Genomic DNA, 57,019 nt, shown 5'->3' with positions numbered 1-57,019 from the left:
CGAGGAATTGCCGGCCGTTACCGAACCGTTGGCGGCAAATACTGGCTTCAGCTTCGCCAAAGCTTCTATCGACGTATCGGCACGCGGGCCTTCGTCGGTATCCACTACGTAAGAGCGGCTTTTTTTCTTGCCTGTAGCTTGGTCGAGGTAGGTTTCTTCTACCGTGACGGGTACGATCTGCTGCTTGAACTTGCCTTCCTGAATGGCTTTGATGGCCTTTTGGTGCGAGTTGTAAGCAAACTGGTCCTGGTCTTCGCGCGAGATTTTATAGTCCTGCGCTACGGCTTCGGCCGTCAGGCCCATGCCGAGGTAGTAGTCGGGGTGCTGCTGGGCCAGCTTGTAGTTGGGCACCGTTTTCCATCCCACGGTGGGCACCATGCTCATGCTTTCGGTGCCCCCCGCCACAATACAGTCGGCCATACCGGCCGTGATTTTGCTGGCGGCCATGGCAATGGTTTCCACGCCGGAACCGCAATAGCGGTTCACGATGAGGCCCGACACGTTCATAGGCAGAGCCAGCAACGAAATCAGGCGGCCCATTTGCAGGCCTTGCTCGGCTTCTGGTACCGCGTTGCCCACCATCACATCGTCGATGCGGGAGGGGTCGAGAGCAGGAACGGAAGCTACTAGGTGCTTAATGACGTCGGCGGCGAGGTCATCGGGGCGGGTGAAGCGGAAACCGCCCCGGGTGGCTTTGCCCACGGCCGTACGGTAACCAGCTACGATATATGCGTTCATTTTGATTAGATGTTAGAGGTGAGAACTTAGAGCTTAGACTCGTGCAACTAGTTCTCGGGGTGAAGACTTCTTTGAAAGCCGTAGAGCATCTTTTGCAGTTCTGCTAATTCAGCCGTCACTGTTTGCAGACATGCTTCATCGAGGTAGCCAAACTCAGCGGCTAAGAGAAACTGCGTTTCCAATTCATAGGCAGAGCCCGTGGCAATCGAAAGGAATTGACTGAAATCCTTGGCTGAACCGCGTCCGGCTCCCTCTGCGATATTAGAAGGAATAGAAACAGCGGCTCGGCGCATTTGAGATGTCAGGCCATACCGCTCATCCGCTGGAAAAGCAGCGCAACACTGATAAGTCAGCTTAGTAAGCAGCATTGCCTTTTGCCAGATTTTCAAGTCCCGAAATCGATGCCGACTTACCACTGTAGAACAATTTTCTGAGCTCTAAGCTCTCAATTCTCAGATCTAATTTCGCAGCGGCTTGCCAGTGGTCAGAATGCTTTGAATACGCTCCAGGGTTTTCCGCTCGCCGCAGAGACTGAGGAAGGCTTCGCGCTCCAGGTCCAGCAGGTACTGCTCCGATACTTCAGTGGGGCTGCTTAAGTCGCCGCCGCACATGATGTAGGCCAGCTTGTTGGCGATTTTCACGTCGTGGTCGGAGATGTATCGGCCTTCCTTCATGGCGTGTACGCCGGTCATGAACATGGCTAGCGCGCCTTTGCCGTGCACCTTGATGTTGGTTTTCTGCGTCGGCTGGGTGTAGCCATCCTCAGCTAACTCAATGGCGGCGGCTTTAGCTTGCGCCAGTACGCGGTTGCTGCTCACCACTACTTCGTCGCCACGGCGCAGGAAGCCCAGGTCGAAAGCTTCGTGCGCGGAAGTCGATACTTTGGCTGTACTCACCGTCACGAAGGCGTTGCGGAGCAGGTTGAATTCCGGCTCACCCTCCTCGTACTTCGCGGCGGTGCGTAAGGTCATTTCCTTGGTGCCACCACCACCCGGAATCAGGCCTACGCCAAATTCCACGAGGCCCATGTATGTCTCGGCGGCTGCCACTACCCGGTCGCAGTGCAGGTTCAGTTCGCAGCCGCCACCTAGAGCCATGCCGTGCGGGGCGCCCACCACCGGAATGCTGCTGTAACGCATGCGCATCATGGCCTGCTGGAACTGCGCTATCATCAGGTTCAACTCGTCGAACTCCTGATCCAGCGCGAACATGTACACGAGGCCTAGGTTGGCGCCGGCCGAGAAGTTCGGACCGTCGTTGCCCACTACGAGGCCGCGGAAGTCCTTTTCGGCTAGTTCTACCCCTTTCATCAGGCCCTGAATTACATCGGAGCCCAGCGCATTCATCTTGCTGTGGAACTCAACGTTCAGGATACCGTCGCCAAGGTCGAGCACGGAAGCACCAGCATTTTTCCAGAGCACTTTGCCTGTGGCGCGCAGGTTTTCAAGGATGATGAAGTTCTCAACACCGGGAATGGCTTTGTAAGACTTCGACTCGATGTCGTAGAACTGCTTCACGCCTTGCTCGCTCACCTTATAGAAGGTGGTGTGGCCGGCGGCCAGCATTTCCTCCACCCACGGCGCTACACTCTTGCCTTCAGCTTTACCTAGTTCCAGACCTTGCTGGGCGCCTAGCGCGTCCCAGGTTTCGAATGGCCCTAGCTCCCAGCCGAAGCCAGCCCGTAGCGCATCGTCAATCTTGAAGAGCGAATCGGTGATTTCGGGAATCCGGTTGCTCACATAGGCAAACAGGCCGGCGAAGGTTTTGCGGTAGAAGTCGGCGGCTTTGTCTTTGCCGGCGACCAGCACCTTGAAACGGTCAGCCAGCTTTTCAATCGGCTTGGTTGTTTCGAGCGTTGCAAACTTCACCTTGGCGCTAGGCTTGTATTCCAGCGTGGTCAGGTCAAGAGCTTGGATTTCAGACTTGCCACCTTCGCCGCGTACTTTCTTGTAGAAGCCCTGGCCGGTTTTGTCGCCTAGCCACTTGCTTTCGGCCATCTTCTTCATGAAGTCTGGCAATTGGAACACGTCCTTGGATTCGTCGTTGGGCAGGTTCTGGGCCAAGCCGTTGGCTACGTTGATCATCGTATCCAGTCCCACCACGTCGGAGGTGCGGAACGTGGCCGACTTGGCGTGGCCGATAACCGGACCGGTAAGCTTGTCAACTTCTTCCACCGTGAGGCCGAGCTGGCTCATCACTTGTACCACGTCCATGATGGCGAAAACGCCCACGCGGTTGGCAATGAAGGCGGGCGTGTCTTTGGCGAGTACCGTGGTTTTGCCCAGGTACAAGTCGCCGTAGTGCATCAGAAAATCAACTACCGCTTGGTCCGTGTCCGGGGTCGGAATGATTTCGAGCAGCTTGAGGTAGCGCGGCGGGTTGAAGAAGTGGGTGCCGCAGAAGTATTTCTTGAAGTCGTCGGAGCGGCCTTCCGTCATCATGTGAATCGGGATGCCGCTGGTGTTCGAGGTGATGAGCGTGCCGGGTTTGCGATACTGCTCTACGCGCTCAAACAAGCTCTTCTTGATGTCGAGGCGCTCTACTACCACCTCAATCGTCCAGTCGCAGCCGGCAATGTCCTTGAGGTTGTCGTCGAAGTTGCCGGTCTTGATGCGGGAAGCATCAGCCTTGCGGTAAAGGGGCGAAGGATTGCTGGTGATGGCCGCTTGCAACGAGCTGTTGACGATGCGGTTTTTCACTGTTGGGTTGTCGAGTTGTAACCCTTTGGCTTCCTCAGCGGGCAGCAGCTCTTTGGGAGCAATGTCAAGCAGCAGCACTTGCACCCCGATGTTGGCGAAGTGGCACGCAATGCGCGAGCCCATCACACCGGAGCCCAGGACGGCTACTTTTTTGATGGTACGGTTCATTCGGGAGGGAATGAGTGGGTGAGAAATGAAAGGAATCAGAAGAGAAAACCATCAATCAAACTACTCGTCATGCCGAGTTTACAGAAACACATTTGTCTCTGTATGTTTGAAAATCAGAAAGCAAAGCGCCCCAGCTCGATGCCTATCTAGGCTGGCGAGTTGGAGCGCAGGGGTTTGAGCTTGAAATCGTCGAAGAGGGTTTTGCCTTCAATCATGCCGGTGATCTGGCTTACGACTTTGAAGAATACGTCGAGTTGGCTTTGTGGTATCTTCTCGCGCACCTTATGGTTGAAGTGGCGCACCGTCTGCCGCGAAATTTCTTTTTTCTTGAGGCCTTCTTCCGTCAGAAAGATGCGCACGGAGCGCTTGTCCTGCGTATCGGCTTGCTTATAGATCAAGCCTCGCTCTTCCATCGAGCGTAGAATGCGGGTCAAAGAGCGGGTTTCAAGCCCGAGCAGGGGCGCAATCTTAGTGGCTGGCGTACCATTTTCCTGGTCGATATTCAACAGCACGAAACCGATGCTCGTGGTAATGTCGTGCTTGGCGGCCTGCGTATTGTACATGCGCGAAATGGCGTGCCAAGCTACTTTGATGTTATAATCGACGGTTTCTTCGGGTGTCATGAGTAAGAGGGAAGTCCGGTAAACATACGTAAATATGTTATGCTTGCATACTAAGTAGCGTAAAAAGTTCAGGCTTCTTATCGCAATTTCCACCTTTGAAGTTGACTCAATCTGATGCAACTGCCCCACTACTTCCCACTAGCGAGGCAATTGTGTAGATCCAGGGGAAGCAACAATACCAGTAGGAACAATGCAGCATACTGCATAAATGATAAGTATTATCTGAACTGTTTGGCTATTTTTAACTTTATCTCAAGCATTCCGGGTTGTCCGTTTTGTTCCATTTCATCAGAAGCGCCCCAGCTAGCAAGGCCGAAATGAACTTCCGGGGTCAACACAGCCCACTTCAACCTGAAATCCACACCTAGTGATGCCTGGATGCCATAGATATAATTACCTACGGCCTCATCTTCTCCGGTGCTGATATAGTTGAAATATGGGCCTACACCAATTAACGGTACTACAGTGCCTTCATTCTCCCGAAATAAGTATCCCATTTTAAACAATCCTTTCACCCCCAACGCGTATCCACCCTTACTTTCGCGCACTATATTGCCGCTGGACCTCGAATCAGACCTAATGCCAAAGCCTCCCGTAAACTCGCCGCCTACGTCAAAAACCAGTTTATTTTTTTGCCAAGCGGATTTCTTTTCAAGGCCCAGTGACAGGAGCGTTCCGGAAAACGTTTGATCATTATAAAAGTTTCTGCCCCGTGCATAATCATACAAATCCAAAGAGTAGGTGCCGTATCCTACGCCCAGGTTTCCATAAACACCTTTCCGTTCATTCTGTGCAAAGGTTAATGCAGGAATAAACAACAAAAAAAGAAGTGAAAGATAATGTTTCATGGACTGAGTTTTAGAGTTGTTTAACACCAAAAAACCAGGTACTCAGTAAGCGCTAATTAATAGAATTGAAGTTTGATTTAGTGGGAAATGAATAAGCCGTTATCCTGGATGTTTGCCAAAAATCTTGTTAAGGGCTTCGGTACGGTTATAGATATCTAGTTTCTCGTAAATATAGTAAACATACTGGCTAGCAGTGCTCTTGTTCCTAAAAAAACAGCCCCGCTATTTCAGTAGCGGGGCTGTTTTTTACTTACCGGTAAGCCTCCTGATGATACAGGCTCTCGATAGTATCTTGGTTGTTAGATACTATAACCTTCCGCTTAACCTTCATGGTGGGAGTCATCTCACCCGTTTCCACTGTCCAGAGCTTGGGCAGCAAGACTATCTTCTTGACTTGCTCCCACTGCGCGAAGCCGTTGTTGTACTTGTGCACGAGGTCTTCGTACATCTTCACCACCTTCTCGTTCTTCACCAATTCCTCGTTGGAACAATCGCAGTTCACTTCGTTGCGCTTGCACCAAGCTTTCAGGTCGTCGAAAGAAGGAATAACCAGAGCCGAGGGGAATTTCTGGCCGTCGCCAACTACCATGCACTGCTCCACTAGCGGCGACTCTTTAAGCTTGCCTTCAATCACCTGGGGCGCAATGTACTTGCCACCCGAGGTTTTGAACATCTCCTTTTTACGGTCCGTGATTTTGAGGAAGCGTCCATCCACGAGCTCGCCAATGTCGCCGGTGTGGAACCAGCCTTCCTCGTCAAATTCCTTGGCCGTCAGGTCGGGCTTGTTGTAGTAGCCTTTCATCACCGACTCCGACTTAGTGAGAATCTCGCCGTCAGGGGCAATTTTCACTTCCGTGTTGTCGATGATGGGGCCGACGGTGCCAATCATGTTGTTTTCTGGCTCAAAACCGCCAACGGCAATAACGGGCGAGGTTTCGGTGAGGCCGTAGCCTTCCATCACCCGAATGCCCGCAGCCCAGAACACCCGCGCCAAACGCGGCTGCAAGGCCCCACCGCCCGATACGATGCAGCGCAGATTATCACCAAGCGCCTCCCGCCATTTATTAAAGATGAGCTTGTTAGCTAGGCTGAGCTGGGTGTTGTAGAAGAAACCGTTGCTTTTTTGGTTGTCGTATTTCAGGCCTAGGTCCAGAGCCCAGAAGAACAGGTTCTTTTTTACGCCAGTCAGTTCGTGGCCTTTCGCCACGATTTTATCATACACTTTCTCCAGCAAGCGCGGCACCGTGGTAAAGATTTGCGGTTTCACCTCGCGCAGGTTGTCGGCAATGGTTTCCATGCTCTCGGCGTAGTAGATGCTCACGCCATTGATGAGATAGAGGTAGGTTACCATCCGCTCGAAGATGTGGCAGAGCGGCAGAAAGCTCAGGGCCTTGTCGTTTTTCGTGACGGGCACGAAGCGTTGGGAGTTGCGGCAATTGCTGAGGATGTTGTTGTGCGTCAGCATGACGCCTTTGGGCTGGCCGGTGGTACCCGAGGTGTAAATCAACGTGAGCAGGTCGTCGGGCTGCACGGCGGCTTTCAGTGGCTCTAGGTCGGCCGGATTGCCTTGCTTGCCTAACTCCAGCAGCTCGTTGAAGTGGCGGGCACCAGGCAGCTTATCAAACGTGAAAACATTTTGCGGCGGAATTGGCAGTCCTTGCGTAGCTTCCAGCACTTTGTCGAGCAGCTTCTGGTCGGACACGAAAATGGCTTTCACCCCGGCATCTGTGAAGATGTATCGGTAGTCCTCAACGGTGATGCTGGGGTACATGGGCACGCTGGTGGCGCCAAGCTGCGAAATACCGAAGTCGGCGAACATCCACTCCGGGCGGTTCATGGAGATGATAGCCACTTTGTCGCCGCGGCCGATGCCGAGGCTGCGCAGGCCCAAGCTCACTTGGTTGGCTTGCTCAACTACTGTATCGGTGCTGATGGGCGTGTATTGGCCATTTATTTTGGCGGCGAAGCAGTCTGGTTTGTTGTACTTCTGCTGAAGATGCGGCAGAATCTCAAACGTGCGGCGAATATCCATGTGAGAAGAGGGCACTAGGTGGGGTTGGCAAAAGAGAGGGTGTTGGCGTTTCTACAAGGGCACTATATAGAAGGCCGGAGGAAAAACGCAGGTTAAATAAGCACTTTTTTCCCTTCATTGCCTAGTTAGCAGCTTATAGAGTGCCAAATAGCACAGGCGCTTGCCTTCGTTTTCTGTAGCTTTGCGGGAGTCTGCACCGTCTGCGCCCGATGAATCTGGCCATCTTTTTTGATCCGCTCCGCGAAGAACTGTTGTCGTCCGCTACTAGCGCTACTGCCCTGGCAGCCTACGCTACTCCCTTCCTGGACGCTTTTCCAGACTGGCGTGCGGCGGATTTGGCCCTGATTGGCCTGGACGAATGGCGTGGTAGCGCCGCTGGTACGCCCGCCACCCACGGCGCCGACGAGGTGCGGCGGCGCTTCTACCAGTTACAAAAAGGGACGGGCCCTGTGCGGTTGGTGGACCTAGGAAATCTACGGCCGGGCCTTACGCTGGAAGATACCTACCAACGGCTACGCGAGATTATAGCGGCGCTGCTCGAACATGGCACCGTGCCACTGCTGCTCGGCGGCTCGCATGATCTGGACTACGGGCAGTTTCTCGCCTATGAAACGCTGGACCGCCCCGTGAGCTTCGCCACCGTGGATGCGCGGGTCGATATGGCGGAGCAGGATTCGGTAGTACCCGAGGAAAGTCACCTGCGGCGGATGCTGCTGCATGAACCTTCTTTTCTGTTCAACTTTGCTCAACTGGCGCACCAGCAGTATTTGGTGGCACCAGATGTGCTGGCGGCGCTGGAAAAACTGCATTTCGAAACGCTCCGGGTGGGGCAGATCCGGGACGATATTCGGCAGGCTGAGCCGCTACTCCGCCAGGCCGATTTTGTGAGCTTCGATGTAACGGCGCTCCGCTGGAACGATGCACCGGGCTATTATCCGGCTAATCCGTTCGGCCTCACCAACGAAGAAGCCGCGAAGCTGGCCTGGTATGCTGGGCACAACGACCAGCTCAGCTCCTTTGGCTTGTATGGCTACCGGCCCGACTACGATACGCACGGCTTAGCGGCGGCCACGCTGGCCACCATGCTGTGGTACTTTGTGGAAGGCTATTACCATCGTCGGCGCGAAACGGACTTTCAGAGCCGGCGTTTTTTGCGCTACGCCGTGGGCCTGCCCGGTACGCCCGCTAAGTTGGTGTTCTATAAATCGAAGCGCACGGAGAAGTGGTGGCTGGAGGTGGAAAGCTTGGCCAACAGCGATATAAAACGCATTGTGCCGTGCAGTTACGAAGACTACTTCCGCGCCGCGCAAGGTGATTTGCCCAACCGTTGGATATTGACTCAAGCCCTTTTGGGGTAGTTGTTGGCTTTTCGTTTTTGGTTTCTCGTTTTTGGCTCTTATGTCTGATTTGTCCTCTTTGCCAGAAACGAACAACGAGAAACCAACAACGAACAACGACCTCCCAACTTACACCAGGGCTCAGCTGGCGTTGCGCAACGGGCAGGACCGGGACGAAATCTGGGTAGCTTACCAAGGGCTGATTTACGACGTGACCCGCTCCCGCCTGTGGCGCCGTGGCAATCATTACGAGCATTGGGCTGGCCAGGACCTCACTAGAGAATTGGACAAGGACGCGCCGCACACCCCCAATGTCTTCGACAATTTTTCTGTTATCGGCCGCCTGGTGTAAGGGCGCATTGTAACCTTCCGCTGGGCAGGTGCCGTTTGGGCAGCTGTACTTTAACTCACTCAATAGCGCCTGCGACGCGCCTGTACGCAGCCTCCGACCCTTATGACCACCGAAACTCCCTCCCACTTCGACCATCTCGAAACTCTTTCCACCCACGAGTTGCTGATGGGCATCAACAGCTTGGACCAAACCGTGCCACAAGCCGTAGCCAAGGCGCTGCCGCAGATTGAGGCGCTGGTGGAGGCTACCGTAGCGCGGGTGGGCGCGGGTGGGCGGTTGTTCTATATTGGGGCGGGTACGAGTGGGCGACTCGGCATTCTTGACGCTTCCGAATGCCCGCCCACATTTGGCGTGCCGCATGGCGTAGTAGTTGGCATCATTGCCGGCGGCGATACCGCGATTCGCAAGGCGGTGGAAAACGCGGAGGATGATGCGGCGCAGGCCTGGCTGGATTTGCAGGCTTATGACATCAACGACAAAGACATTGTGGTGGGCATTGCCGCTTCTGGCCGCACTCCTTACGTGATAGGAGGCTTGGAACAAGCCCGCCGGCACGGTCTCGCTACGGGCTGCATCGTATGCAACGCTGGCTCGGCGGTGGCAGCAGCGGCGGAATTTCCGGTGGAAGTGGTAACAGGTCCAGAGTTTGTGACGGGCAGCACCCGCATGAAGGCCGGTACCGCCCAAAAGCTAGTGCTCAATATGCTTACTACGGCCACGTTCGTTCGACTAGGCCGGGTGAAAGGCAACAAGATGGTGGACATGCAGCTCTCCAATGCCAAGCTAGTAGACCGCGGCGAACGAATGCTGATGGACGAGCTAGGCATACCGCAGGAGCAGGCAGCGGAGCTATTGCACCGGCATGGTTCAGTACGCGCGGCCCTGGCAGCCAACCAATAAGCACACCTTTTTTCTCTGTGGTAGAGTGGCCTAGCTAATTTGGCTGCGTCAGGGGAAACCCGTTCGTCGGAGGCATAGTTAAGGAGGCAAGGGCCGCTCTTGGTTGGGCGGCTCTGGTTTGGCACCACGAACGCGCGTGCCATAATCTCTCCTCCATCATGCACACCATCGAGCCGCACTACGCCTGGCAGGAACAGTACTCTGCTTCCGAGGACCCTCGCTCTCCACTTTATGAAGCCGAAAATAGCCTCGACAGCTACGTCAATACCATCTATGGCTACTACATTCATCCGCAGTGGGATAGTCTGGAGTCGGATACGCTGTTCCTGAAAATCCTGTTCGTGGATTATGAGCTAGGTATCGGTATTATCGAGTTTATCGGGGAGTGGAACGACGCCATTGAAAACGACGTGATGAACCTCAAGCGCAACATCGTCGATTCGATGACGCACGAGGGAGTCCGCAAGTTTATCCTCATCGGGGAGAACGTGTTCAACTTTCACGGCTCGGATGACTGTTACTACGAGGAGTGGTTTGAGGATGTGGAAGACGGCTGGATTGCCGCCCTTAATTTCCAGGACCACGTCATCCGCGAAATGCGTCAGTATAATATTGACTCTTACGTCAATTTCGGCGGACAGCTTGATGAGATGCCGTGGCGCACGTATCCGCCGCGCAAGCTATTTGAGGTAGTAGACGGGCTACTCCAGCGACGTTTAGGCTAGTGATTTCGAACTGAGGCAGTACATAAAAAGGGCTTCTCCTTGATGGAGAAGCCCTTTTTTAGGCAGAGAAGCAAAAATACTACTTCTTCTCTTCAGCCATTTTGCCGTCAGCAGGAGCGGTAGCACCTTCGGCAGGAGCGTCCATTTTGTCGGCGGTGTTTTCCATAGCGTCAGCTTTGGCATCAGCAGCGTCGCGGGTCGAATCAGCAGATTCTTCCATAGCGTCAGCTTTGGCTTCGCCGGTAGCTTCCATAGCGTCAGCAGCACCTTCTTGAGCGTTTTCTTTCTTACTGTCGCAAGAAGCGAACGTGAACGAAGCGGCAGCCAGGGCGAGGAACAGTACTTTTTTCATGATGAGGGTTGTTGAGAGGGTGTGAAAGATTCTTATTCAGTAAACCTCAGCTGCTTTTCATTATAGATCAGCTACTAGGTTTGGGGCTTTATACCTGAAGCATAAGAAGGTAACCTGAGCCATTGAAAATATTTTTCTTCTGCTTAGTAGTTACCAAAAAGCCCGCCGCGCATATGAGCGCGGCGGGCTTTTACAGTTATTCAGCACTGGTTACTTTTTCCGGAACACAATACCAATCGGTACGCCCGTGAAGTTGAAATGCTCTCGCAACCGGTTTTCCAGGTAGCGGGTGTAGCTTTCCTTCACATACTGCGGCAGGTTGCAGAAGAAAGCAAACACGGGGTTGTGCGTGGGCAGCTGCGTAACGTACTTGATGCGCACCAGCTTGCCTTTCTGAATGGGCGGTGGGTACTTCTCAATTTCCTTCAGCATCACCTCGTTCAGCTCTGAAGTCGGGATTTTACGGCGCTTGTTTTCGTACACGTCCACAGCCGTTTCGATGGCCTTGTGCACGCGCTGCTTGTTGAGCACCGACACGAAGATGATGGGCGGATAACTGATGGGCGCAATCTTCTCCCGGATTTTGTCCTCGAACTCCTTGGCCGTGTTGGTTTGCTTGTCTTCGATGAGGTCCCACTTATTGACCAAAATTATAATGCCCTTGCGGTTTTTATCGGCCAGCCCGATGATGTTCAGGTCCTGGGCTTCGATGCCACGGGTGGCGTCGAGCATTACGATGCAAACATCGGACTCTTCCAAGGCGCGGATGGAGCGGAGCACGGAGTAGAACTCCACGTCTTCGTGCACCTTGGTTTTGCGGCGCAGGCCAGCGGTATCGACTAGGATGAACTCCTTGCCGAAGGCATTGTAGCGGGCCTGGATGGCATCGCGGGTGGTACCGGCAATGTCCGTTACGATGCTGCGCTCGGTGCCCAGCAACAGGTTCACGAACGACGACTTGCCCACGTTGGGGCGGCCCACTACGGCAATTTTAGGAATGCCAAGGTCTGGCTCTTCAATGCCCTCTTCCTCGAAATGGCTAACCACGGCATCGAGCAAGTCGCCGGTGCCGGAGCCGCTTTGGGAGCTGATGGGGTAGATTTCGCCATCACCTACGCCGAGGGCGTAGAACTCGCCCGCCGCGTGGGCCCGGGCGTTGGTGTCGGCTTTGTTAGCGACAATGTAGATGGGCTTTTTGCCCTGGTAGCGGCGCAGTACGCTGGCAAATTCCTCATCCAAGGAATGCAGGCCGGCATCGACATCCACCATGAACAACACCACATCGGCCTCATCAATAGCCAGTTTCACTTGCTTGTTGATTTCGCCTTCGAAAATATCGTCGGAGTTGTGGACGTAGCCGCCCGTGTCGATGACGGTGAAGTACTTGCCGGTCCAGTCGCCGTAGCCGTAGTGTCGGTCGCGCGTCACGCCCGACTCGTTGTCCATAATAGCCTTGCGCTGTCCGACAAGGCGGTTGAATAGCGTGGACTTGCCCACATTGGGGCGGCCCACAATGGCAATCGTATTTTTCATGTTGTCTGACTCCAGCCGCCGGCCCGACCAGTTTCGGCAGTGCCCGGAGTAGTTATGTGAAGGATGGTCGGAGTTTTTTAGAGCTGAGACCTTAGAACTGAGAGCCTAGACTCTGATATTGTTTCCGTCAGAACGAGTCTAAGCTCTCGATTCTCACCTCTTAGCGCTAGAAGTTACTGGTAGCCGAACCGGCTTAGCGCCTTAGGGTCGGTGCGCCAGTTTTCGTTGACTTTGACGTGTATTTCGAGGAACACTTTTTTCTGGAAAAACTTCTCCATTTCCTCGCGGGCCCAGGTGCCTACTTTTTTCAAGGCTGAACCTTGTTGGCCGATGATGATGCCTTTTTGGCTGGCACGCTCCACGTAAATAGTGGAGCGCATCCGGATGATATCGTCGTCTTCCTTGAACTCGTCGATGGCCACCTCGCAGCTGTAGGGCACCTCCTTCTTATAGAGCTTGAAAATTTTTTCCCGAATCATCTCGGCAGCAAAAAACCGCTCCGGCTTGTCCGTCAGCTCATCTTTCGGATAGTACGCGGGGTGAATAGGCAGCTTCTCCAGCACCAGATCGAGCAGTTCGCCGGTACCAAACTTTTCCAGCGCTGAAATGGGCAGCACGCGAGTGGCATTGGGCAAGTGCTGCTGCCAGTATTCCACTTTGGCTTCCACTTCGGCCTGGTCGGCTTGGTCGATTTTGTTGACGAGCAGGAAAATGGGCGTGTCCTGCATTTTGCGCAGACGCTCTACCACTGGCTCTTCGTCGTGCTTCTCGTAGATGTCCGTCACGAACAGGATGACATCCGCATCTTCCAAAGAAGAGTACACAAACGACATCATGGCGTTATGCAGCTCATATTTAGGCTGGATGATGCCCGGCGTATCCGAATAGACCAGTTGAAAATCGTCGCCATTGAGAATACCCAGAATACGGTGGCGCGTGGTTTGGGCTTTGCTCGTGACGATGCTGAGCCGTTCGCCCATTAGCGCGTTCATGAGCGTAGACTTACCCACATTGGGCTTGCCGATGATGCTCACGAAGCCAGCACGGTGTGGTTTTGGGTCAGTATTCACGGGAGGTAGTCAGTTTAAGGGGCACAAAGGTACGCCTTTATGCCTGGCCCAGCAGCATGAGCTGAATAATAGGCGCTTACGACATCCAGCGTTGTGAAGTGGTGTTCAATTACGGCTGTTTGTTGCGCAGAACCTGAAGGGCTTGAGTTGCAACCTACTTTCAAGGACGCAGCATTAATTACCACGGTTTTGGCTGAGAGGGAATAGACTCTGCTGCTACCCATGTATACTGCTGCTACTAACCGTAATAAGCCCTAGCGCAAACTTTGGGGGCCGTACCTTTGTATGGCATTCAAACGCGTCTATCTGACATGAATTCATCCGCTCCCGCTCCTACCACCACTTCTGCGCCCACCTCAACTCGCGGCCGAATTGGCGTGCTGCTTGTTAACCTGGGCACTCCCGATTCGCCGCAGACCAGCGACGTGCGCCGCTACCTCAACGAATTCCTGACCGATGGCCGCGTGATTGATATGCCGGCGGCCGTGCGCTATCCGCTGTTTCAGGGCCTTGTGGTGCCGTTGCGCGCGCCTAAGTCAGCCAAGATATACCAGCAGCTCTGGACGGAGCGCGGCTCACCTCTGCTTTACCACGGCTTGGACTTACAAAAGCTAGTGCAGGAGCAGCTGGGGCCCGATTACCTAGTGGCTTTTGGGATGCGCTACCAGAAGCCGAGTATCGAGAGTGCCTTACAGGAGCTGCGCGACGCGGCGGTGGAGCGTATTATCGTGCTGCCGCTGTTTCCGCAGTACGCCTCGGCTAGCACGGGTTCGGTGCAGGAGAAGGTGATGGAGTTGGTGAGCCAGTGGTGGGTGGTGCCAAGCATTTCGTTTATCAGCACCTTCGCCAATGACCCTGGCTTTATTGGCACCTTCGCGGCGCTGGGCAAGGCCGAAATGGCCAAGCACGACTACGACCACGTGGTGTTCAGTTACCACGGCATCCCGGAGCGGCACGTGCTGAAGGGCAGCCAGAAAGGCTACTGCAAGCTGGGCAACTGCTGCAACAGCTACAACAAAAACAACCGCTACTGCTACCGGGCCCAGTGCTTTGAAACGTCGCGGCAGCTGGCTAAAGCTATGGATTTGAGTCCCGAGCAGTACACTGTTACGTTCCAGAGCCGCCTGCAAAGCCGCCTGCGCGACCCGTGGCTGCAACCTTATACCGACGAGGTTATCAAGGAATTCCCGGCCAAAGGCATCAAGAGCGTGCTGGCCTTCTCCCCCGCTTTCGTGGCCGACTGCCTCGAAACCACCATTGAAGTGGGCGAAGAATTCAAGGAGATGTTTGAGGAAGCCGGCGGCCAGCACTGGCAACTAGTGCCTTCGCTCAACTCAAACCCGCAGTGGGTGCAGGCCGTGGTGGATATGATTCACCGGAACTAGCCGACTGCAATAAGTATTGAGTAGTTGGTATTGAGTAGTGAGATGTTGCTCAATCAATTTGACAATCCATCTCACTACTTAATACCAACTACTCAATACTTATCACCTACCCTTCGCGGCGGCGGAAGCTGCTGGGCAGACTCGCGGGGCGGCGGTTACCATAGAACTGCTGCTCGCTGAAAGAAGGCTGCTCGTAGAAAGTGCCTTTGCTTTCTACCGTGCTGGCAGTGCTAGCGGGTAGTTGCAGCTTCAGAGCCCGCAACATAGCTTCTTCGTATTCGCGGGTGATTTGAAATTCCTGGTACGGCGGGTAGTCCAGCACCGAATCGAACGTGAGTGAGGGCACGAAAACGTTGTCCGCGTCTTCGTCCAGGGCCGCTACGCCGATGGGAACCAGGATGTGCCTATCCCGCTCATTAATGTGCAAGGAAGCATCCAGCTCCACATCGAGGTAGCGCACTTTGAGGCTGTCTTCTTCCACTATCAGCTCGGTTACTTCGCCGAATTTCTTTCCGTCGCCGCCGCGTACCGTCCAGCCGCGCACGTCGGGGTTGCCGTCGGCTACTTCGTACTCGGTCAGGTCGCGCAGGCGGCGCAGGTGCATGCCTTGGGCGGAGGGAATATAGGTTGGTTCCACGGCTTGGTTGGGCTAGTAGGCTGCTGAATATAGGTGCCGGCTTTACGCGGCGGGCTCACTGAGGGTACGCACAATTTCGGCGGCCCGGCTGAAAAAATCCTGCAATTGCTGGTGGTCGGTGGGAGTTTCGTTGCGGCCGGAGAGCTGTGTGGCGCGGCCGACCAGTTCCGCCACGGCGGGTTCGAGTTTGGGATAGGCTTTCTGCTGCATGGCCTGCATCAAGCCAGCGGCGGCTACCAAGCCGGGGCGCAGGCTGGTGTTGGGCTCGTCGAGGCGGGAAGTGGCGCTGGTTAGGCCGTCGCGCTTTTCTCCCACGGCCGTGTCGCGCAGGTCGTCCCGGTCGGCCAGGTCCACGAGGGCGGAAGTCAGCATTCGCAAGCCTTCCCTGCCGTACGTGGGCTGGGTGGCGTCACCCTGCGCAAAAGCGGCCAGTACTTCCGGCGTCACGGGGGCGGCTTCGGAAGCCATGTTGGCTACGGCTTCGTTGCCGGTGGGGCGCGGGCCGGTTTCGGCGCCGGTGGTGCTGTCGGGCAGCGGGCGGGGCGTTTCGGTGGTGCTGACTGCCTCCTGAGTGGCCTGGGGCTCTTGCGGGCGGCTCAGCAGATACCACGCTACGGCGGCGGCCACCGCCAACAGCAGCAGCACCAGCAGCCAGGGGCTCGGCGAAGATTTTTTGCGTTGAATATTGATGTCGGCCATAGTGTAGCAAGCAAGGTTCGGGCAATCCATACGAAGGCCGGCAAAATACGATACGCCCGCCATCTTAGTAATGAGACATGAGTACCGCGTAATGAGACCGTGCGCACCCCAGCACATCTTTGCAATTCAGCTTCTATCACTCAATGTTAGGGCCTTACAATTCAGAGCGAGTTTGAGGTTGCTGCACGGGCCGTAGCGCGAAGCTCCGGCTTCGCGCATCGTTGAACGACAATCGTTGACACATCAGCAACGATACGCGAAGCCGGAGCTTCGCGCTATGGCGCTACTGCCCTACTGCCGACGCCAGCCAATACAACCGCTCTATTACCACAAACCGCCGTGCGAGGAGTAGCTACTTTCGCTATTGTTTAGTTTGCGCTTAGCAAAATGCTATGTTTAACGGCGGTTAGCTGGCTCCCAACAGTTCTGTTCAGCTGCCGCAGGTATTATTCCTCGTTTTCTATGTCGCCCACCCAACTAGCAGAAGAACTACAGGCCCAGGGCCTGCTCCCGGCTGAGCAAGCCGATGCCATCCGGCAAGACGAACAAACCCGTCCTTTTTCCTTGCACCAAGAACTGCGGGCCGCGCTGTATCTGGGCATTCTGCTGCTCACGAGTGGGCTCGGCGTGCTGCTCTACCAGCACGTCGATGATATCGGATTTGAGGTAATCATCTCCGGCATGTTCGTGCTCATGCTGGCCAGCTTCGGCTATGTGATATACCGTCGGCAGCCCTTCACGTGGGGGCAGACCACGCCCATCAGCTTCGTGCCCGACTACGTGCTGCTGCTCGGCTGCCTGCTGTTTCTGGGCCTCGATACTTTCTTCGCCGAGGGCCGCACCGGGCTGGCCACGCTGCTGCCCGCCGTGCTGTTCTTCGGGCTGGCTTACCGTTTCGACCACCGGGGCGTGCTGGCCATGGCCATTACGGCGCTGGCTTCGTGGGTGGGCGTGAGCATCGCGCCGCTGGCTACCTACTCCGACAACAGTTTCCATCAAGCCAGCTTCAGCAGCGTTGGGGTGGGCCTGGGGCTGCTGTTGGCAGGCGTGGGGTTGTTTTCCGACTTCAAGCACTTGAAACGGCACTTTGCCTTCACATACGTTTCGTTGGGAGCCAATCTCGCCCTGGTAGCTGCGGCTACCATGTTGTTCGATAGCAACTCGCTGTTCGCGGCTTCCAGGCACTTACTTCCTAATTGGCTGGTGGTATTACTTATTCTGGCGCTGAGCGCGGTACTGGTGTGGTATGCCCGGCATCGGCAGTCCTACTTATTTCTGTTGATGGGCTCCTTGTACGCCTATTTCGCCGTGACTTACTTATTTCTCAACCTGATCGACCACAGCTATGACATAGCGGAAGTTATGGTTGTCATGCTCTACTTCATGACCTCGGCGGTGGGAGTGGTGATGCTCTTTCTCAACAGCAAGAAAATCCTGCGTCTGTCATGAACTTGAAAGCCTACAATTCCACCTGGGGCCAGCAGGAAGCTATGCGGGCCGCCGCCAAACGCTGGCACCGGCGTGGCCTGCTCTCGGCCGCGCAACGGCAGACCATAGAGGCGGCTTACCCGCTCGATTTTTATCGACCCGGCTTATTCTCACGCTTGGGCCTATTCCTTTTTGCCTGCATAAGCGCCTTTGGAGCCGCGGGTCTGCTCTTCCTGATAACCGACTTTCATTATTTCAGAGTGCCCGCGTTTTTGTGCGCCCTCGGTAGTCTACTAGTGCTGGAGGTACTCATTCGCAACTCGCGCCTCTACCACGCCGGCGTTGATAATGCGCTGCTGTATATCTCGCTGGGCTGGGCCTCAGTGCTAATCGCCGATATCGTCCAAGACGTTATTCCGCTGTCTCTCCGCTACAATGACTCGCTGGCAAATCCTTATGCGCCCCTAGTACTAGCCCCGGTTTTAGTGCTGTTCATAGGGGCCGCCATCCGCTACGCCGACCGGCTCGTGGCCGCTGCCGCTTACCTCACGGCGTTGCTGCTCATCACCAATCTGCTGTTGCAGGTTTCCTACGGCCGGTTGCTGCTGCCTTTCGTGCTAATGCTAGTTTCAGTCGGAGTCTACCGCCTGGTGCGGCACCTCACCCGCCGCCCAGATTATCTGTACTACAAGCCTTGTCTCATGCTCCTCAAAGCTCTAACCCTGGCCACTTTCTACCTGGGCGGCAACTACTACGTGGTGCGGGAAGGAAACGCGGCCCTCAGTGGCGAATACATATCGACGCAAATTGCCTTTGCTCCGCTTTTTTACGTGTTCACGGCACTCATTCCGCTAGGATACTTAGCCCACGCCCTGCGCCGCCCCGACCGAATATGGCTCCTAACGGGACTGGTAGCGGCGGCCCTTTCGCTGGCCACGCTTCGCTACTACCGCGCCCTAATGCCCCCAGAAATTGCGGCCGTGCTGGCCGGCACCGTACTGCTGGCCCTGGCCATCTGGGCCACGCGCTACCTCCGCCCCGCCCGCCACGGCCTCACCTCCCTCCCCGACGATGAACAGTCGCCGCCCTTCAACCTGGAATCCTTGGTGGTAGCCGAAACCGCCGTGGCGCCCCAGGCTCCCACTCCGGGCTTCGAGTTCGGGGGCGGCCACTCGGGCGGCGGCGGTGCCGATGGCTCATATTAGCAGGCTCGTCTTACCGCCGCGCTCAAAACGCGAATCTTACAGATGTAAGGTTCCTAAAGGGCATCTGATCTGGCCCCAATAAACAGTTTCAGCCTCTAATTTTCTCTTTATATACTCCGCATCAATCACATAAGCCCGTACTTTCTTTGTTTGGCCCGGTAAAAGAACTTCGCCTGGAATGCCGACAAACATGATAGATGTGGAGATGCCCGGTACATCCCAGAATGAGCATTGGTGGCCCGCTAGCACCGCTCCGTAGTAATTGCAGTCGTTCACCGCCAAGTAGGTCACCCACACGTGGAACTCACCCGGCTTCAAGGTTTCAAATCCTGTCTTCATCATTCGAAACTCGAAGACGAGCTTCAGACTTTCAGTGGCTCTTTGCGGTACATTTTGGCCAGCTGCTCTACCGCGTAGTCCACCTCATCGGCGGTGTTGTACTTGCTCATTGAGAAGCGGATAGTACCCCGGTCAGGGTCGCAGCCGAGGGCTTGCAGCACGTGCGAGCCGGCCTGCGCCCCGCTGGTACACGCCGAGCCCCCAGATACCGAGATACGGTTGATGTCGAGGTTGAAGAGCAGCATTTCGTTAATGGACGAAGGCGGCAAGCTTACGCTGAGCACCGTGTACAGGCTCTGGTCGGCCTCAGCCGAGGTGCCGTTGAACTGCACGTCGTCGATTTCGGCCCGCAGCTTTTCAATGAATCGGTCTTTCAGGCCCTGAATGTGGCGCTGGTGGTCGGCCATGTCGCGGTAGGAGATTTCCAACGCCTTGGCCAAACCCACGATGCCGTACACGTTCTCGGTGCCGGCGCGCTGGTTGCGCTCCTGCGAGCCCCCGTGAATCAGGGCATCCACGAGCAGCCCCGAGCGGCGGTACAGGAAGCCAATGCCTTTCGGGCCGTGAAACTTGTGCGCCGAGCCCACCAAAAAGTGTGCTTTCAGCTGCTGCACATCGTGCTTGTAGTGTCCCATCGTCTGCACCGTGTCGGTGTGAAACACGGCATTGTGGCGGGCACAGATGTCGCCGATGGCCTCAATATCGTTCAGGTTGCCGATTTCGTTGTTGGCCTGCATCAGACTCACGAACGTGCGGGGGTGCGTGGCCAGCAACTCGTCCAGATGCGCCAGATCGAAGCGGCCCTGCGCATCGTGGCGCACGTAGCTCAGCTTGATGTCGCCGCTCTTTTCCAGGGCCTGCATCGTATGCAGCACCGCATGGTGCTCCAGCGGCGACGTAATGGCGTGCTTCAACCCCAACGTCCGCACGCTCCCGAAAGCGGCGTAATTGTCGGCTTCGGTGCCGCATGAGGTAAACACAATTTCCGCCGGCGCCGCATGAATGAGGTGCGCAATGGTTTTGCGCGCGTTTTCGATGGCCGCCCGCACCTGCCGGCCGTGGCCATGAATGCTGCTGGGGTTGCCGAAATGGTCCCGCATAAACGGCAGCATGGCATCCAGCACTTCAGAATCCAGGGGCGTAGTAGCGGCGTTATCGAAGTAAATAGTCATTTGTGAGAAGTAAGACTGTGAGACATGAGAAGTGAGACCGAGAGTTGGTGATAAGAAAGGCGGCACATATTCTTACCTCTCGCCTCTCACAGTCTCACTTCTCCCTCTAGGCTTTCACCGAAATGATTTCCTTGATGTCGGCAATGATTTTATTAGCCAGGTGGTCGGCCGTGGCGTTGGAGTCCGACTCGGCATAGATGCGGATAATGGGCTCCGTGTTCGACTTGCGCAGGTGCACCCACTCCTTGTCAAACTCTATTTTCACGCCATCAATGGTGTTCACGGGCTGCTTGGCGTAGCGCTTCTCCATCTGCTCCAGCACCTTGTCGGTGTTGATTTCCGGCGTCAGCTCGATCTTGTTTTTTGAGATATAGTAGTTCGGGTACGAAGCCCGCAGGCGCGTCATGGTAAGGCCCGTTTTGGCCAGGTGGCTCAGGAATAGCGCGATGCCCACGAGGGAGTCGCGGCCGTAGTGCAGTTCGGGGTAAATGATGCCGCCATTGCCTTCACCCCCAATCACGGCGTTGGTTTCCTTCATCTTAGTCACCACGTTCACCTCGCCCACCGCGGCAGCAGCATAGGTACCGCCCTGCTTCTCGGTCACGTCGCGCAGGGCGCGGGTGCTGCTGAGGTTGCTTACGGTATTGCCCCCGCCGTTGCGCTGAAGCACATAATCGGCCACGGCTACCAGCGTGTATTCTTCGCCAAACATGGTGCCGTCCTCGTTCACTAGCGCCAGCCGGTCCACGTCGGGGTCCACCACAATGCCCACGTCGAAGGAGCCTTTTTCCATCACCCGCGCAATGTCGCGCAGGTTCTCAGGCAGCGGCTCGGGGTTGTGGGCGAAGTCGCCGGTCGGCTCGCAGAACAGCTTTTCGATCTTCTCCACGCCAAGCGCCTCCAGCAGCATCGGCACGGCAAAACCGCCCGAGCTGTTCACGGCATCCACTACCACCCGGAAATTTTTGGCCCGAATAGCTTCGGCATCTACCAACGGCAGCGCCAGGATAGCCTTGATATGCTTTTTCAGGAAGGTGTTGTCGGTGCTGTACTGGCCCAGCTTCGTTACCGGCGCGAAGTTGAACGACTCCGAATCCCCGAGGGTCAGCACCTGCTTGCCCTCTTCGTCGGAAATAAACTCGCCTTTGTTGTTGAGCAGCTTCAGCGCGTTCCACTGCTTGGGATTGTGCGAGGCAGTCAGAATAATACCGCCGCCGGCTTTTTTGGCGGGCACGGCCATTTCCACGGTTGGCGTGGTGCTCAGACCCAGATCTACCACATCGATGCCGAGCCCTTGCAGCGTGGCCGCCACCAGTTTGCTCACCATCTCGCCCGAGATGCGCGCATCGCGCCCAATGACGATAGTGTTGTTCTGCGTGGTATGCAACACCCAGGTACCAAAAGCCGCGGCGTACTTTACTATGTCGATGGGCGTCAGTCCTTCGCCGGCCGCGCCGCCAATGGTACCTCGAATGCCCGAAATGGATTTAATCAGTGCCACAAGCAAGTCTGTTTTTTTGAATTGGCAAAAGTAGAGAAACGCCCCTGCTTTCGCTATGGAAAGAATTTTACCACCCTTTACTGTCGTGCTTACAATGCCTTGTATCTTCTTAATAGGCTGCTGTTCTATACTTAGAGTGTGGAAGGCCGTACTATATTTGAAACAATGGAATACAACACGCCCGACCGTCGCCCCGCGCAATTAGCCGCCTTTAGCCGTCTGCTCGACGTGCTGGACCGCCTGCGCGCCGAATGCCCCTGGGACCGTAAACAAACCCTGGAAAGTTTGCGTCACCTAACCATAGAAGAAACCTACGAACTCAGCGACGCCATCATTCGCCACGATCTGCCGGATCTAAAGAAGGAACTTGGTGATGTGTTTTTGCATTTGATTTTCTACGCCAAAATAGCTTCCGAAACGGGTCATTTCGATGTGGCTGATGTGCTGAACGCGCAGTGTGAGAAGCTTATTTTCCGCCACCCGCACATCTACGGCGATGTGCAGGCAGAGAGTGAGGAAGACGTCAAAAGGAATTGGGAGCAGCTTAAACTCAAAGAGAAAGGCAACACGTCGGTGCTCGGCGGCGTACCTAGTTCGCTGCCTGCCCTTGTGAAGGCGATGCGTATTCAGGAGAAAGCGCGCGGTGCGGGCTTCGACTGGGAACGGCCAGAGCAGGTGTGGGAGAAAGTGCAGGAAGAACTCGGCGAGTTTGGCGCTGAGTTCGCGCACGCCGACCCGGCCGCCATCAACGCCGAACGGGCCGCGGCCGAATTTGGAGACCTGCTTTTTTCGCTCATCAACTTCGCTCGTCACGCTGGTATCAACCCCGAAGAAGCTCTCGAACGCACCAACCGTAAATTCATTCATCGTTTCCAGTATCTTGAAACCGAAGCTACACGTGATGGTTACCAGCTACGCGACCTAACATTAGCTCAAATGGATGTATACTGGGAACAAGCCAAAAAACAACTGCCTGCTTCTGACCAGACTCAAAGTGAGAAATAGCCTTTTTTCGAGTCTCTTCTTGTCCTAAAGCGTTTAAACCCCGATTTCATTTGGCGACACTCCAATTTTTTAATTAGGTTTGCCAAGGATAGTCTAAAGATTCAGACGAGCCCCGCACACGAGCAGACCCACGATTTTTGCCTTAGCAAGGCGTGCGGGTGAGCGGGGCACCGTTGTCTTTACGCCTGTTCGCCGTTCTTTTACCCTTTTACCACCAGTTTACCTTTCAACACCAACCCCCTAATTCTCCGGAACAATGGAACAAAAGAATGCCATGAACAAGAACGTGCGGCCTGCCGCTCCTGCCGCGCCCCAGGGTGAGGCGAAAGGCGGATCCGCGTTTGCCGCTATCGTGATTCCGCTAGCATTCGTTGTTAGCATTATCATCTTCATTTTCGTGCTAGGTAACGGCAGCAACTTTGTAGGTGGCAACAATGCCAACGCGGCACTGCCAGGTAATTACCTTGGTACCGTGTACAAAGGGGGCGTAATCGTACCCATCCTGATGTCGTTGTTTCTGATGGTACTGACGTTCTCGATTGAGCGCTTCCTGACCATTAGCAAAGCCAAAGGCACCAAGGGCATCGAAAGCTTCGTACGCACTGTGCGTCAGAAGCTGAACGTGAACGACATCACCGGTGCTATTGCCGCCTGCGACCAGCAGAAGGGCTCGGTAGCCGCCGTAGTGAAGTCAGGCCTGCTGAAGTACCAGGAGATGGCTCGCGAGCGTGGCCTCGACAAAGACCAGAAGATCTTGGCCATCCAGAAGGAAATCGAGGAATCGACTACCCTGGAGTTGCCCATGCTGGAAAAGAACCTCGTTATCCTCTCCACCATTGCTTCGGTATCGACGCTGGTAGGTCTGCTAGGTACGGTGTTCGGCATGATCAAGGCCTTCTCGGCACTGGCCCAAGCTGGTAACCCTGACGCCGTAGCTCTGGCTGAAGGTATTTCGGAAGCCCTTATCAACACGGCTATTGGTATCGCGGGCTCGGCTATCGCCATCGTGGCCTACAACTACTTCACCAGCAAGATTGACGAGCTGACCTACAGCATCGACGAAGCTGGCTTCAGCATCATTCAGACTTTTGCCGCTCAGCACGGCGAAACGGAAACTTACACGGCCTAAGTTGCGGTTCACGCAATAAGGACGCACTAGTTTCGTTTTTCTGAATATTCATTAACCACGCTCGAAATGCCTAAAGTAAAGCCCCATAGAACTGGCCCCTCGCTGGATATGACCCCGATGGTGGACCTGGCATTCCTGCTGGTGACCTTCTTCATGCTTACCACCAAGTTCTCGCCCGAGGAAGTGGTGGTGGTTGACACACCTTCCTCTACGTCGGAGATTAAGCTACCGGAAAGCAACATCATCCGTCTGCTGATCGACAAAGACAAGCGCGTATTCTTTGGCTTGGAAAGTGAAAAGGCCAAGCCGCTGCTGCTCGATAAGATGGCTGCCAAATACGGCGTCACATTCACGCAGAAGCAGAAGAACGCCTTTAACGGTCTCAACAGCTTTGGAGTGCCCGTGCAGCAGCTCGGCTCTTTGCTGAACTTGTCCACTGAGCAACGCAAGGAAGTAAAGCAGCCCGGTCTGCTATCGGCCACCGATACGGTGCAGCTGATGGACTGGATTACGGAAGCCCGCAAAGCCAACCAAGAAGCAATCGGCAAACCCACATTCATTGCTATCAAAGGCGATAACGATGCGGATGTAGCCACGGTGAAGCGTGTCATTCAGCTGATGCAGAACAAAAACATCAACCGTTTCAACCTCATCACTGACCTGGAGAACAAGCCAGTAGTGAGTCGTTAAACCCGTAGCGTCATGGCAGAAATACAACAACAGGCCGACTCCGGGAAAGGTGGGAAGAAGCGGGCCAAGAAAATGTCGACCAAAATCGACATGACCCCGATGGTGGACTTGGCCTTCCTGCTCCTCACCTTCTTTATGCTGACAACGACGTTCAACAAGCCGAACGTAATGCAGCTGACGATGCCTGTAAAGGAAAAGAACCCCGAGGAACAGTCGCAGATCAAGGCTTCTGATGCTTTCACGATCATCATGGGTGAAGCTGACAAGCTTTACTATTATGAAGGTCTTTTGGCTAATGATGTGAAGCCGGAGCTGAAACTTTCCAATTACTCGGCAGATGGGATCCGCAAAGTCTTATTGGCCCGGCAGCGTCAGAACCCGAAAACGGTTATTCTGATCAAGCCCGACGATAAGTCTAACTACCAGAACATGGTGGATATTTTGGATGAGATGAATATAACCGACCAGAAGAAATATGCGTTGGTAGACATCTCGAAGGCAGACAAGGAACTTATTACATCTTCTGGTCTATGATGGATAACGCTCAAATCGCGCACGCGAGCCTCAACGACATCGTATTCGAAGGCCGGAACAAGGCCTACGGAGCGTATGTGTTGCGGCGCTTGTACAACAAGCACGTCACGCGCGCCCTTCTCATCGCCGTTGCTGTCTTCTCCCTCCTCGTAAGCTTTCCGCTCATCGCGCGGATCTTCAGCAACAACGAGGTGATAGAAGAGGACAAGATGCTGAAGGAAAACGTCCTGATGGATGCGCCTCCACTGGACCAAACCAAGCCGCCACCACCCCCGCCGCCACCCGAGGCGCCACCACCACCGCCACCGAAGCTTTCCACCATCAAATTCACGCCTCCGGTCGTGAAGAAAGATGAGGAAGTACGGAAAGTGGAGGAGATTCCGGATCAGAAGGAACTGGAAGACAAGGTAGTGTCAACTGTCACCGTGAAAGGCAACACCGACAATCCGCTCGATTTGAACGGCTTGGAAGGTGAGGGCAACAAGGTGGTAGAAGAAGTGGTAGAGCAGAAGGTATACCAGTACGTGGAGCAAATGCCCGTATTCCCTGGTGGCCAAGAAGCCCTGCTGCAATACATTGCCAAAAACATCAAATACCCCGCTCTTGCCTTGCGCAACCAGGTAGAGGGTAAGGTGTTCATCGCCTTCGTAGTAGGTCCAGAAGGACAAGTAACGGACGTAAAAGTGCAGAAAGGCATTGGAGCTGGTTGCGACGAAGAAGCTTCTCGCGTAATCAAGAACCTGCCGAAGTTTGCACCAGGTAAGCAGAACGGCCGGGCCGTTAGCGTATCCTACACCGTACCGGTAACCTTCGCTATCAAATAAGTTCTCCCGGATCTGACATCCGTCTCATCCTCTCAAAATCCCGCATTTGGCTTAGACCAGATGCGGGATTTTTTTGTAAAAAATAAATACACGTCTTGCATACTATATAGAAATGTGCTTCCGTTTATTGATTGAAAGCCAGGCGCTGAGCGTCTTCTAAGTGGTGTAGATATAGCCGGGCTTGGGTAATACGTAGCGTGCATTCATTTCACCTTTAGCCCACATACCTATGAGCACCCTCGATCTGCGTACCGCCAGCCTCAACGACATAGTCTTTGAGGGGCGCAACAAGGCTTACGGAGCCTTTATCCTGCGCCAGCTTTACCACCAACATCTTGCTCGCGCCCTAGCCATTGCGGTGTCGTTGAGCTTGCTGCTAGTGAGTGCCCCGTTGGTGAAAGAATGGCTGTCCCCAACAATAACAGAGGCTGCTGCACTAGTAAATTTACCCAAAGAGGAGGTAGTGCTTATTGATCCTGCCATCCTTGACATCAAGCAACCAAAGTCAAGTACTGGTGCCGCTGCTCCAAAGCGAACTGTAGCTCTTCCACCAGAAAAAATAATACCGACAGTAGTACCCAACCCTACAACAGTTGATCCGGTAGTAGAACAACCTACTGCGCCCGCTGTAGGTCCAATTGATGACCAGCCTGAGACGACAGGACCTTACACGAGCCCAACTGGCAATGGACCCGGTAACGGTCCAGGTACTGACGACACTGGAGGTGCAATTGAGACCCCGGCTCCACCAGCCCCTGTCTTGGCAGCCGAAATAATGCCGCAATTCGTAGGTGGCAACGAAGCTCTAATGCGCTACATGCAGAAGAACCTGCGTTACCCGCCGCAGGCTTTGCGCAACGGCGTTGAAGGCCGCGTCTTTGTGTCATTCACCGTGCAAGCTGACGGTTCTATTGCAGATGTGCAGGTGTTGAAAGGATTAGGCTATGGCACCGATGAGGAGGCTGCCAAAGTGGTGAAAAACATGCCTTCCTGGATACCGGGCCAGCAAAACAAGCGCACTGTTGCGGTTCGCTACACCATACCAATTACGTTTGAGTACAAGTAGATAAAAGCCTGAATTGGTTTTTAGGAAGTCAAAAGCCAGTTGGTTTTCGTTAAACCAACTGGCTTTTGACTTTTTTGGTGGCAATAACATAGTGCTTTCTACGTTTAGGCGAACTAGCTGCAAAAAAAATCGTGTTATAGATTTGACACGCTTTTTCGCTGACACACCCTCTATGATTAACCGCCCTACTACGGAAGAACGATTGGGCCAGACTAGCTCCAATAGGCTCCTGCGCTACTTTCTTGTGTTCATGACGCTCGTCTACATCGGGATGGGAATAGCGCTGTGGCTGCTGCCCCCGCAGATGCTGAACCTGCCTACTATTACCCGCCGTATTTTGGCCGGAGTATTCGTGTTTTACGGAATCATTAGATTTGTCCGTATCTATCGGCAACATTTCCAGTTCACCCCCTCCGATCATGACCGTACCATTCGTTAAGCTGCGTCAGTTGGGCTGCTCTTTGATGATTGGCCTGTTTCTGGTTGGTTGTAATCAGAATCCCGGTACCAACACTGGCCCCGACGACGATACGGCTACCAGTGGCCGCATCCAGATCAGTGTTGATGAAACCTTTGCCCCCATTCTGAAATCCCAGGTAGACACCTTTCAGAAGTTGTACACCTACGCCCACATAGATGCTGCTTATAAAGCGGAGGACTATGTAGCGCAGGATCTGCTAAATGGCAAGGTGCGGGCTATTGTGCTGGCTCGGCAGTTGAATGAGGAGGAGCGGGCCAAGCTGGAAAGCCAGAAGCTCATTCCGCGAACCACCAAAATTGCCACCGACGGGCTGGCCATTGTGGTGCACCCTTCCAACCCTGACTCTCTGCTAACGATGGCGCAACTTAAAGCCATTTTTACGGGGCAGAGCCAAGACTGGAAACAGGTAAATGCGAAGAACTCGCTGGGTCAGATTAATGTGGTATTTGATGCCAACCGCTCCAGCACTACGCGCTACGTGCAAGACTCTATTGCACGCGGTACGGCCCTCACGAAGAGGGTATTTGCCGCCAAATCGAACCCGGCACTACTGGATTACGTTGCAACTCATCCGAACGCCATCGGAATTGTAGGCGCTAACTGGATCAGCGACCGGGACGATAGCGCCGTACTGCGTTTTCTAAAGCGCGTGCGCGTGGCTGGCATTAGCAAGTCCGACAATCCGGCTTCGGCCGACGAGTACCTCCAACCCTACCAGGCGTACCTGGCGCTGAAAACTTATCCGCTGCGCCGCGACGTCTACATCATCAGCCGCGAAGGGCGGGCCGGTCTTGGCACCGGTTTTGCCTCCTTCGTAGCCGGTACCAAAGGCCAGCTTATCGTCTTGAAATCAGGACTAATGCCGGCCACCGGGCAAACGCGCATCGTGACCACCACGAAGCAGTAGGCCTATTCCTTTCCACAAACACACCATTTTTCACCAACCCAATGCTCATGAACTTCAAGCCCTGGAATATTTCGTTCCTCGTTGCCTTGTCAGTTTCCGGCTCTGCCGCTTTTGCCCAGCAGACACCTCAGAAATCTATTGAACTAGAGCGCTACAGCGAAGCTCGCGCGGCGCTGCTCCGCCAAGGCCAATCGCCAGAAGCTTCGTTTGAATTAGGCCGTCTGTACCAGATGCGCGATATGCCCGATTCGGCGGCTTATTATTTCAACCGTATCAGCCTCGATCCGAAGAACCCGATGACGATGGTGGCGGCTGGCCGTGCTGCTTTGGCACAGGGCAAAGCCACCGAGGCGCAGGTGCAGTTCGATAACGCCGTAAAAGCCAGCAAGAGCAAAGACCCGAAGGTGTACACGATGATTGCTCAGGCGTATGGCGAGTCGGATTTGAAGGACGCTTCGAAAGGCCTCACGTACGTAGATGCCGCGCACAAACTGAACAAGAACAAGGACGACGCTGCCTTGATGGTTGCTCGTGGCGACATTTATGCTAAAGCCGAAAGCGGCGGTGGCGAGGCGATGAACAGCTACGAGCGTGCAGCTCTGGCTGATCCGAACAGCGCCCTAGCTAATTTCCGCAAAGGCGAACTGAACGTTCGTTCGCGCAACTACAACGATGCCCGGACTTCTTTCGAGAAGGCCATCAGCCTCGACGCAAACTACGCTCCTGCCTATAACGCTCTGGCGGAAACGTATTTCTACGCCGGCAAGTACGACGAGGCCTTAGCAACGTTCCAGAAATACCTGAGCGTAGCCGAAAAATCGCCCGGAACCGATGCTAAATATGCTTCCTTCCTGTTCCTGACTAAGAAGTACCCGGAGGCTCTGGCAGAAGTGGAAAAGGTGTTGGCTCGTGACCCGAAGAACGTTACGATGAACCGCCTGAAGGCTTATTCCTTGTTCGAAACCGGCAAGAATGCGGAGGCGCTGACTACCATGGAGACTTACATGAAGCTGGTGCCCGCCGACAAGCTCATTACCGAAGACTACGTGTACTACGGCAAGATGCTAGCCAAAGCCGGCCGCGGCGACGAAGGCACAGCAGCTATTCAAAAAGCCATTGCCGCTGACCCCAAGAAAGCGGGCGAGCTGCAAAATGAGCTAGCGCAGAGCTATATGCTCGCTAAAAACTATCCGGCTGCTATCAAAGCCTACCAAGCTAAGATGAAGGCTGATGGCACGCCCGAACTGACGGACCAGATTCGTTTGGCAGTGGCGTACGGCGGCAACAAGCAGTATGACAAAGCCGATAGCCTGTACAACGCGGTACTGGTAGCTCGTCCTACCTACGTACCCGGCTATCTGATGCGTGCCAAAGCCAACTATTACATGGACCCAGACTCCAAGCAAGGTTTGGCCAAGCCGTATTACGAGAAGTACATTGAGTTGGCCAAAGCTGATCCGGCGAAGTACAAGGAAGGTTTAGTAGAAGCGAACAGCTACCTGGGTTTTTACTACTACCAGAAGGGCGAAAAAGCTACAGCAGCTCCTTACTACAAGGAAGTGCTGGCCCTCGACCCGAATAACGAAAGCGCCAATTCGGTGCTCAATTCGATGAAAGCTCCTTCTAAAGCGGCGCCTAAGGCTGCCCCAAAGAAGAAATAATTTGGATTGCTCATCAATAAAAATGCCCACTGCTGTAGCAGTGGGCATTTTTATTGATAGCCTCGTTCTTAAGCTGCGTACTGCTCCCAATGAGCTAGCACGGCAGTAAAGTCGGGCGGTAATTCAGCTTCGAAGTGCAAATGCTCCCCGGTGTTTGGATGCACAAACCCTAATGATTTGGCGTGTAGTGCCTGCCGAGGAATCAGCTCAAAAGCCTTTTCCACGAAAGCCTTGTAGGTTCCGGTACGCTGGCCATACAGCACTTTGTCGCCGCCATACGTAGCATCGGAAAACAAAGGATGACCGATGTGCTTCATGTGCACCCGAATTTGGTGCGTGCGGCCGGTTTCGAGGTTGCACTGGAGTAACGCCACATAGCCAAAAGTGCGCAATACCTTATAGTGCGTTACGGCATGTTTGCCTTGGTCACCCTCGGGATATACGGCCTGCACTTTCCGGTCTTTCAGGCTGCGGCCTATGTTGCTGCGAATAGTGCCTTGCGGCTCTTTTGGTATACCCCACACTAGCGCCAGGTAAGTACGCTCGATGGTATGATGAAAAAATTGCTGCGACAGATGCGTCATTGCCCATTCCGTCTTGCCAATCACCAGCAGCCCCGACGTGTCTTTGTCGATGCGATGCACAAGGCCCGGGCGAATTTCACCATTGCGTCCGGTAGGCAAGTTATTAAGATGGTAAGCTAAGCCATTGACTAAGGTGCCTTGCCAGTTTCCGAAAGCCGGATGCACCACCATACCAGCCGGCTTGTTCACGAGCAGCAGCGCTTCGTCCTCGTAGCGAATATCGAGGTCCATAGGCTCCGGTACCACTTTAAACTCCCGAGGCGGCTCCGGCAGCGTAATAGTGATAACGTCGCCGGGCTTCACGCGGTAGTTCGACTTGGCGGCCCGTTCATTTACCTGCACAGCTTCCGCCTTTATGGCGTTCTGGATTTTAGTGCGTGAGGCGTTGGGCAGCCGGTTCAGCAGGAACTTGTCGAGGCGCAGCAGTTCCTGGCCCCGGTCGGCCCGAATACGGTGGTGCTCATACAACTCGTCACCTTCCTCTACATCGCCTTCCTCACGTTGGGGCAGATTATTGGGGAAAGGTGGTTTTTCGTCGTGTGGGTCAGGGAAGGCCATGCAGTAGAGAGTCCTGTGGCCACGAAGGGCCTGCTTATAAACAAGGAAGCCGGAGCACTAAGCTCCGGCTTCACTAGCCGATAAATGAAGCCACAAAGGCTTATTTTTTCGTTTTCGTCTTCGTCTTGCCAGCCGTTGTAGCAGCGGGTGCCGGTGTTGTGGCTGGGGTGGTAGCTTTTGGGGCGGCATTGGCCGCGCCAGGAGTTACGCCCATCTTCTTCAACACCAGGTCTGAAATGTCGCCATCCTTCGGGCCGTGTAGGAGCACGGGGCTAGCGCCATCCGAGTTTAGCACATAGGTGTAGCCATTTTCGTTGGCTACCTGGTCAATCGTCTTTTGCAGCTTGTCCAGGGCCGGCTTCAGCAGGGTTTGCTGCTTCTGCTGGAGGCTCTGGTCGGCGCTACGCTGAAATTCCTGGATGGACTGCTGCATGTTGGTCAGCTCCTTCTCCTTGTCGGCGCGCACTACATCCGTCATCGTCGAAGACCCTTTTTGATAGGCTTCGGCTTTGGTTTGATACTCCTGGTATTTGCTTTTCAGCTGGTTTTCCAGCTGGGTGCTGAATGCTTTCAGGTCCGATTCAATCTGCTTGCTTTCGGGCATCTGGCTCAGCACGTATTCCACGCTGGTATAGCCGATTTTCAACGGGCCACTATTGCTAGTAGTCGGCGCCGCCGTGGCTGTCGTGGGAGCCTGCGCCAACGCAACCGTCGCCGAAGTGAAAGTGAGGGCGGCCGCAGCCAACGCAACGCGGAACATGTTCATGGTGGTCATCAAAAGGAAACGTCTGAGATGGTTTGAGTTACAAAGTTAGTTTTTTCGCCCGGCTGGGCGTGCGGTACGAGGAGCCGCCTTGTTGGCACTCTTCTCGTTATCTACCTCGGCTTCGTCGCCAGCCGGCGTTTTGGGCGTCGTTACGGTTTTAACGGCACCTTTCTGGCCGGGCTGGTTGCGCTCTGCCGAGGCAAGACCTAGCTCTTCCATTACGAACTCGGTGTAGTCGTGCACCGGGTTGGTGTAGAGCATGGTCAAGTCACCAGACTTATCGAACATGATAGCCAACTGCTTTTTCTTGGCCACTTTCTCAACGGCTTCGAACACTTGGTCCTGCACTGGCTTGGTTAGCTCCTGCCGTTTTTTGAATAGTTGGCCTTCGTAGCCGAAAATCTTGTTTTGATAGGTTTTGATGTCTTGCTCTTTCTTCAGGATTTCGTCCTGACGCTTTTTCTTCATCGGCTCCGTCAGCAGCACTTCCTCGGCCTGGTAAGTACGATACAACTTGTCGAGGTCTTTCTTCTGGCTCTCGATATCTTTCTGCCAGTTCTGCGACAACGTGTTCAATTCTGTCTGGGCCTGAGCGTAGGCGGGCATTTTGCTCATGATAAACTCGGAATCCACGTAGCCAAACTTTTGGGCGGAGGCTGTGGAACCCGTGGCTAGTAGGAGCACCAGCGCCGTAGCCAGTGCGGAGAGCAGTTTTTTCATAGGGTGCAAAAAGGTGAAGCTGGCCCGCCGCCGTGGTTAGCGTATCTGCTGGCCGATGATAAAGTGAAACTGATTGCGGTCCTGGGCACTCGTCGCGTTGGATCCGTTACGCGGAACGGTGTCGAATGCCCGACCATAATCAAACCCTAACAAACCAAATGCCGACATGAAAATTCGGGCCCCGAAACCAGCAGAACGATACAATTTATAGGGGTTGTATTCCGTGTAGGTATTGAATGCATTACCAGCCTCGGCGAAGCTTAGAACATAAACCGTAGCGGCTGGGTTCAGCGACACCGGATAGCGCATTTCCATCACAAATTTATTGTAGGCCACCCCACCACTCTGTCCCGATTGGGCCGTTGGCAGCGCATTCGGGTCGTTCGGGTCGGCATAGCCACGGAGGCCAATGTATTCGGTGCCCACTAGGAAGTTGCCACCACCACCAGCGGCCAGACCCGAACCACCGAGCTTAAATCGCTCAAATGGGCCGATATCGCGGGAGTTATTATAGGTGCCGATGTAGCCAAAGTGAGCCCGGGTGTTCAGCACCAGCTTGCCCACAATGGGTGTAAACCACGATGCGTCGAACATCCACTTGTGAAATTCCACCCACTCATTTACGTTAGGATGCGCCCCTGCAAAAGCGGAATACGGCGGAGTCAGGTTCACACTCAACGCCAGCGAAGAGCCCCGCCGCGTGTAAGTTGGGTTGTCGATGCTGTTGCGCGACAACGTCGTATTGAACGTGATGTTGTTGGCGTTGCCGTTGCTGAAATTCTGGAAGTAAGGATAGTTTTTCAGCTTGTACTGGCTTACGGACAGCGAGTTGCTAAGCGTGAAATAGTCATCAGGCCAGCGCAGGCGGCGGCCTAAGCTTATAGCCGCGCTGTTCACCTTAATTGATTGCTCAGAATTCGCGTCGAAGCTGGTGCCTACGCGCTGGATGCTCTTGTTCAGGCTGAAAGAGAAAGAGTTAGGCTTGCGGCCACCCAACCAGGGCTCAGTAAAGGAGATGGAGTACGCCTGATACTGAGTTCCGTTGGCTTGTACATTAAGCGACAAGCGCTGACCATCGCCAGCTGGCACGGGCGTCCAGTTGCGGAAGTCGCCGGCTTTGCGCAACGAGAAATTGTTAAACACCAAGCCTACCGTCCCAATAAAGCCCGCGTAACCACCCCAGCCACCCGACAGGGTAATCTGGTCGGATGGTTTCTCAACTACTGTGTAGTTGATATCCACAGTGCCGTCAGCTGCGTTAGGAACGGGATTGATGCCTACCTTTTCCGGGTCGAAGTACCCCAAGGTTGCTATTTCGCGCTGGGAGCGAATCAGCAATTCGCGGTTGAACTTGTCGCCGGGTAGAGTGCGCAGTTCGCGACGCAGTACGTGGTCTGAGGTCTTGGTGTTACCAGCAATGTTTATCTCCTTGATTCGCGCCTGCACGCCCTCCGTAATGCGCATCTCAATGTCAATTGAGTCGCCTTCCACTTTGGTTTCTACCGGATCGATAGAGAAGAACAGGTAACCATCGTTCATGTAGAGCGAAGTGATATCCTGCCCTGTGGGGTTGTAATTCAGGCGTTTGTCCAGCGTTTCTTTGCTGTACACGCTGCCTTCCTTGATACCTAGAACCGATGCGAGGGTCTTGTCGTCGTAGAGGTAGTTGCCTGCCCAGGTGATGTTGCGGAAATAGTACTTCGGTCCTTCATCCAGCCGAATACGCAAAGCTAGCGCATCGCCGGTGCGCACCAGGGTATCTGACACGATAACGGCGTCACGGTATCCCTGGCCGTTGTAGAACTCGATTAGCTTCTTCTTATCCTCCTCAAATTCGGTGCGCTGAAACTTGCCCGAGTTTAGAAGCTTTGGAAACTTCTTCTCTTTCGTCTTCTTGAGCTTACCCTTCAGCTTGCTGTCTTTAAAGGCCTCATTGCCTTCGAAAGCAATGTCGCGAACTTTAATCTTGCCGCCTTTCTCGACGTTGATCTTCAGCACCACGCTATTCGACAGGCTCGAGTCCGGTACTTGGGTGATGTTCACCTTAGCATCGAGGAAGCCTTTGTTGGTGTAGAACTTGCGTACCTGCGTACGCGTGTTGCTTAGCAAGGCATCCGTCACCACCTTGCCCCGAATCAGCTTGATTTTCTTGGTCAGGTCTTCTCCCTGGCTTTTGCTGATGCCCGAAAACTCGAACTTCGACAGCCGGGGACGTTCCTTCAAGTTGAAATCTAAGAAAATACGATTGCCATCCGTGCGCGTAATAGATACGCTCACATCGCCCAAAATGCCCTGATCCCAGAGCTTGCGGATTGCCTTTCCTATTTCCTCACCGGGCACCGAGATAGGGTCGCCGATGCGAAGGCCGGTTAGGCCAATAAGTGTATTGGAATCAAGATAACGAGCTCCACTAATCGTGATGCCCCCTAGCTCGTAGCGCTTAGGTTCCTCCCCTGCTGCCGCTGGCGCATTCTGCGCTACGCCAGCCTCTGGGAGCCCAAGGCCAAGTGTAAGTACTACGGCCGCCACTCGGCCCACTGTATGCAAAGAGAAATTCATTCTGTGTCGGACCCTTACGAAACGGTTATCTGCTCACTCGTCTTCCCAAAGCGCCGTTCCCGACGCTGATATGCCCGAACGGCTTCTTCAAAATGAGCACGTCGAAAATCTGGCCACAGCAGATCTGTGATGTACAACTCTGTATAAGCCATTTGCCAAAGCAAAAAGTTACTAATGCGCTGTTCGCCACTCGTACGGATCAGCAACTCCGGGTCAGGAATGCCAGCAGTTGCCAGATACCCGGTGATAGTGTTTTCCTGCACATCTTCGGCTCGTAAGTGGCCTGCTGCTACATCGGCAGCCAAGCGCCGGGCGGCCTGCGTTAGGTCCCAACGGCCACTGTAGCTTAAAGCCAGTACCAGCGTCATGCGGGTTCCTGCTTTCGTTAGCTCTATGGCTTCAGCAAGTTCCCGTTGACAAGAAGCTGGCAGACTATCGGTTTGGCCAATAGCTTGCAACCGGATGCTGTTCTTGAGTAGCGTAGGTGTTTCCTGCCGAATAGTGTGGACCAATAGCTGCATCAAGGCCATTACCTCGTGCGCTGGCCTCGACCAGTTTTCGGTGGAAAAAGCGTACAGCGTCAGGTAACGTACTCCCATTTCGGCAGCGGCTTCCACCGTATCGCGCACGGCTGTAATGGCACTCTGATGCCCGAAGATGCGGAGGCCACCCTTCTGCTTGGCCCAGCGCCCGTTGCCGTCCATGATGACGGCAACGTGAGCAGGGATATTCTGCGGGTCTATTTCGGACCGGAAGGTCATTAGGACTTTTTGCGTAAAGAGGCTGCAAGTTACGCAAATGGTTGCATTCGCTCCCTTTGCAAGCGCTTCTAGCGCAATAGCTTCGGATTGTCTTTATACTGCGGTGGGCAGTTGATTTTGTAGAAAGTATAAGAGATGCTCAAGCCATTATAGAAGTACCAGTCCTGATCGTTGGGATTGCCAACTAAATCATTCTGTCCCTTATTTTTACCGTCTATATGATCTAGCTGGTCGCTAAAAACTTTCCGGGCTCCAATCTCTAGCCCCAGGTTCCAGCGACTGGAAACGGCGTACTTGAAGCCTATCCCTGCTGGTATGGCCAGGCCTATCATGCTGCCCTTCTGGTTGAGCGATGGTAGTGCGGAGTTGTTTGTCTCGGTCGTAGTATTAGCAAAAAACCCCGCCAGGCCCACAAATAGGTAAGGAGTAAAGTGCACCTTAGCCTTACGGTAGTGGTAGTCGAAGAAATTATACTCCAACACTGCCGAAGCCTCATACAAACTGCCCTTCATATTGGCTTGGCGAAAAGCTTGTAGCGGTGGAGTTCTGCCATCCGAGTCTTTCACGTTACCGTCATCAGCCCGCAGCAGCCCAGCAGTAAAGGCTCCACGCAGCGTGATAGGCGCGGAAATGTCCTTCCGATAGAATGCAGTTAGAGCTGGTCGGTTGTTTTTGAATTGGTAGCCAGGCGAAAGCTCGCCTTTATAGGAAAGCCCACCTAGGCCTATTCCTATTTCGCTGGTGTACTGGGCGGCCGCTGATTGGGCAAAAAAAACACTCCCCGCCTGCACAGAGCAGACAAGGAGTGCTTTGAAGAGATTCGCTCGGGTCATTAGACTGACTGTAGATGATACCAGTCAGTATGAACTGACTAGCGGAATTTGGGGCTCTTAACTTTAGGAGCGAGGATGTAGTTTACAGTGAAACCGGCAGTTACATACCAGTCGTCTTCGCTGTCTTCACCGCGCTGAATACCAACTCCGTTGAAATTAGTGAACTCGCCCGCTGTACTAAGAACATTACCACCACCAAAATATTGTCCAGCACCTGGACTTAGTTGAGATCGATCAACATAAACTGTACTTACATCGTCGAGGTAGTCGCTAAATGTCTTCCGGAAAATTATCTCAAAGCCTATATCAAAGCTTTTGTTGATCTTGTAACGAGCACCTGCGCCAAACGGTATGGCTATACCCCCACGATTGTAGGCTACTCCCTCCGTCTTTAACGGCTGCAATTCTACAAAATTGCCATCTGTATACTTCCCTTTCGGATTACCTACATAACCAGCAACTCCAGCCAGCAAATAAGGTACAAGGTCAGGACGCTTAATGTATGTATTCCGGTTTGGAATTAGATCAAAAATACCTACCAGCGATAGTTCTGCCAAATTATTGCGGAAGTTCATATTGCGATTGAAGCGATACTTACCTTCTGAATCGTTCTCATCAGCAGCCTTAGCGTCATCACCTGTGATTTGGCCATAAGTGAGGCCCGCGCGGGCTGAAATACGCGGAGTGAAACGGTGGGTGAAGGTAGCACCAAAATTCCAACGGGTAGCACCAAAGCGCAAGCTGGGAATGCTAGGCTTAGGAGTGATGTCGCCGAAGTAGTTCATGGCTGTGAGGGTCACACCAACCGAATTGTACTGCTTTCGCTTGCTGAACTGCTGCGCGCTAGCGTCTGCGGCCACTAGCGACAGGGCCAGTACCAGCGCCAGAGTGTAAGTGAAGATCTGCTTCATATGGAGCAAGGGTTAGAAATATCAAAGGGGGTGATGAGAGAGTGAAACTGGCAAGAACACAAGTCGCAGTTAGCGACAAAAGTAGAAGATGTGGGGAACTTAAAAAACAAATAGCAGAAAAAGAATATCTGCTACACCGGGATTCCGGCCGAATTACGTCGGTCCAGACCCCAGTTTAGTTTACTGCGCAAGGTACTGAGGAAGTTAACATGGTTGAGTTTGACCAGGCGAACAGTGAAGTTTTCTCGGCGAACTGCAATTTGAATTCCCGCATCTACCGGCACTGAGCGTGAATCGAGGGAAAGAAGGAACTGATTGCTCCGGCCTTCTATCTCGAAGGAAATTACACTACGGTCCGACACAATTAAGGGACGTACGTTGAGGTTGTGCGGACATACGGGAGCGATAATAAAATTGTTTGTCTGGGGCAGCATTACTGGCCCGCCACAGCTCAAAGAATACCCCGTGGACCCAGTTGGGGTGGCTACTATCAGACCATCTGCCCAATAGGAGTTAAGGTATTCACCATCAATATAGGTGTGCACAACAATCATAGACGATGTATCGCGCTTCAGAATACTAAATTCATTCAGCCCGAAATTGATGCCATCAAATACTTCCGGGTCCGTGTCGACACGGATGAGGCTGCGCTCCTCAATTACAAAATGCCCTTTGAAAAGAGCATCCATCGCGTGGCTTATTTGATCTGGGGTAATGGTGGCCAGGAAACCAAGGCGGCCCGTGTGAATGCCGAGAATGGGCAGTTGGAGACTGCCGACGTAGGTAACTGTATCGAGCAAAGTGCCGTCGCCGCCGATGCTGAGGACGAACTGCACACCGCGCAGAGAATCGCCACGACGGAAGCTTTGAACGCCTTCGGGCAGCCGCAGTCGCTGGCTCAAGTGAGCGTGAAACTGCTCGACAATCATGATTTCGGTCTGCCGACCGCTCAGGTCGTCGAGTAGGCCTTGCACGAATGGCAGGCTTTCATCTTCGAAAGGCTTCCCGAAAATGGCAACTTTCATGAGTGAATCTTACTCCGCGCGTAACGGACAGTGAAATCAGATAGGAAATTCGGAGCGGAAGAAAAAGCCTCCCGTTCCCCGCAACGTCCGGCTATACTCCAGCGTGAACACTCGGTCGTAATAGGTTACGAGGTGCAGGCCAACACCAGCAGAAGCTAGCAACTGGCCCGGCAACCGATTGTTGGGACTAGCGGAGGACGCACTTACGTAGCCGGCATCGGCAAAGGTATTTAAATAGAGTACTAATGGGACGCTATTGATTTTAGGATCGGCGAGTCTGCGCACTTTGATGCGTCCGGCATCGAACAACCGGTAGCTTACTCCCTGTTTGGTAAGTGCATAATGACGGCCATCGATAACATAAGGATCATATCCGCGCACGAGTGCCTCATACCCTAAAGCCCGATTGTCGGCGTAGCTTAGCCGGTGGCTGAAGCGCAGTTGGGCTTGCCCGGCACCGCTATAATAGAAAGGTCCACCCAAGGCCAGATACTGCGCGTAACGACTGCGCAATAATAGCTGCGGCGGCGCACCTGGCGTGAAAAACCGTCGATGCACTACGCTGACTTGCGCATAGCGCCCCGTGAGTGGATAGGCAAACGTGTTACGCCGGTTGAGTACTGCTGACAAACCTATATCGATGTACTGCCGCTGGGTACGGCCCAAATAATAATCGGGATTAAGAAGGTTGACGGAATCCGAAATCTGCTCCTGGTGCAGACTTACATCCAATGCGGCAAGCTGCTGCACCGTACGACGCCAGCGCAAGCCAACTGTGACGTATTGCCGCTTAATAGGAGAGCCGCTTATGGGGCGAAACGTAACCAAACGATCTTCTGCCGTAGCATAGTCGAGAGCACGGGCGCGGTAGTAGGAAACGCCCGCCCCCACCCCTATCCGGCGGCGAGGCCCATAGCCAGGAGCTTCATAGAACAGCTCGTACTTCCGATTGAAGCCTAGCTGCAAGTTGCCGGCTAGCTCTTCGTTTCGACCCCGGAAATTTTTTCGGACGAGATGCAGACCGTAATCCACACGTCGCCACCGGTCGGGCCGGTCGGCCCAGGCTCGGAAATTGCGTTCGGCCAGCGAGAAGATGGGCACGGGGAAGGTGTACCAGCGTTCCTGCAAGCTAAAAAGCACGGTTAAGCTGCCATTGCGGCAGAAGGCTTGCACCAGCACTTGATGGAACAGCTGCAAATTGAACAAGCGCCGACGGTTGCTTTCGAGGCGCTTGCTTAGGACAGCAGTATTCAAAGTGTCGCCTTCGCGGAGATCTAACTCCGCACGCAGCACTCGCTCCTTGGTTTTTTCGTTGCCAGCAAACAGGATGGTGGCGATGCGGACCACTGGGTAGTCGGGACACTGAGCCAGGAGCAAACTATCGACGGTGGAGCGCCGGAGGGAATCTGGGGGGGTGACCGGTGAAGCGGCGCTCCATGCACTAGAGCTAGCTGCCAAACTTTTGAATGGGCAGGAAAAAGCCACCAGGAGCATCACTGAAACCAGCAGAAGCAAGAGCCTATTGCCCACTCTGGCGTGGCTTACAGGCTCAGGTATTTCAGCAATGCGTCGTAACGCTCCTGCTCGTCTTCGCCCAACTCACTAACGCCGCTAAATTGGGCTGTGATGGCGTAACCAAAACGCTCTAGCGTAGCAACTATTCTGGTCAGGCTCGGGGTATTCACTTTGATGGTGAGCCGAATACGATAAGGATCATGCTCGTCTTGCGCTACGTGGGCGCTCAGAATTTTAGCGTTGTTTTCCTCTACGTAGCGGCTGATGGTGGACAACGAGTAGTCGCGTTCCTCCATCGACAGCACCAGCACGGCACCTTGGCCGGCGGCAATTGGCGGTTGGCCAAAAGCGGCTAGCGTATCGCTCACCGTCACGACGCCCATGTATTCCCGCTCGTCGTTGAGTACGGGCACGAGCTGTACTTTATTCTGAATGGCTACTTCCATGATGCGGTAAAAATGCTGGTCGTGCTGCACGTGTACATCGGCGAAGCCGAGCGCCAAGCCAGACAGGAGCTTGCCATCATCTTGGGTTTGCTCGAAATCCAGCAAGTCAGATTCCGTGACTAAGCCCCGATAAAGACGGTCGTCGAGTACGGGGAGCTGACCAACGTGGAATTCCTCCAGCCATTTGGCCGCTTTCCCAACGGTATCCGACACCTTCAGGGGCGGAATCATCTGGTTGAGCAAGTCTTCGGCAATCATCGAATGCATCGGTGGAGGTAATGAATGGAGAGCGGCAACAATTGCCCGCCACTAGCACGTGCTAGGCTACGCGGGCTGAGAAGATACGAAAAGCGGGCAAAGTTGGCGTGTAGAAAGCAGATTTAGCGTAAAAAGGTTTCGAGCAACCATCGGGCCACAACCGTCAGGCTTAGCCTATACTCCGGCAGTAGAATGTTTTACGCCAGCTGGGCGGTTTCGGTGCGCACCAGAAACTGCTGAAGCAAAGCGTTGAACTCCTGGGGACGCTCCATCATGGGCGCGTGGCCGCAATGGTCGAGAAAGCGCAGCTCTGAGTTGCGAATAAGACGATTGAACTCGTGCGCTACTACGGGCGGCGTAATCGTGTCATTCAATCCCCAAACCAGCATCGTAGGCACCTTAATCTTGCTGAGCTCCTTCCCGAGATTATGGCGTTGGGCCGAGCGCGCAATGCTAATAATGCGCAAACATTTTGCATTGGAATTGGTGATGCTGAACACCTCATCCACCAACTCCTGCGTAGCTACGGCCGGATCGTAGAAGGTGTAGGCCACGCGTTCCTGCACGTAGGCGTAGTTGCCGCGCTTGGGGAAGGAGCCACCCATGCTATCCTCGAACAAGCCGCTGCTGCCCGTTAGTACCAGCCGAGCCACGCGGTTGGAGTTGCGCAAAGTGAATTCTAATCCTACGTGTCCGCCCAGAGAATTGCCTAGTACGGTGCTAGGCTCGTGCAGCGCAATGGCTTCCACGAAGCTCTCGACGTATTTTACCAGGCCCGGCACGCCAGCTTGCGTGAGCGGCATGTCGTAGATAGGCAGCAGGGGGATGATGACGCGGTGTGAGGAGCTGAACTCGGCCACTACATCTTGCCAGTTGCTCAGGGCGCCAAACAGGCCATGCAGCAGCAGCAGCACTGGGCCAGCGCCTTCATCCACGTACCGAAATTCATTGTGTTCTTTGATCTGCAATTCCATCGGCTCAGGACGGAGCCGCAAGGGTGGTAACCGGGCGGCCGTCTTCTACAATGATACAATACCGAACCCAATTGCGCAGCATGGCCAGCCCATGCGTGGTGAGCAGTGCCTCGGGGTGAAACTGAACGCCATAAAGCGGTAGAGTAGTATGGCGCAACGCCATGATTTCCCGGTCAGTGTCGGCGGTGTGGGCCAGGGCCCGAAGCGTGGGAGGTAGGTCTTTCACTATCAGCGAGTGATAGCGCGTGACGGGCAGTTGAGCCGGCAGGTCTTGGAACAGCAGATCGGGAGTAGCTACGGTCAGCTCGGTTACTTTCCCGTGCATCGGCCGGGCAGCTCGCGCCAAAGTGGCGCCAAAAAACTCACCTAACGCCTGATGGCCCAAGCACACGCCTAGCATCGGTACGCGCTGGTGCCAAGCCGCTACTATCTGCATCATATTGCCCGCCGCACTCGGGGTACCGGGCCCCGGCGACAACACCAACGCATCAAACGGCCGCTTCTCCAACTCTGCTGCTGGCACATCGTTGCGCACCACTTCCACCTCGCAGCCCAGCTGGCGGAAATAGTCGAGCAAGTTGTAGGTGAAAGAATCGAAATTGTCGAGCAGCAGCAGACGAATGGGTTTCAGAAGCTGCATTGTCAATGATTAGCGGGTTGTCTGTTCATGAGCATTAGCCCAAGCAACCGTTTAACAAATCAACCGAGTAATCATTCACCGCCTCAGAATACCTCCCGTAGCTTATCCAGCAAGGTGCTCGTGAAGGGCATCACGAAGCCAACAATTTCCAGCGCTACCGGCGTGGCCTGGTTTACGAGGGGCAACACCTGTGAATCGGCGACGAGAGTGGGGGATATCAGCTTTATACCGGCCATCCCTATTCCGTGCAGTAGCAAACTCAGCCCCAGCACCCACTTCAGTACGCCGGCCAAACCACCACCCAGATTGTCGAGGACGCCGAGCGGGGTGAGATGTACAGCGGTTTTGATGAAGCCACCTAGCAGATGCACGCCCCATACAATGGCCACGAACACCAGCAGAAACGACACGAACGGCAGCAGACCGAACGCCTCGCCCACATAGTGCCGTACCAACGGAATAGCATCATTGAGCAGCACCAGCCCGCCAATAGCTCCTAGCACAAATGCCAGCAAGGAGGCAACCTCCAGCACCAGTCCCCGCCGGAAGCCCTTTACGGCCCCGATCCCTAGTGGAATAAGCAGCAGAATATCGAAAGCGGACATTTCTTGATGTGCTGATTTTTTGATGTGCTAATGTGCTGATTCTTTGATGCGCTATTGGTGAGTGGCTCGGCAGTCTGAGAGTGAAGAACTACTTCACAAATCGACTGGTGATAGCGAGGCGCTGCTGGTGTCTGCATGGTCGAAGCTCAGGCTTCGGCCGCTGACGGGGAACAACAAGCAGCACATCAGCACATCAAGAAATCAGCCCATCAATCACACATTCGTGTTGTTCAGCAGGTTGCTGACGACTTGCGAGATGGCGCGGCCGTCGGCTTGGCCAGAGAGCTCGCGGGCGGCTACGCCCATTACTTTACCTAGGTCGGAGGGGCCGGTAGCGCCGACGCGCTGGATGATGTCGACGATACGTTCCACCAGATCGGCTTCGGAGAGCTGCTTGGGCAGATACTCTTCAATAATGGCCAACTCGCTCAGCTCCACTTCTTCGAGGTCGGAGCGGAACTGCTTCTGGTAGGTTTCAGCGGCTTCGCGGCGCTGTTTGGCTTGCTTGGTCAGCAGCTTGATTTCGGCTTCGGGTGTGAGGGCCGCGCCGTGTTGGCCCTCGGCAGTTTCGGCCAGCAAAATCTGCGACTTAATGCTGCGCAGGGTAGTAAGACGCACTTTGTCTTTGGCCAGCATGGCCTTCTTGATATCGGCGTCGATGGTTTCTTTTAGAGCCATAGGTAGGGGGAAATGAAGTGCAAGATTAGGCCTTTTAAGCCATAAGTTGACGGCAGACGTAGCAGCAATCTGCTCAACAGCCGTACAGGGCAAAGCCAAATTCAGACGTAGGCAGCATGGCGGCAACCGAAAATAGGGTACGTGGTTTGGGATGTATCTTTGAGCCTTGCCAGCTCACGCAGCCATTACCACCCCGAAAATGACCAAGCTTAGCGTAAACATAAATAAAATAGCCACCCTGCGGAATGCCCGCGGCCACAACCGTCCCGACTTGTTGCAAACGGCCCGCGACTGTGAGCGGTTTGGCGCGCAGGGCATCACGGTGCACCCGCGGCCCGATGAGCGCCATATTCGCTACCAGGACGTGCGCGACCTGAAAAGCGTGGTGACGACCGAGCTGAATGTAGAAGGCAACCCCACCCCCGACTTCCTGAACCTGGTGCGCGAAGTGCGGCCCACGCAAGTAACGCTGGTACCCGACGCCCCCGACGCCGTCACTTCCAACGCGGGTTGGGATACGGTGCGGCACCAGATCTTCCTGATCGGGGTGGTGCAGGAGCTGAAGTCGCTGGGCTGCCGCGTGAGCATCTTCCTCGATCCTAGCCTCGACATGGTGAAAGCCGCCGTAGCCACCGGCACCGACCGGATAGAGCTCTACACCGAAGACTACGCTCGCCAATACCACGAAAACGCCGAAGCTGCGCTAGCACCTTACCGCGCCGCCGCCGAGCTAGCCCAGCAGCTGGGGCTCGGCCTTAATGCCGGCCACGACTTGGACCTCGACAACTTAGCTTACCTCAAGCACAACTTACCGGGTCTGGCTGAAGTCAGTATTGGGCACGCGCTGATTTGTGATGCACTGTATTTGGGGCTCGAAAACACGATTCAGCTTTACCGGCGGCAACTGGCGTAATAATATAAGAACGAGGAATTAGGTCTGTCATCCCGCGCTTACGAAGAGCCTCATCTTTCGGGCGCGGGCAACGTTGTAAAGACTTACACTGCTGCCTGAGGGCTCTTGACTCCGCTTAAGACGACAAACTAATTTTCCATTCCTGCCGCCTTCTTTATCAACTTCATGCCCCGTCTTCCTCTCTCTGATTTCCTGCAGGGCCCGCCAAGCGCTCCTATCTTGGACGTGCGAGCTCCTGCGGAATACGCGCAAGGACACATTCCGGGGGCAGTGAGTTTCCCACTGTTTTCGGACGAGGAGCGGGCCCGCATCGGCACTACCTACAAGCAAATCAGCCAAGATAAAGCCGTACTGCTGGGGCTCGATTTTTTTGGGCCGAAGATGAGCCAGCTCGTGCAAAAAGCGCACAAGATGGCCCCAGGCAAAGCGGTGCGCCTGCACTGCTGGCGCGGCGGCATGCGGAGCGGCGCCGTGCAGTGGCTGCTAGAGCTGGCAGGCTTTCAAGTACATCTGCTGAATAAAGGCTACAAAGACTATCGGCATTTCGCCTTGGCGGAGTTTGCCCGGCCCCGCGCTTTGGTGGTGCTCGGGGGCCTCACGGGCTCGGGCAAAACCGACGTGCTGCACCAATTGGAACACCGCCAGCAGGCCGTGCTAGATTTGGAAGGGCTTGCTAATCATAAAGGCTCAGCCTTCGGCAATATTGGCTTGCCCGCGCAGCCGACGCAGGAGCAGTTCGAAAACGAGCTGGCCTGGCAACTGGCGGCTATTCCGCCTGAGACGTCGACCTGGATAGAGGACGAAAGCCGCACCATTGGTAGTGTGCACGTACCACCGCCGCTGTTTGCGCAAATGCGTACCGCGCCGCTACTGCTGCTCGATATTCCACGACCGGCGCGAGTGCGCAAGCTGGCCGGCGAGTACGGCAGCCAGGATGCCGGTGCTTTGGCTATGGCCATTCTGCGCATTCGTAAGCGGCTGGGCGGCCTGGTTACCAAAGACGCTTTGGCGGCTATTGCGGAGGATGACATGGAAAAAATGGTGAGCCTTGTACTCGACTACTACGACAAAACCTACGCCCACAGCCTCGGCAACCGCGCCATTGTCCGGGTGACTTCCGACACCTGCGACGCGGCCGTAAACGCGGACTTGGTGTTGCGGGCGGCACGGCAGGTGCAGTCGCCTCTCTCCTCTGCTTCGGATGCCTCCTCTCATGGTGCCTAAACTACGTGTTAGTTACTCACTCCACCGACTAGGTAATGCAGGTAGAAGGCCTGGCATAAAAACTCTAGACCTTCTACCCAACGAATTATACCTTTGGAGTATATCGATAAGGAGGGTCCGCTTGCTCTTCCAATACCTCTCCTCATGGTGCCTAAACTGCGCGTTGCCCGCCCGACCGACCAGCTACCGGCGCTGCTCCGTTTCTACCGCGACGGCCTGGAGTTGCTGGAATTAACTTCTTTTACGGCGCACAACGGTTTTGATGGTGTGATGCTAGGCCATCCACAGGCGCCGTATCACTTTGAATTCACGCATCAGCCGGGGCACTTGGTGGGACGGGCGCCAACCGCCGACCACCTGCTCGTGTTCTACTTACCCTTACCAGACGAGTGGCAGGCGGCGGTGCAACGCATGGCGGCGGCTGGCTTTGCGCCGGTACCTTCCTACAACCCGTATTGGGACCAGCTAGGCCTTACTTTCGAAGACCCCGATGGGTACCGAGTGGTGTTGCAGCGGGCCGAATGGAGTTTGTAGCCGCCTTATTTCCTCGTCGTTTTTCGTTTTTCCTCTGATGTTTACTGAAGCCGAAGCCAACACCGACCAAATTCGCCTCACGCAATACAGCCACGGCGCGGGTTGCGGCTGCAAAATCGCGCCCAAGGTGCTCGACCAGATTCTGCACACCAGCATTCCACAGCCCCATAATGACAAGCTGCTGGTCGGCAATTCCTCCCGCGACGACGCGGCAGTGTACGATATTGGCGGCGGCCAGGCCCTCATCAGCACCACCGACTTTTTTATGCCCATCGTCGATGACGCTTATGATTTCGGCCGTATTGCCTCGGCCAACGCCATCAGCGACGTGTACGCCATGGGTGGCCGACCAGTGATGGCCATTGCCGTGCTGGGCTGGCCCATCGATAAGCTGGCACCCGAAGTAGCACGCCGCGTCATTGAAGGCAGCCGCAGCATTTGCGCCGAGGCGGGCATTCCGCTAGCCGGCGGCCACAGCATCGACTCGCCGGAGCCGATTTTCGGGCTGGCCGTCACGGGCCTGCTCCACATCGAGCACCTCAAGCAAAACGACACGGCCACCGCCGGCTGCGAACTGTACCTAACCAAACCGCTCGGCGTCGGGATGCTGACGACGGCCCAGAAGCGCGGTATTCTACGGCCGGAGCACGAGCAATTAGCGCCCCAACAAATGATGCGCCTCAACAAGATCGGGGAAGATTTGGGCAAGCTCGCGGCGGTGCGCGCCATGACCGACGTAACCGGCTTCGGCCTGCTGGGTCACCTCTCCGAAGTGTGCGAAGGCAGCGGACTAACGGCCGAAATCGAGTTCAGCAAAGTGCCCCTGATTGCGGAAGCCGCGGAGTATTACGCTCAGAAATCTATTCCGGGTGGTACAGTGCGCAACTGGGATTCCTACGGTCATAAGATTGGCCCTATCACGGACGAGCAGCGGGCCTGGCTCTGCGACCCTCAAACTTCCGGCGGCCTGCTGGTGTGCGTGGAGCCAGCTGACCGAGCCGCCGTGCAGGCTGTTTTCGCGCAGCATGGCTTAGTGTTGGAGCTGTTTGGCGTACTGCGCGAACACCGGGCCGAGGAGCCCTGGATTCTGGTGCGCTAACCCGTGAAAACTCTTTCGCTGCTACGGCCTCTGTTGGAGTTTGGGGCCGCAGTTATGATATTGATTGTGGGGCTGCGGGTGCTTACGGCCTTGTTCGGCGGTAAGCGCCGCAGCTTCCGAATCTCATTTCAGCGGCAGATGGCGTTGCTGTTCTGGCCCCTACTCTGCCTAAGCGTTGGACTGCCCTTTCTGGCTTCCTTCCTGTTTGCGGGCGCGCTGTCGGGCTACGAATTGGTGCTGCTCCTGGCGTTTTCAGCGGTGGTGCTGGGCTTCGCGGCGCCGGCGCTGCTGCTCCATCTACATTACTATGTGAGAAACCAGGCCACAACGGTGGTCTTCGAGCCCAAGCAAAATGTGTTGGAAGTCTATGAAAACGGCCAGCAGATTCCGTTTGGCCGCTCTGATTTGGCGCGGGTTGAGTATGTGCGCTGCACCTCACGCCGTTTGTTCTGGAGCGACTACGAATATTTGCAGTTGCACTTGCTGAATGGACAGGTACTTACGCTCACATCGTTGCTGCTTAAGCTCAGACCAGTGGCCGAATTTCTACGGCATGCTAACCTGCACACGCATCAACGTTGGTTTTGCATAATCCGAACTTGACCTCTTTGCTATCCTTAAATTTCAAAACGGGACATACAGAGGCTTCCCACGCTGCATCCTCCCCTAAAATATTTTTATTTAGCTAAGTACAGCCGTAATTATTGTCCAGAATATACCGCGTTGCGCTGATTACCGTTGCGCAAAGGATATATTTGTCTGGTAGTATTTTGTATTGCATCGTGATACAGCGACTGTTGTTTTATGGCTTTTTGCTGTGTTGCGTTTACTCGCCGGGGCTTGCGCGAGCCACTGCTCCGCTCACCGACGACAACGTGCCCGCGTTGTTACGCCGGCTAGCCGTCCAGCCGTCCGATTCGAGCCGAGTACGCTTGCTGGCTGAACTTTGCTACGAGCTCCACGACAGCGATCCAAGCCAGGCGCTACGCTACGGTGAGCTAGCCGTGAGTCTGGCTGCTACCTTGCACGACCAGCCAGGCCAACTACGCAGCCTGCTGAGCCTGAGTAGCTGCTACGCCAACCTATCTGATGGCGCGCATGCTCTACGGCTGCAACAAAAGGCTCTGCGCCTGGCCCAGCGGCTGCACAACACCGATGGCATCGTGCGTGCCTACACTGGAATTGGAGGCGTGCACCACGAGCGCAACGACACCGTAAACGCCCTTCGAAATTACCAACGTGCTTTAGAGCTGGCATTCGCCAAAGATGTTCGAGTGCGGACTCAGGCTATGCTGTTCGGTAATCTGGGCAACCTGTATTCCTATCTACACAAGTATTCTCTGGCACTATTTTACACCCGCCGGGCCTTGCAGTTAGCCCGCGCTGCCCACGATAAGGCCGGCGAATCGTTGTATCTCGCCAATCTAGGGTTGATTTACTATCAGCAAGAACAGTTGGATCTGGCCGAAGGAATGCTCCGTCGGGCTATCACGCTGGTCGAGCCTCTGCACAAGTACCGCTACGAAGTGGGTCACTTGGAACTGCTAGCCGTGGTGCTGCTGGTGAAGGAAGATCTGGACGAGGCGGAAACCCTTACGCAGCGCGCCCTGCTCCTCTCCCGCCAGATCGACTATAAAGAGCGGGTGCTGGATGCCTACAGCATCCTCTCCGAAATCAACGTCGACCGTCAGAACTACCAAGAAGCTTTTGGCTGGCTTACGCGGTTTCGCAACCTGAACGACTCTTTAAACAGCCGTTCACGCTTGCAAACTATTGCGGCGCTGCAAACCCGGTACGAGACGCAGGAAAAAGAAAGCCAGATTCGGCTGCTCACCCAACGAGGCGAGTTGCAACAGCTTCGCAACCAAAAGCTTTGGGTGATTGTGGGCGTGTTGGTGCTCGGACTCGGGGGCATGGGCCTACTGTATGGGCAACTGAGACGCAGCCGCGTAGCCCTTACTGCCAACAACGCAGCCCTCCAGCAAGCCACCAGAGAACTGCGCGAACTGGCCGCTTCCAAAGACCGACTGTACGCCATTGTCGCGCACGATTTGCGCGGCCCGGTCACTTCATTTGTCGGCGTGACGGAATTGATTGAGTCTCATTTGCGGCAAGGCGACGAAGAAGGCTTGCGTCGCCTTCCGGCCTTGGTGCGCCAATCGGCCCAAAGCCTCAACAACTTGCTCGATAACCTCCTGAACTGGGCCGTGAGCCAGACCGGGGAGCTGGTAAGCCAGCCGGAGCCGCTATCTGTTAGTGAGCTGTTTGCTGAAATTGAGGAGCTCTACCGCACCACCGCGCAAGCCAAGCAAGTCCAACTCACGGCGCCGCGCCTGTCGCAGCTACACGTCTGGGCCGACCGTAACATGACGCGTACCATTCTGCGCAATTTGGTGGGCAATGCTTTTAAGTTCACGCCTACTGGCGGGCAAATTCATCTCGATGCCTATTCTACGCCCGACGGTAGCAGCGTGTGTCTCACCGTCGCGGACTCAGGCCGAGGCATGGCCGCCGACCAGGTCGACGCGTTGCTACTCGACAATCCGGCCCGGCCCGCTACTCCGGCCAACCTCAACGCTCGTTCTGGCACGGGGCTCGGGCTGCCACTCTGCCGGGCATTTACGGAGCGGCTACACGGCACGCTCACCCTCAAAAGTGCCCCTGGCCAGGGTACTACCGTGCAGGTTCGTCTGCCGGCCCTGCCAGCCGCCTGAGCCCGCGCGCATGTGGCGCCGACTACCGACCTTTGCTCGCTCTTTCCGCCTTTGCTATGCTACTCAACCACCGCGAACAAGGCCAAGGCCAACCCCTGGTCATTCTGCACGGACTTTTCGGCACTCTCGATAACTGGCAAACGCTGGCCCGCCGCTGGGTCGAAGCCAGCCACCGCGTGGTCAGCGTAGACCTGCGCAACCACGGCCGTTCGTTCCACACGCCCGAGCACAGCTACGAGCTCATGAGCCAAGACCTGCTGGAGCTGTTCGACAGCCTGCGACTAGGCCCCGAAACCACGCTACTGGGCCACAGCATGGGTGGCAAAGTAGCCATGCGCTTCGCCCTCGACCACCCCGACCGGCTGGCCCGCCTCATAGTGCTCGACATTGCCCCGCGCCTCTCCGACATGGCGCATCAAGACAACATCATCGAGGGCCTCAACGCGGTGAATCTGGCAGGTTTGGAAACCCGCCAGCAAGCCGATGACGCCTTGGCCCAGCACATCCCCCAGCCCACCGTGCGCCAGTTTTTGCTCAAAAATCTTTACCGCACCGAAGACAACTCGTTTGCGTGGCGGCAAAACCTAGCGGCCCTCACCGAGCACATGGCGGCCATCGGGGCTGAAATCACGGCCCCGCAACCGTTCCTGAAACCGGCGCTATTCATCCGGGGCGGTAAGTCCGATTATGTAAGCACCGAAGACAAACTCTACGGTATTCCGGCGCTGTTTCCTAACTCGCAGGTCGAAACTATTGTTGATGCTGGCCACTGGCTGCACGCCGAAGCGCCGGATGAGGTATTTAGGTTGGTAGAAGCCTTCGTCAAGAGCTGAGCACGGGCAATTAGCTGCCCTTTTTTCCATTTCTGCCTTTTCGTTTTCGCGTGAAACCTGGCGTCCTCTACCTCATCCCCACCATTCTGGCCGATGATACGGCTGGGCAGGTACTCCCAGCGCAAGTGCCGACGCAGGTGGCGGCGCTGTCGTACTTTCTGGTGGAAAATGCCCGCACTGCCCGCCGCTTCATCAAGAGCGTAGCCCCGCAGCACGTGATTGAAGAGCTGCGAATCAGCGTCATCGACAAAGACAGCACCCCCGCTCAAATTCAGGCGGCGTTGCAGCCGGTCTTGGCCGGCCAGGACGCCGGCGTAATTTCGGAAGCCGGTTGCCCCGGCATTGCCGACCCCGGTGCGGAATTGGCCCGGGCGGCGCACCAGCTAGGTATTCGAGTGGTAGCCCTGGTTGGGCCGAGCAGCTTACTGCTGGCTCTTATGGCATCGGGCATGAACGGACAAAGCTTCACTTTTCACGGGTATCTGCCCATTGAAAGAGCCCGACGGGCAGCGGCCATTAAGCAGTTGGAGCGGCTGGCCTTGGCGCAGCATCAAACCCAGTTATTTATCGAAACGCCCTATCGCAACATGCAGTTGCTGGAAGATTTGCTTGGTCAGCTCACGGGAAGCACCCGCCTGTGCATCGCCGCTAACCTTACGGCGCCCAACGAATACGTGCGCACCAACACCATAGCCGGCTGGAAAAAAACCGGCCTCCCCGACATCCACAAACAGCCCGCCGTCTTCTTGATTGGAGAGTAGCCGCGCTACGATGCCCCTATAGCACTTGGTAGATCAGCAGGGAAGACAGATAGGCCAGGCCCGTCATGTAGAAAAGCTGCAACAGGGGCCACATCCAACCTTTGGTTTCGCGGTAAGTGGTAGCTAGGGTGCTCATGCACTGCATGGCAAACACGTAGAACACCAGCAACGAAGCCGATCGGGCAGGCGTGAAAAACGGCTGGCCATTCAGGTCTTTTTCCGCGGCCAATTTCTGTTGCACCGTTAGTTCGTTGGCGTCCTGGCCCACGCTGTAAATGGTGCTCATGGTGCCCACAAACACTTCCCGCGCCGCAAAGGAAGTGAGGAGTGAAATCCCAATTTTCCAATCGAAGCCTAGCGGCCGGATGGCGGGTTCAATCAGGTGGCCGAAGTGGCCGGCATAGGAGTTTTCTAGTTTTTCGGAAGCAACGCGGCTCTCGGTTTCGGCAGGAGTCAGGCCGCGGGCTAAGGCTGTAGCACGCGCCCGGCTTTCGGCTTGTTCCAGGGCATCGGCGGGCCCGTAGGAAGCCAGCACCCACAAGATCACCGAAATAGCCACGATGACCTTGCCCGCCTGGAACACAAACGCCTTAACCTTCTCCAAGATGGTGAGGCCCACGTTTTTCCAGCGCGGCCAACGGTACACCGGAAACTCCATGATGAAGTAGCTCCGCTCTGTCGTGCGCATCAGCCGTTTCATCACCCACGCTGAACCCACTGCCGATACGAAGCCCAACAGATACAGCCCCATCAGCGCCACCCCGCGCAGGTTGAAAATGCCCAGCACCGGCTGGTCGGGCACTACCAAGCCAATAAGCACCGTGTACACCGGAATTCGAGCCGAGCAGCTCATCAGCGGCGTCACGAAAATGGTGATGAGTCGGTCTTTGCGGTTTTCGATGGTGCGCGCGCTCATGATGGCTGGCACGGCGCAAGCCATACCCGAAATCAGTGGCACCACGCTCTTACCGTTCAGCCCAAACTTGCGCATGATTCGGTCCATCATGAACGTGACGCGCGCCATATAGCCTGTTTCCTCCAGCACGGCAATGAAGGCAAATAGCAGGGCAATCTGCGGAATGAAGATCAGGACACCGCCGAGCCCGGCTAGTACGCCTTCCGTGAGCAAGTTTATAAGCGGACCGTGGAAGTTGGTTTGGATGAGGCCGTTGATCCACGCCACGCCCTCGTCAATCAGCTCCATGGGGTAGCTGGCCCAGGCAAAAACGGCTTGAAACAACAGAAATAGCACCGCCAGAAAAATCAGATAGCCCCACACCCGGTGCGTCAGCACTCGGTCGATGCGGTTGCTATAAGGTTCGGCCCGCTCCGTCCGTGTTACTGAAACGGTGTTCAGCAGTAGCTCATTGATGCGGTTGTAGCGGTTGATGGTTTCCTGCGCCTGCCGAGCCGTAGGCTCGAAGCCATACTGCGCCACCAGTTCGGCGATGTACGCCTTATCATCGGGCGTCAGGAAGCTGATGTGGCGGAACTGGTGCGCGTAATGCAGCGCTAGGTAATCGTTGTGCAGGTTGAAGTAGTAGCGGATCTGCCGAATCATGGGCAGCAACTCGGCTTCTGGCTCGTAAAACGATACCGCCGGCGCATCCAACTGTTGCGCCATTACAATTTTAAGCGCCGCTACCCCAATGCCCTTGCGGGCATTCATCGGGATGATGGGCACGCCCAACTCCTCTTGCAGCGCAGCTAAGTCAATACTGACGCCGTGTTGCTCGGCCACGTCCATCATGTTCAGGGCTAGTACAGCGGGCAGGCCCAGGTCGGCGAGCTGCGTAAACAGCAGCAGGTTGCGCCGCAAGTTGCTCGCATCGGCCGTTACCACCACGAAGTCGGGGTACTGGTTCGAGCCTTTATCGTAGAGCAAATCTGTGATAACCTTCTCATCGAGGCTCTTGGGGTAGAGCGAGTAGGTACCGGGCAAGTCGATGATTTCGGCGCGGTGCTGCGGGGTAAGCTGGCTCACTCCCGTTTTGCGGTCCACGGTTACGCCCGGAAAATTACCAACCTTCTGATTCAGCCCGGTCAGCTGGTTGAACAGGGACGTCTTACCAGAATTCGGATTGCCGATGAGCGCAATGCGCGTCAGAGTCTTCTGGACCGGCATTCCAATGGTAGCCGCTTCCAGCGCGGCCGCCGAAGCAGCCCTCCCAGTCGGGATGGTACGAATTCCGGCGCTACTCATGCGTAATTATTCCTTCAGCAATATGGTAGCCGCCTCACTCACCCGCAGCGACAACGTGTAGTCAGCCGTATCGCCCACCACCAACGTGATAGGACATCCTAAAGGAGCTCGGCTATTCAGTCGCACCTGTGTACCAGGTATACAACCCATTTCCAACAGCTTTAACGCCATCTCGGGGTCCTGCAAGCAGCAGATAGTACCGCTCTCCCCTAGCCGCAGGTCTTTCACGCTCCTTTGGCGCGGAGCAGTGGCAGAGGAAGCGGTTACAGAAGAAGCGGGCATAGACTTGGTTATTTAGACTTGCTTTAAACAAAGGTACTACCCATTTAGGTTTCGGCCAATTTCAACTTATGCCACCTACTAGCATAGAATGTCTTTATTGCTAAGCTTATAACTATTTCGACGCGCAATTGCATCTTTATAAATATTTAAAGGATGCATGACGTGAATTGCTATTATCATTTTAATTTTGGGATACAAAAACTAGTCTGCCTACCTATGTTCCAACGCTTACTCTCCCTTTTTGCTCTTCTACTGTTGTTCCCAGCCCTAGGCATGGCTCAGGAGAACCGCCTGTCTGGCCGCATAGTAGACCAGAAAACCAAGGAGCCAATTCCCTTCGCCTCTATTAGCTTGCGGGAGGAATCCACTGGCGCTCTTACCAACGAGTATGGCTTCTTTCAAATAGCCACTCCTGAGAAGAACGCGCAAGACTCGCTTATTGTGCTGGCCCTCGGCTTCAAGCGCGTAGCGGTACTCGTCAAGCGCGGCGTCTCCCAAACCGATATGATTATCGAGGTACCTAAGCGAGTAATTGAGCTGGGCAACGTAACCGTGAAAGGCGGTAAAGTCAAAGACTTATCGCTGGGCTCAAAGTCCAGCACTCCGGGCGAGGGCATGATCCAAGGTATGCCGGGCAGTCAGTACGCCTTCTTCGTGAAGAACGACAAAAACAAAACGCTCGGCAACGTGCGTTCGGTATCATTTTACATCGGCGAAAACGGTTTCCCACGGGAGCCATTCCGGGTCCGTATTTACAAAGCCGACGGCAACTACAACTCGCCTAATACTGACCTGCTCACTGAAAACGTAGTAGTATCGGCTCCGAAAGGCGGGGCCTGGTATACGGTCGATTTGACCTCTTATAATATTGAAGCACCAAAAGAAGGGTTCTTCGTAGCAATGGAATGGATTGTGAGCGGTGACAAGTTTTACACCACCAACTTCATGGACACCTACACGCCCTATGGCCAAATCATGCGCCCTACTTTCGAGTTCAAGGAAAGCCGCACCTGGAGCTACACCATGGGTAAAGGATGGAGCCTGCTCACGCTCTCCAGCAACGGCCAGCGCTACAACGCCATGATCAAGGCCGAAGTAGACATGATCAAAGACTGATCACAGATTCACGCGGATTTTAACGGATTCCACGGATTTTGTAGACGATCACAAACTAAAAGAGCTTGCCAAATGGCAAGCTCTTTTAGTTTGTCGGACCAAGCCAGATTAGGTGATGTCTGGGCCAGCTACAAAATCCGTGAAATCCGCTAAAATCCGCGCTAATCCGTGATCCTAGTTGATCACGGCAATTTCTACGCGGCGGTTTTGCTGGCGGCCTTCAGCAGTGGCATTGGAGGCGACGGGAGCAGTTTCGCCCATGGGCTCTATGCTAACTCGGGCATCGCCCATGCCGCCGTTCTGGGCCAGCCATTTCTTCACGGCATCTGCCCGCTTCGCGCTTAACTCGCGGTTGTAATTTTTGTCGCCCCGAGAATCAGCGAAGCCCATTACGCGCACTTGGCTTTTACCATGACGACGACCAATAGAAGCCGCAATTTCTGACAGCGCACGGGTAGCACTAGGTTTAATTTCGGCTTTATCGGTATCAAAGAGTACCGTTTCTTCCAAACCATAAACGCTGAATTTATCGTCGCTGCGCACTGAAATTTCGGGCAGGTCGATTTCTTCGTAGGCCACATCAGCCAGTTTAGCTTTGGTCATGTCCCAGGCGGCGTCGGCAGCATTGGCAGCACCAGAAGCCGCATCGGCTACGGTAGCACCGTCGCGGGCTACTACAGCCGTGTCGGCGTTGGCTTCCTGGAGTTGGTCTTTTTCTTCAGGTTTTTTCAGGTCGCCACAAGCCGAAGCTAGGAGCGCCGTGGCTGCCAGAGCAGAAAGCAGGTGCTTTTTCATAAGGGAGGGAGTTGGTTGGGAGGAGTGTAAATAGGGAAAGCAGAAATCTTACTTACCAGTTTTGGCAGTCTTGGTAGCCTTGCCAGCGGTGTGTTCGACAATCCATTCGCGAATCGTTTCCTGAGCGAGGGGAGAAAAAACCTCCTTTGGTTGCCCATTAACGATAGGCCATTCAGCCGGATCGGGTTGGAAGAGGTGATTAACGCCTGGCAGGGGCTTCTTGGTCACGTCGCTATTTTTATTGGCTCGCAAAGCTTTGAACAGCGGCGTAAGATTAGCTTCAGCTCCTACGTAAAGATCGGCACTGCCGTTCAGGAGCAGCACTGGACACTTCACCTCCGCTAGATGTTCCAACGGATTAAAATTTAGAAAATAGCGGTACCGGAAAGAGGTCAACTCAACGGCACTTGCCTGGGCCGCGGCTTCGTCGATAGCGGTATTGTTTTGGCGCAACATATTGGCCACGATAGCACGCGCTTGCAACTCATCGGGAGTTTGGCGGATGATTTCGAGCATTGCCTGCTGACGCTTAGCGGCAGCTTCTACCTGAGCTTCTTCCGTACCCAGCGAGCGAAGCAGAGCTTGTTGCTGCTGCACCGCTAGCGCACTGCCGGGCACACCATACGCAGCCAATCCTATCACGAAGGCAGGCGGCAGAGGCTGCGTGGCAGA

The 57,019-nt window shown here is 54.9% G+C and carries 57 protein-coding genes and 1 pseudogene (2 of these 58 only partly in view); 26 read left to right on the top strand and 32 right to left on the bottom strand.

Annotated features, from left to right (window positions below):
• The 6 genes from ACYSMN_RS14950 to ACYSMN_RS14925 all read right to left on the bottom strand — a co-directional run.
• On the bottom strand, nt 1–738 hold the 5' portion of the coding sequence (locus ACYSMN_RS14950; RefSeq protein ID WP_488924704.1) for an acetyl-CoA C-acyltransferase. It extends 441 nt beyond the left edge of the window; only the first 738 of its 1,179 coding nucleotides appear in the window; the start codon lies at nt 736–738; the stop codon falls past the left edge of the window.
• Between the two features lie 47 nt (nt 739–785).
• Nucleotides 786–1,127, bottom strand: a complete 342-nt coding sequence (locus tag ACYSMN_RS14945) for a four helix bundle protein (protein ID WP_488924703.1) — start codon at nt 1,125–1,127, stop codon at nt 786–788.
• A gap of 69 nt (nt 1,128–1,196) precedes the next feature.
• Nucleotides 1,197–3,605, bottom strand: a complete 2,409-nt coding sequence (locus ACYSMN_RS14940) for a 3-hydroxyacyl-CoA dehydrogenase/enoyl-CoA hydratase family protein (protein WP_488924702.1) — start codon at nt 3,603–3,605, stop codon at nt 1,197–1,199.
• 146 nt (nt 3,606–3,751) lie between these two features.
• On the bottom strand, nt 3,752–4,228 hold the full coding sequence (locus ACYSMN_RS14935) for a MarR family winged helix-turn-helix transcriptional regulator (protein ID WP_488924701.1): 477 nt from the start codon (nt 4,226–4,228) through the stop codon (nt 3,752–3,754).
• A 218-nt stretch (nt 4,229–4,446) separates the two neighbouring features.
• Entirely contained in the window at nt 4,447–5,076 is a 630-nt protein-coding gene (locus ACYSMN_RS14930) for a hypothetical protein (RefSeq protein ID WP_488924700.1), read from the bottom strand.
• 250 nt (nt 5,077–5,326) lie between these two features.
• Nucleotides 5,327–7,123: an AMP-dependent synthetase/ligase gene (locus ACYSMN_RS14925; RefSeq protein ID WP_488924699.1), complete on the bottom strand. Its 1,797-nt coding sequence runs from the start codon at nt 7,121–7,123 to the stop codon at nt 5,327–5,329.
• A 194-nt stretch (nt 7,124–7,317) separates the two neighbouring features.
• On the opposite strand from ACYSMN_RS14925, the gene ACYSMN_RS14920 reads away from it, so the two are divergent.
• The 4 genes from ACYSMN_RS14920 to ACYSMN_RS14905 all read left to right on the top strand — a co-directional run bounded on the left by ACYSMN_RS14920 (nt 7,318) and on the right by ACYSMN_RS14905 (nt 10,422).
• Nucleotides 7,318–8,466: a formimidoylglutamase gene (locus tag ACYSMN_RS14920; protein ID WP_488924698.1), complete on the top strand. Its 1,149-nt coding sequence runs from the start codon at nt 7,318–7,320 to the stop codon at nt 8,464–8,466.
• A gap of 40 nt (nt 8,467–8,506) precedes the next feature.
• Nucleotides 8,507–8,797, top strand: a complete 291-nt coding sequence (locus tag ACYSMN_RS14915; protein WP_488924697.1) for a cytochrome b5 domain-containing protein — start codon at nt 8,507–8,509, stop codon at nt 8,795–8,797.
• A gap of 102 nt (nt 8,798–8,899) precedes the next feature.
• Nucleotides 8,900–9,697 (top strand): N-acetylmuramic acid 6-phosphate etherase, encoded by a 798-nt coding sequence (gene murQ, locus ACYSMN_RS14910; protein WP_488924696.1) that lies wholly within the window; start codon nt 8,900–8,902, stop codon nt 9,695–9,697.
• Nucleotides 9,698–9,855: 158 nt separating this feature from the next.
• Complete coding sequence (locus ACYSMN_RS14905) at nt 9,856–10,422, top strand: hypothetical protein (protein ID WP_488924695.1); 567 nt, start codon at nt 9,856–9,858, stop codon at nt 10,420–10,422.
• Nucleotides 10,423–10,501: 79 nt separating this feature from the next.
• Here the strand turns inward: ACYSMN_RS14905 and ACYSMN_RS14900 are convergent, their stop codons facing one another.
• The 3 genes from ACYSMN_RS14900 to era form a co-directional block, all read right to left on the bottom strand.
• A complete protein-coding gene (locus ACYSMN_RS14900; RefSeq protein WP_488924694.1) occupies nt 10,502–10,774 on the bottom strand; it encodes a hypothetical protein in 273 nt (90 codons plus the stop codon).
• A 210-nt stretch (nt 10,775–10,984) separates the two neighbouring features.
• On the bottom strand, nt 10,985–12,307 hold the full coding sequence (der, locus tag ACYSMN_RS14895; protein ID WP_488924693.1) for a ribosome biogenesis GTPase Der: 1,323 nt from the start codon (nt 12,305–12,307) through the stop codon (nt 10,985–10,987).
• Between the two features lie 173 nt (nt 12,308–12,480).
• Entirely contained in the window at nt 12,481–13,377 is an 897-nt protein-coding gene (era, locus tag ACYSMN_RS14890) for a GTPase Era (RefSeq protein ID WP_488924692.1), read from the bottom strand.
• 311 nt (nt 13,378–13,688) lie between these two features.
• On the opposite strand from era, the gene hemH reads away from it, so the two are divergent.
• Entirely contained in the window at nt 13,689–14,762 is a 1,074-nt protein-coding gene (gene hemH, locus ACYSMN_RS14885) for a ferrochelatase (RefSeq protein WP_488924691.1), read from the top strand.
• A gap of 106 nt (nt 14,763–14,868) precedes the next feature.
• Here the strand turns inward: hemH and ACYSMN_RS14880 are convergent, their stop codons facing one another.
• Nucleotides 14,869–15,399 carry a PRC-barrel domain-containing protein gene (locus tag ACYSMN_RS14880; protein ID WP_488924690.1) on the bottom strand — a complete coding sequence of 177 codons (531 nt, stop codon included), beginning with the start codon at nt 15,397–15,399 and terminating at the stop codon, nt 14,869–14,871.
• Between the two features lie 42 nt (nt 15,400–15,441).
• Nucleotides 15,442–16,098, bottom strand: coding sequence for a hypothetical protein (locus ACYSMN_RS14875; protein ID WP_488924689.1), 657 nt, complete (start codon nt 16,096–16,098; stop codon nt 15,442–15,444).
• 462 nt (nt 16,099–16,560) lie between these two features.
• Here ACYSMN_RS14875 and ACYSMN_RS14870 point away from each other — a divergent pair, with 462 nt between their 5' ends.
• Nucleotides 16,561–17,547 (top strand): DUF2157 domain-containing protein, encoded by a 987-nt coding sequence (locus ACYSMN_RS14870; RefSeq protein ID WP_488924688.1) that lies wholly within the window; start codon nt 16,561–16,563, stop codon nt 17,545–17,547.
• Nucleotides 17,544–18,731, top strand: a complete 1,188-nt coding sequence (locus ACYSMN_RS14865) for a hypothetical protein (RefSeq protein WP_488924687.1) — start codon at nt 17,544–17,546, stop codon at nt 18,729–18,731. The genes ACYSMN_RS14870 and ACYSMN_RS14865 overlap by 4 nt, the downstream gene beginning before the upstream one ends.
• A 36-nt stretch (nt 18,732–18,767) precedes the next feature.
• Here ACYSMN_RS14865 and ACYSMN_RS14860 read toward each other — a convergent pair whose 3' ends face one another.
• The 3 genes from ACYSMN_RS14860 to glmM all read right to left on the bottom strand — a co-directional run bounded on the left by ACYSMN_RS14860 (nt 18,768) and on the right by glmM (nt 21,743).
• Nucleotides 18,768–19,073, bottom strand: a complete 306-nt coding sequence (locus tag ACYSMN_RS14860; protein WP_488924686.1) for a hypothetical protein — start codon at nt 19,071–19,073, stop codon at nt 18,768–18,770.
• 20 nt (nt 19,074–19,093) lie between these two features.
• The gene (locus ACYSMN_RS14855) at nt 19,094–20,242 is read right to left on the bottom strand and encodes a cysteine desulfurase family protein (protein ID WP_488924685.1); all 1,149 of its coding nucleotides are present in this window, start codon (nt 20,240–20,242) and stop codon (nt 19,094–19,096) included.
• Nucleotides 20,243–20,348: 106 nt separating this feature from the next.
• The gene (gene glmM / locus ACYSMN_RS14850) at nt 20,349–21,743 is read right to left on the bottom strand and encodes a phosphoglucosamine mutase (protein ID WP_488924684.1); all 1,395 of its coding nucleotides are present in this window, start codon (nt 21,741–21,743) and stop codon (nt 20,349–20,351) included.
• 165 nt (nt 21,744–21,908) lie between these two features.
• Here glmM and mazG point away from each other — a divergent pair, with 165 nt between their 5' ends.
• The 10 genes and pseudogenes from mazG to ACYSMN_RS14800 all read left to right on the top strand — a co-directional run bounded on the left by mazG (nt 21,909) and on the right by ACYSMN_RS14800 (nt 30,040).
• Nucleotides 21,909–22,748 carry a nucleoside triphosphate pyrophosphohydrolase gene (gene mazG / locus ACYSMN_RS14845; protein ID WP_488924683.1) on the top strand — a complete coding sequence of 280 codons (840 nt, stop codon included), beginning with the start codon at nt 21,909–21,911 and terminating at the stop codon, nt 22,746–22,748.
• 256 nt (nt 22,749–23,004) lie between these two features.
• The gene (locus ACYSMN_RS14840; RefSeq protein WP_488924682.1) at nt 23,005–23,877 is read left to right on the top strand and encodes a MotA/TolQ/ExbB proton channel family protein; all 873 of its coding nucleotides are present in this window, start codon (nt 23,005–23,007) and stop codon (nt 23,875–23,877) included.
• 66 nt (nt 23,878–23,943) lie between these two features.
• On the top strand, nt 23,944–24,567 hold the full coding sequence (locus ACYSMN_RS14835; protein WP_488924681.1) for an ExbD/TolR family protein: 624 nt from the start codon (nt 23,944–23,946) through the stop codon (nt 24,565–24,567).
• 12 nt (nt 24,568–24,579) lie between these two features.
• Nucleotides 24,580–25,101 carry an ExbD/TolR family protein gene (locus ACYSMN_RS14830; protein WP_488924680.1) on the top strand — a complete coding sequence of 174 codons (522 nt, stop codon included), beginning with the start codon at nt 24,580–24,582 and terminating at the stop codon, nt 25,099–25,101.
• Nucleotides 25,098–25,925 (top strand): energy transducer TonB, encoded by an 828-nt coding sequence (locus tag ACYSMN_RS14825; RefSeq protein ID WP_488924679.1) that lies wholly within the window; start codon nt 25,098–25,100, stop codon nt 25,923–25,925. The genes ACYSMN_RS14830 and ACYSMN_RS14825 overlap by 4 nt, the downstream gene beginning before the upstream one ends.
• Before the next feature lie 229 nt (nt 25,926–26,154).
• Nucleotides 26,155–26,310, top strand: a pseudogene (locus tag ACYSMN_RS14820) (energy transducer TonB); the annotation flags it as partial.
• Nucleotides 26,311–26,685: 375 nt separating this feature from the next.
• Nucleotides 26,686–26,991: an energy transducer TonB gene (locus tag ACYSMN_RS14815; RefSeq protein WP_488924751.1), complete on the top strand. Its 306-nt coding sequence runs from the start codon at nt 26,686–26,688 to the stop codon at nt 26,989–26,991.
• Nucleotides 26,992–27,163: 172 nt separating this feature from the next.
• Entirely contained in the window at nt 27,164–27,430 is a 267-nt protein-coding gene (locus tag ACYSMN_RS14810; protein ID WP_488924678.1) for a hypothetical protein, read from the top strand.
• The gene (locus tag ACYSMN_RS14805; protein ID WP_488924677.1) at nt 27,411–28,379 is read left to right on the top strand and encodes a PstS family phosphate ABC transporter substrate-binding protein; all 969 of its coding nucleotides are present in this window, start codon (nt 27,411–27,413) and stop codon (nt 28,377–28,379) included. Before ACYSMN_RS14810 ends, ACYSMN_RS14805 begins: the two co-directional genes overlap by 20 nt.
• Nucleotides 28,380–28,426: 47 nt before the next feature.
• Nucleotides 28,427–30,040, top strand: a complete 1,614-nt coding sequence (locus ACYSMN_RS14800) for a tetratricopeptide repeat protein (RefSeq protein WP_488924676.1) — start codon at nt 28,427–28,429, stop codon at nt 30,038–30,040.
• 68 nt (nt 30,041–30,108) lie between these two features.
• Here ACYSMN_RS14800 and ACYSMN_RS14795 read toward each other — a convergent pair whose 3' ends face one another.
• The 14 genes from ACYSMN_RS14795 to ACYSMN_RS14730 form a co-directional block, all read right to left on the bottom strand.
• Nucleotides 30,109–31,182: an RluA family pseudouridine synthase gene (locus ACYSMN_RS14795; RefSeq protein ID WP_488924675.1), complete on the bottom strand. Its 1,074-nt coding sequence runs from the start codon at nt 31,180–31,182 to the stop codon at nt 30,109–30,111.
• 100 nt (nt 31,183–31,282) lie between these two features.
• Nucleotides 31,283–31,957, bottom strand: coding sequence for an OmpH/Skp family outer membrane protein (locus tag ACYSMN_RS14790; protein ID WP_488924674.1), 675 nt, complete (start codon nt 31,955–31,957; stop codon nt 31,283–31,285).
• A 36-nt stretch (nt 31,958–31,993) separates the two neighbouring features.
• Nucleotides 31,994–32,668 carry an OmpH/Skp family outer membrane protein gene (locus ACYSMN_RS14785; RefSeq protein WP_488924673.1) on the bottom strand — a complete coding sequence of 225 codons (675 nt, stop codon included), beginning with the start codon at nt 32,666–32,668 and terminating at the stop codon, nt 31,994–31,996.
• Between the two features lie 36 nt (nt 32,669–32,704).
• The gene (bamA, locus tag ACYSMN_RS14780) at nt 32,705–35,227 is read right to left on the bottom strand and encodes an outer membrane protein assembly factor BamA (RefSeq protein ID WP_488924672.1); all 2,523 of its coding nucleotides are present in this window, start codon (nt 35,225–35,227) and stop codon (nt 32,705–32,707) included.
• A 14-nt stretch (nt 35,228–35,241) separates the two neighbouring features.
• Nucleotides 35,242–35,988 carry an undecaprenyl pyrophosphate synthase gene (gene uppS / locus ACYSMN_RS14775; RefSeq protein ID WP_488924671.1) on the bottom strand — a complete coding sequence of 249 codons (747 nt, stop codon included), beginning with the start codon at nt 35,986–35,988 and terminating at the stop codon, nt 35,242–35,244.
• Nucleotides 35,989–36,056: 68 nt separating this feature from the next.
• Nucleotides 36,057–36,821, bottom strand: coding sequence for a type IX secretion system protein PorG (gene porG, locus ACYSMN_RS14770; RefSeq protein ID WP_488924670.1), 765 nt, complete (start codon nt 36,819–36,821; stop codon nt 36,057–36,059).
• A 38-nt stretch (nt 36,822–36,859) separates the two neighbouring features.
• Nucleotides 36,860–37,732: a DUF6089 family protein gene (locus tag ACYSMN_RS14765; RefSeq protein ID WP_488924669.1), complete on the bottom strand. Its 873-nt coding sequence runs from the start codon at nt 37,730–37,732 to the stop codon at nt 36,860–36,862.
• A gap of 131 nt (nt 37,733–37,863) precedes the next feature.
• A complete protein-coding gene (locus tag ACYSMN_RS14760; RefSeq protein ID WP_488924668.1) occupies nt 37,864–38,757 on the bottom strand; it encodes an NAD kinase in 894 nt (297 codons plus the stop codon).
• Nucleotides 38,758–38,793: 36 nt separating this feature from the next.
• Nucleotides 38,794–40,134: a POTRA domain-containing protein gene (locus tag ACYSMN_RS14755; protein WP_488924667.1), complete on the bottom strand. Its 1,341-nt coding sequence runs from the start codon at nt 40,132–40,134 to the stop codon at nt 38,794–38,796.
• A gap of 164 nt (nt 40,135–40,298) precedes the next feature.
• Nucleotides 40,299–40,985 (bottom strand): CBS domain-containing protein, encoded by a 687-nt coding sequence (locus tag ACYSMN_RS14750; protein ID WP_488924666.1) that lies wholly within the window; start codon nt 40,983–40,985, stop codon nt 40,299–40,301.
• A 188-nt stretch (nt 40,986–41,173) separates the two neighbouring features.
• Nucleotides 41,174–41,950 (bottom strand): alpha/beta fold hydrolase, encoded by a 777-nt coding sequence (locus tag ACYSMN_RS14745; protein WP_488924750.1) that lies wholly within the window; start codon nt 41,948–41,950, stop codon nt 41,174–41,176.
• Between the two features lie 4 nt (nt 41,951–41,954).
• Complete coding sequence (locus ACYSMN_RS14740; RefSeq protein WP_488924665.1) at nt 41,955–42,590, bottom strand: anthranilate synthase component II; 636 nt, start codon at nt 42,588–42,590, stop codon at nt 41,955–41,957.
• Nucleotides 42,591–42,673: 83 nt separating this feature from the next.
• Nucleotides 42,674–43,195 carry a CvpA family protein gene (locus ACYSMN_RS14735; protein ID WP_488924664.1) on the bottom strand — a complete coding sequence of 174 codons (522 nt, stop codon included), beginning with the start codon at nt 43,193–43,195 and terminating at the stop codon, nt 42,674–42,676.
• A gap of 213 nt (nt 43,196–43,408) precedes the next feature.
• Nucleotides 43,409–43,873 (bottom strand): GatB/YqeY domain-containing protein, encoded by a 465-nt coding sequence (locus tag ACYSMN_RS14730; protein ID WP_488924663.1) that lies wholly within the window; start codon nt 43,871–43,873, stop codon nt 43,409–43,411.
• A 199-nt stretch (nt 43,874–44,072) separates the two neighbouring features.
• Here ACYSMN_RS14730 and ACYSMN_RS14725 point away from each other — a divergent pair, with 199 nt between their 5' ends.
• From ACYSMN_RS14725 to ACYSMN_RS14690, 8 genes are all read left to right on the top strand, one after another.
• Nucleotides 44,073–44,786, top strand: a complete 714-nt coding sequence (locus ACYSMN_RS14725) for a pyridoxine 5'-phosphate synthase (RefSeq protein WP_488924662.1) — start codon at nt 44,073–44,075, stop codon at nt 44,784–44,786.
• A 165-nt stretch (nt 44,787–44,951) separates the two neighbouring features.
• A complete protein-coding gene (gene mnmH, locus ACYSMN_RS14720; protein WP_488924661.1) occupies nt 44,952–46,010 on the top strand; it encodes a tRNA 2-selenouridine(34) synthase MnmH in 1,059 nt (352 codons plus the stop codon).
• A 144-nt stretch (nt 46,011–46,154) separates the two neighbouring features.
• Complete coding sequence (locus tag ACYSMN_RS14715) at nt 46,155–46,544, top strand: VOC family protein (RefSeq protein WP_488924660.1); 390 nt, start codon at nt 46,155–46,157, stop codon at nt 46,542–46,544.
• A 37-nt stretch (nt 46,545–46,581) separates the two neighbouring features.
• On the top strand, nt 46,582–47,643 hold the full coding sequence (gene selD / locus ACYSMN_RS14710) for a selenide, water dikinase SelD (RefSeq protein WP_488924659.1): 1,062 nt from the start codon (nt 46,582–46,584) through the stop codon (nt 47,641–47,643).
• Nucleotides 47,644–47,646: 3 nt separating this feature from the next.
• Nucleotides 47,647–48,246: a PH domain-containing protein gene (locus tag ACYSMN_RS14705; RefSeq protein ID WP_488924658.1), complete on the top strand. Its 600-nt coding sequence runs from the start codon at nt 47,647–47,649 to the stop codon at nt 48,244–48,246.
• Between the two features lie 179 nt (nt 48,247–48,425).
• Nucleotides 48,426–50,357 (top strand): ATP-binding protein, encoded by a 1,932-nt coding sequence (locus ACYSMN_RS14700; RefSeq protein WP_488924657.1) that lies wholly within the window; start codon nt 48,426–48,428, stop codon nt 50,355–50,357.
• A gap of 56 nt (nt 50,358–50,413) precedes the next feature.
• Nucleotides 50,414–51,190 (top strand): alpha/beta fold hydrolase, encoded by a 777-nt coding sequence (locus tag ACYSMN_RS14695; RefSeq protein WP_488924656.1) that lies wholly within the window; start codon nt 50,414–50,416, stop codon nt 51,188–51,190.
• Between the two features lie 50 nt (nt 51,191–51,240).
• Nucleotides 51,241–51,951, top strand: coding sequence for an SAM-dependent methyltransferase (locus ACYSMN_RS14690; protein WP_488924655.1), 711 nt, complete (start codon nt 51,241–51,243; stop codon nt 51,949–51,951).
• Between the two features lie 16 nt (nt 51,952–51,967).
• Here ACYSMN_RS14690 and feoB read toward each other — a convergent pair whose 3' ends face one another.
• Nucleotides 51,968–54,154, bottom strand: a complete 2,187-nt coding sequence (gene feoB / locus ACYSMN_RS14685) for a ferrous iron transport protein B (RefSeq protein ID WP_488924654.1) — start codon at nt 54,152–54,154, stop codon at nt 51,968–51,970.
• A gap of 6 nt (nt 54,155–54,160) precedes the next feature.
• Nucleotides 54,161–54,436 (bottom strand): FeoA family protein, encoded by a 276-nt coding sequence (locus ACYSMN_RS14680; protein ID WP_488924653.1) that lies wholly within the window; start codon nt 54,434–54,436, stop codon nt 54,161–54,163.
• A 273-nt stretch (nt 54,437–54,709) separates the two neighbouring features.
• On the opposite strand from ACYSMN_RS14680, the gene ACYSMN_RS14675 reads away from it, so the two are divergent.
• Nucleotides 54,710–55,552, top strand: a complete 843-nt coding sequence (locus tag ACYSMN_RS14675; protein ID WP_488924652.1) for a carboxypeptidase-like regulatory domain-containing protein — start codon at nt 54,710–54,712, stop codon at nt 55,550–55,552.
• A gap of 174 nt (nt 55,553–55,726) precedes the next feature.
• On the opposite strand, the gene ACYSMN_RS14670 is transcribed toward ACYSMN_RS14675, so the two are convergent.
• Entirely contained in the window at nt 55,727–56,347 is a 621-nt protein-coding gene (locus ACYSMN_RS14670; protein ID WP_488924651.1) for an OmpA family protein, read from the bottom strand.
• A gap of 48 nt (nt 56,348–56,395) precedes the next feature.
• Nucleotides 56,396–57,019, bottom strand: partial view of an alpha/beta hydrolase family protein gene (locus tag ACYSMN_RS14665; RefSeq protein WP_488924650.1) — the final stretch only. It continues 804 nt past the right edge of the window; only the last 624 of its 1,428 coding nucleotides appear in the window; its start codon lies beyond the right edge, outside the window; its stop codon occupies nt 56,396–56,398.

Source organism: Hymenobacter sp. M1-2 (assembly GCF_057808495.1).
This window is presented reverse-complemented; position numbering and strand designations above follow the sequence as displayed.

Coding starts and splice junctions, on each gene's coding strand:
- ACYSMN_RS14940 (WP_488924702.1), bottom strand. CDS start 3,605: ATGAACCGTACCATCAAAAAAGTAGCCGTCCTGGGCTCCGGTGTGATG.
- ACYSMN_RS14935 (WP_488924701.1), bottom strand. CDS start 4,228: ATGACACCCGAAGAAACCGTCGATTATAACATCAAAGTAGCTTGGCAC.
- ACYSMN_RS14930 (WP_488924700.1), bottom strand. CDS start 5,076: ATGAAACATTATCTTTCACTTCTTTTTTTGTTGTTTATTCCTGCATTA.
- ACYSMN_RS14920 (WP_488924698.1), top strand. CDS start 7,318: ATGAATCTGGCCATCTTTTTTGATCCGCTCCGCGAAGAACTGTTGTCG.
- ACYSMN_RS14915 (WP_488924697.1), top strand. CDS start 8,507: ATGTCTGATTTGTCCTCTTTGCCAGAAACGAACAACGAGAAACCAACA.
- murQ (WP_488924696.1), top strand. CDS start 8,900: ATGACCACCGAAACTCCCTCCCACTTCGACCATCTCGAAACTCTTTCC.
- ACYSMN_RS14905 (WP_488924695.1), top strand. CDS start 9,856: ATGCACACCATCGAGCCGCACTACGCCTGGCAGGAACAGTACTCTGCT.
- ACYSMN_RS14900 (WP_488924694.1), bottom strand. CDS start 10,774: ATGAAAAAAGTACTGTTCCTCGCCCTGGCTGCCGCTTCGTTCACGTTC.
- der (WP_488924693.1), bottom strand. CDS start 12,307: ATGAAAAATACGATTGCCATTGTGGGCCGCCCCAATGTGGGCAAGTCC.
- hemH (WP_488924691.1), top strand. CDS start 13,689: ATGAATTCATCCGCTCCCGCTCCTACCACCACTTCTGCGCCCACCTCA.
- ACYSMN_RS14875 (WP_488924689.1), bottom strand. CDS start 16,098: ATGGCCGACATCAATATTCAACGCAAAAAATCTTCGCCGAGCCCCTGG.
- ACYSMN_RS14870 (WP_488924688.1), top strand. CDS start 16,561: ATGTCGCCCACCCAACTAGCAGAAGAACTACAGGCCCAGGGCCTGCTC.
- ACYSMN_RS14865 (WP_488924687.1), top strand. CDS start 17,544: ATGAACTTGAAAGCCTACAATTCCACCTGGGGCCAGCAGGAAGCTATG.
- ACYSMN_RS14860 (WP_488924686.1), bottom strand. CDS start 19,073: ATGATGAAGACAGGATTTGAAACCTTGAAGCCGGGTGAGTTCCACGTG.
- ACYSMN_RS14855 (WP_488924685.1), bottom strand. CDS start 20,242: ATGACTATTTACTTCGATAACGCCGCTACTACGCCCCTGGATTCTGAA.
- mazG (WP_488924683.1), top strand. CDS start 21,909: ATGGAATACAACACGCCCGACCGTCGCCCCGCGCAATTAGCCGCCTTT.
- ACYSMN_RS14840 (WP_488924682.1), top strand. CDS start 23,005: ATGGAACAAAAGAATGCCATGAACAAGAACGTGCGGCCTGCCGCTCCT.
- ACYSMN_RS14835 (WP_488924681.1), top strand. CDS start 23,944: ATGCCTAAAGTAAAGCCCCATAGAACTGGCCCCTCGCTGGATATGACC.
- ACYSMN_RS14830 (WP_488924680.1), top strand. CDS start 24,580: ATGGCAGAAATACAACAACAGGCCGACTCCGGGAAAGGTGGGAAGAAG.
- ACYSMN_RS14825 (WP_488924679.1), top strand. CDS start 25,098: ATGATGGATAACGCTCAAATCGCGCACGCGAGCCTCAACGACATCGTA.
- ACYSMN_RS14810 (WP_488924678.1), top strand. CDS start 27,164: ATGATTAACCGCCCTACTACGGAAGAACGATTGGGCCAGACTAGCTCC.
- ACYSMN_RS14805 (WP_488924677.1), top strand. CDS start 27,411: ATGACCGTACCATTCGTTAAGCTGCGTCAGTTGGGCTGCTCTTTGATG.
- ACYSMN_RS14800 (WP_488924676.1), top strand. CDS start 28,427: ATGAACTTCAAGCCCTGGAATATTTCGTTCCTCGTTGCCTTGTCAGTT.
- ACYSMN_RS14795 (WP_488924675.1), bottom strand. CDS start 31,182: ATGGCCTTCCCTGACCCACACGACGAAAAACCACCTTTCCCCAATAAT.
- ACYSMN_RS14790 (WP_488924674.1), bottom strand. CDS start 31,957: ATGACCACCATGAACATGTTCCGCGTTGCGTTGGCTGCGGCCGCCCTC.
- ACYSMN_RS14785 (WP_488924673.1), bottom strand. CDS start 32,668: ATGAAAAAACTGCTCTCCGCACTGGCTACGGCGCTGGTGCTCCTACTA.
- bamA (WP_488924672.1), bottom strand. CDS start 35,227: ATGAATTTCTCTTTGCATACAGTGGGCCGAGTGGCGGCCGTAGTACTT.
- uppS (WP_488924671.1), bottom strand. CDS start 35,988: ATGACCTTCCGGTCCGAAATAGACCCGCAGAATATCCCTGCTCACGTT.
- porG (WP_488924670.1), bottom strand. CDS start 36,821: ATGACCCGAGCGAATCTCTTCAAAGCACTCCTTGTCTGCTCTGTGCAG.
- ACYSMN_RS14765 (WP_488924669.1), bottom strand. CDS start 37,732: ATGAAGCAGATCTTCACTTACACTCTGGCGCTGGTACTGGCCCTGTCG.
- ACYSMN_RS14760 (WP_488924668.1), bottom strand. CDS start 38,757: ATGAAAGTTGCCATTTTCGGGAAGCCTTTCGAAGATGAAAGCCTGCCA.
- ACYSMN_RS14750 (WP_488924666.1), bottom strand. CDS start 40,985: ATGCATTCGATGATTGCCGAAGACTTGCTCAACCAGATGATTCCGCCC.
- ACYSMN_RS14745 (WP_488924750.1), bottom strand. CDS start 41,950: ATGGAATTGCAGATCAAAGAACACAATGAATTTCGGTACGTGGATGAA.
- ACYSMN_RS14740 (WP_488924665.1), bottom strand. CDS start 42,590: ATGCAGCTTCTGAAACCCATTCGTCTGCTGCTGCTCGACAATTTCGAT.
- ACYSMN_RS14735 (WP_488924664.1), bottom strand. CDS start 43,195: ATGTCCGCTTTCGATATTCTGCTGCTTATTCCACTAGGGATCGGGGCC.
- ACYSMN_RS14730 (WP_488924663.1), bottom strand. CDS start 43,873: ATGGCTCTAAAAGAAACCATCGACGCCGATATCAAGAAGGCCATGCTG.
- ACYSMN_RS14725 (WP_488924662.1), top strand. CDS start 44,073: ATGACCAAGCTTAGCGTAAACATAAATAAAATAGCCACCCTGCGGAAT.
- mnmH (WP_488924661.1), top strand. CDS start 44,952: ATGCCCCGTCTTCCTCTCTCTGATTTCCTGCAGGGCCCGCCAAGCGCT.
- ACYSMN_RS14715 (WP_488924660.1), top strand. CDS start 46,155: ATGGTGCCTAAACTGCGCGTTGCCCGCCCGACCGACCAGCTACCGGCG.
- selD (WP_488924659.1), top strand. CDS start 46,582: ATGTTTACTGAAGCCGAAGCCAACACCGACCAAATTCGCCTCACGCAA.
- ACYSMN_RS14695 (WP_488924656.1), top strand. CDS start 50,414: ATGCTACTCAACCACCGCGAACAAGGCCAAGGCCAACCCCTGGTCATT.
- feoB (WP_488924654.1), bottom strand. CDS start 54,154: ATGAGTAGCGCCGGAATTCGTACCATCCCGACTGGGAGGGCTGCTTCG.
- ACYSMN_RS14680 (WP_488924653.1), bottom strand. CDS start 54,436: ATGCCCGCTTCTTCTGTAACCGCTTCCTCTGCCACTGCTCCGCGCCAA.
- ACYSMN_RS14675 (WP_488924652.1), top strand. CDS start 54,710: ATGGCTCAGGAGAACCGCCTGTCTGGCCGCATAGTAGACCAGAAAACC.
- ACYSMN_RS14670 (WP_488924651.1), bottom strand. CDS start 56,347: ATGAAAAAGCACCTGCTTTCTGCTCTGGCAGCCACGGCGCTCCTAGCT.